Source organism: Streptomyces hiroshimensis (assembly GCF_014650335.1).
Classification (GTDB): domain Bacteria; phylum Actinomycetota; class Actinomycetes; order Streptomycetales; family Streptomycetaceae; genus Streptomyces; species Streptomyces hiroshimensis.
Genome location: NZ_BMUT01000002.1, coordinates 1 through 57,671, shown reverse-complemented (window position 1 = coordinate 57,671; position 57,671 = coordinate 1). Strand labels below are relative to the sequence as shown.

Annotated in this window: 40 protein-coding genes and 1 other RNA gene (1 of these 41 running past the window's edge); 12 read left to right on the top strand and 29 right to left on the bottom strand. The window is 73.1% G+C overall.

From position 1 onward, the window contains the following. Window positions 1-165, top strand: the 3' portion of a protein-coding gene (locus IE241_RS05560) for an MFS transporter (RefSeq protein WP_190020510.1). The gene continues 1,068 nt to the left of window position 1, outside the view; only the last 165 of its 1,233 coding nucleotides appear in the window; its start codon lies beyond the left edge, outside the window; its stop codon occupies window positions 163-165. Here the strand turns inward: IE241_RS05560 and IE241_RS05555 are convergent. The 6 genes from IE241_RS05555 to ftsE form a co-directional block, all read right to left on the bottom strand. Further along, window positions 143-1,342 (bottom strand): hypothetical protein, encoded by a 1,200-nt coding sequence (locus IE241_RS05555; protein WP_373300616.1) that lies wholly within the window; start codon window positions 1,340-1,342, stop codon window positions 143-145. The genes IE241_RS05560 and IE241_RS05555 overlap by 23 nt on opposite strands. A 138-nt stretch (window positions 1,343-1,480) precedes the next feature. Then, window positions 1,481-1,850: a transfer-messenger RNA gene (ssrA, locus tag IE241_RS05550) on the bottom strand. 110 nt (window positions 1,851-1,960) lie between these two features. Next, window positions 1,961-2,464, bottom strand: a complete 504-nt coding sequence (smpB, locus tag IE241_RS05545; protein ID WP_190020508.1) for an SsrA-binding protein SmpB — start codon at window positions 2,462-2,464, stop codon at window positions 1,961-1,963. Window positions 2,465-2,482: 18 nt separating this feature from the next. Beyond that, on the bottom strand, window positions 2,483-3,724 hold the full coding sequence (locus tag IE241_RS05540) for a S41 family peptidase (protein ID WP_190020507.1): 1,242 nt from the start codon (window positions 3,722-3,724) through the stop codon (window positions 2,483-2,485). A gap of 67 nt (window positions 3,725-3,791) precedes the next feature. Beyond that, window positions 3,792-4,706 carry a permease-like cell division protein FtsX gene (gene ftsX / locus IE241_RS05535; protein ID WP_190020506.1) on the bottom strand — a complete coding sequence of 305 codons (915 nt, stop codon included), beginning with the start codon at window positions 4,704-4,706 and terminating at the stop codon, window positions 3,792-3,794. Between the two features lie 16 nt (window positions 4,707-4,722). Continuing rightward, window positions 4,723-5,412: a cell division ATP-binding protein FtsE gene (gene ftsE, locus IE241_RS05530; protein WP_058044227.1), complete on the bottom strand. Its 690-nt coding sequence runs from the start codon at window positions 5,410-5,412 to the stop codon at window positions 4,723-4,725. Window positions 5,413-5,668: 256 nt separating this feature from the next. Between ftsE and IE241_RS05525 the strand changes: the two genes are divergently transcribed. After that, a complete protein-coding gene (locus tag IE241_RS05525; protein WP_190020505.1) occupies window positions 5,669-5,863 on the top strand; it encodes a hypothetical protein in 195 nt (64 codons plus the stop codon). Between the two features lie 110 nt (window positions 5,864-5,973). Here IE241_RS05525 and IE241_RS05520 read toward each other — a convergent pair whose 3' ends face one another. From IE241_RS05520 to IE241_RS05505, 4 genes are all read right to left on the bottom strand, one after another. Continuing rightward, window positions 5,974-7,149 carry a hypothetical protein gene (locus IE241_RS05520; protein ID WP_190020504.1) on the bottom strand — a complete coding sequence of 392 codons (1,176 nt, stop codon included), beginning with the start codon at window positions 7,147-7,149 and terminating at the stop codon, window positions 5,974-5,976. Window positions 7,150-7,390: 241 nt separating this feature from the next. After that, complete coding sequence (prfB, locus tag IE241_RS05515; RefSeq protein WP_190020503.1) at window positions 7,391-8,497, bottom strand: peptide chain release factor 2; 1,107 nt, start codon at window positions 8,495-8,497, stop codon at window positions 7,391-7,393. Between the two features lie 633 nt (window positions 8,498-9,130). Next, on the bottom strand, window positions 9,131-10,393 hold the full coding sequence (locus IE241_RS05510; protein WP_190020502.1) for a serine/threonine-protein kinase: 1,263 nt from the start codon (window positions 10,391-10,393) through the stop codon (window positions 9,131-9,133). Between the two features lie 121 nt (window positions 10,394-10,514). Beyond that, complete coding sequence (locus tag IE241_RS05505; protein ID WP_190020501.1) at window positions 10,515-12,377, bottom strand: serine/threonine-protein kinase; 1,863 nt, start codon at window positions 12,375-12,377, stop codon at window positions 10,515-10,517. A gap of 617 nt (window positions 12,378-12,994) precedes the next feature. On the opposite strand from IE241_RS05505, the gene IE241_RS05500 reads away from it, so the two are divergent. The 4 genes from IE241_RS05500 to IE241_RS05485 all read left to right on the top strand — a co-directional run bounded on the left by IE241_RS05500 (window position 12,995) and on the right by IE241_RS05485 (window position 20,780). Beyond that, on the top strand, window positions 12,995-16,939 hold the full coding sequence (locus tag IE241_RS05500) for an FtsK/SpoIIIE domain-containing protein (protein WP_190020500.1): 3,945 nt from the start codon (window positions 12,995-12,997) through the stop codon (window positions 16,937-16,939). A gap of 181 nt (window positions 16,940-17,120) precedes the next feature. Further along, on the top strand, window positions 17,121-18,500 hold the full coding sequence (locus IE241_RS05495) for an ABC transporter substrate-binding protein (RefSeq protein WP_190020499.1): 1,380 nt from the start codon (window positions 17,121-17,123) through the stop codon (window positions 18,498-18,500). 15 nt (window positions 18,501-18,515) lie between these two features. Continuing rightward, window positions 18,516-19,820 (top strand): carbohydrate ABC transporter permease, encoded by a 1,305-nt coding sequence (locus IE241_RS05490; RefSeq protein ID WP_190020498.1) that lies wholly within the window; start codon window positions 18,516-18,518, stop codon window positions 19,818-19,820. Between the two features lie 78 nt (window positions 19,821-19,898). After that, the gene (locus IE241_RS05485) at window positions 19,899-20,780 is read left to right on the top strand and encodes a carbohydrate ABC transporter permease (protein WP_190020497.1); all 882 of its coding nucleotides are present in this window, start codon (window positions 19,899-19,901) and stop codon (window positions 20,778-20,780) included. Between the two features lie 28 nt (window positions 20,781-20,808). Here the strand turns inward: IE241_RS05485 and IE241_RS05480 are convergent, their stop codons facing one another. Then, complete coding sequence (locus tag IE241_RS05480) at window positions 20,809-22,392, bottom strand: glycosyltransferase family 39 protein (protein WP_229898834.1); 1,584 nt, start codon at window positions 22,390-22,392, stop codon at window positions 20,809-20,811. Window positions 22,393-22,493: 101 nt separating this feature from the next. Here IE241_RS05480 and IE241_RS05475 point away from each other — a divergent pair, with 101 nt between their 5' ends. Beyond that, entirely contained in the window at window positions 22,494-24,104 is a 1,611-nt protein-coding gene (locus tag IE241_RS05475; protein ID WP_229898832.1) for a glycosyltransferase family 2 protein, read from the top strand. A gap of 102 nt (window positions 24,105-24,206) precedes the next feature. Here the strand turns inward: IE241_RS05475 and IE241_RS05470 are convergent, their stop codons facing one another. From IE241_RS05470 to manB, 6 genes are all read right to left on the bottom strand, one after another. Continuing rightward, a complete protein-coding gene (locus IE241_RS05470; RefSeq protein ID WP_229898830.1) occupies window positions 24,207-25,349 on the bottom strand; it encodes a glycosyltransferase in 1,143 nt (380 codons plus the stop codon). Beyond that, on the bottom strand, window positions 25,346-28,195 hold the full coding sequence (locus IE241_RS05465; protein WP_190020496.1) for a bifunctional glycosyltransferase/CDP-glycerol:glycerophosphate glycerophosphotransferase: 2,850 nt from the start codon (window positions 28,193-28,195) through the stop codon (window positions 25,346-25,348). Before IE241_RS05465 ends, IE241_RS05470 begins: the two co-directional genes overlap by 4 nt. Before the next feature lie 2 nt (window positions 28,196-28,197). Next, window positions 28,198-29,505: a glycosyltransferase family 87 protein gene (locus IE241_RS05460; RefSeq protein WP_229898828.1), complete on the bottom strand. Its 1,308-nt coding sequence runs from the start codon at window positions 29,503-29,505 to the stop codon at window positions 28,198-28,200. Then, window positions 29,502-31,034 carry a hypothetical protein gene (locus IE241_RS05455; RefSeq protein ID WP_229898826.1) on the bottom strand — a complete coding sequence of 511 codons (1,533 nt, stop codon included), beginning with the start codon at window positions 31,032-31,034 and terminating at the stop codon, window positions 29,502-29,504. Before IE241_RS05455 ends, IE241_RS05460 begins: the two co-directional genes overlap by 4 nt. Further along, on the bottom strand, window positions 31,009-31,818 hold the full coding sequence (locus tag IE241_RS05450) for a polyprenol monophosphomannose synthase (RefSeq protein ID WP_190020495.1): 810 nt from the start codon (window positions 31,816-31,818) through the stop codon (window positions 31,009-31,011). Before IE241_RS05450 ends, IE241_RS05455 begins: the two co-directional genes overlap by 26 nt. Window positions 31,819-31,932: 114 nt before the next feature. Then, window positions 31,933-33,012 carry a mannose-1-phosphate guanylyltransferase gene (manB, locus tag IE241_RS05445; protein WP_190020494.1) on the bottom strand — a complete coding sequence of 360 codons (1,080 nt, stop codon included), beginning with the start codon at window positions 33,010-33,012 and terminating at the stop codon, window positions 31,933-31,935. Between the two features lie 129 nt (window positions 33,013-33,141). Here manB and IE241_RS05440 point away from each other — a divergent pair, with 129 nt between their 5' ends. Further along, the gene (locus IE241_RS05440) at window positions 33,142-33,660 is read left to right on the top strand and encodes a GtrA family protein (protein ID WP_229898824.1); all 519 of its coding nucleotides are present in this window, start codon (window positions 33,142-33,144) and stop codon (window positions 33,658-33,660) included. On the opposite strand, the gene IE241_RS05435 is transcribed toward IE241_RS05440, so the two are convergent. The 4 genes from IE241_RS05435 to IE241_RS05420 all read right to left on the bottom strand — a co-directional run bounded on the left by IE241_RS05435 (window position 33,588) and on the right by IE241_RS05420 (window position 41,490). Next, entirely contained in the window at window positions 33,588-34,805 is a 1,218-nt protein-coding gene (locus tag IE241_RS05435; protein ID WP_190020493.1) for a hypothetical protein, read from the bottom strand. The two genes, IE241_RS05440 and IE241_RS05435, sit on opposite strands and share 73 nt — an antisense overlap. A gap of 144 nt (window positions 34,806-34,949) precedes the next feature. Further along, the gene (locus IE241_RS05430; RefSeq protein WP_190020492.1) at window positions 34,950-39,941 is read right to left on the bottom strand and encodes an NAD-glutamate dehydrogenase; all 4,992 of its coding nucleotides are present in this window, start codon (window positions 39,939-39,941) and stop codon (window positions 34,950-34,952) included. A 326-nt stretch (window positions 39,942-40,267) separates the two neighbouring features. Then, window positions 40,268-40,936 carry an HAD family hydrolase gene (locus IE241_RS05425; RefSeq protein ID WP_190020491.1) on the bottom strand — a complete coding sequence of 223 codons (669 nt, stop codon included), beginning with the start codon at window positions 40,934-40,936 and terminating at the stop codon, window positions 40,268-40,270. Between the two features lie 50 nt (window positions 40,937-40,986). Further along, a complete protein-coding gene (locus IE241_RS05420) occupies window positions 40,987-41,490 on the bottom strand; it encodes a DUF6912 family protein (protein ID WP_190020490.1) in 504 nt (167 codons plus the stop codon). A 302-nt stretch (window positions 41,491-41,792) separates the two neighbouring features. Between IE241_RS05420 and IE241_RS05415 the strand changes: the two genes are divergently transcribed. Then, window positions 41,793-42,266, top strand: a complete 474-nt coding sequence (locus IE241_RS05415; RefSeq protein ID WP_190020489.1) for an Rv3235 family protein — start codon at window positions 41,793-41,795, stop codon at window positions 42,264-42,266. A gap of 132 nt (window positions 42,267-42,398) precedes the next feature. On the opposite strand, the gene secA is transcribed toward IE241_RS05415, so the two are convergent. After that, window positions 42,399-45,215 (bottom strand): preprotein translocase subunit SecA, encoded by a 2,817-nt coding sequence (gene secA / locus IE241_RS05410; RefSeq protein ID WP_190020488.1) that lies wholly within the window; start codon window positions 45,213-45,215, stop codon window positions 42,399-42,401. A 235-nt stretch (window positions 45,216-45,450) separates the two neighbouring features. Here secA and IE241_RS05405 point away from each other — a divergent pair, with 235 nt between their 5' ends. Together IE241_RS05405 and IE241_RS05400 are read left to right on the top strand one after the other, a co-directional pair. Beyond that, a complete protein-coding gene (locus IE241_RS05405) occupies window positions 45,451-46,044 on the top strand; it encodes a GNAT family N-acetyltransferase (RefSeq protein WP_190020487.1) in 594 nt (197 codons plus the stop codon). Between the two features lie 45 nt (window positions 46,045-46,089). Continuing rightward, window positions 46,090-47,319 (top strand): winged helix-turn-helix domain-containing protein, encoded by a 1,230-nt coding sequence (locus tag IE241_RS05400; protein ID WP_190020486.1) that lies wholly within the window; start codon window positions 46,090-46,092, stop codon window positions 47,317-47,319. Between the two features lie 17 nt (window positions 47,320-47,336). On the opposite strand, the gene IE241_RS05395 is transcribed toward IE241_RS05400, so the two are convergent. The 7 genes from IE241_RS05395 to mtnA all read right to left on the bottom strand — a co-directional run bounded on the left by IE241_RS05395 (window position 47,337) and on the right by mtnA (window position 56,016). Beyond that, the gene (locus tag IE241_RS05395; RefSeq protein ID WP_058044204.1) at window positions 47,337-48,077 is read right to left on the bottom strand and encodes a response regulator; all 741 of its coding nucleotides are present in this window, start codon (window positions 48,075-48,077) and stop codon (window positions 47,337-47,339) included. Window positions 48,078-48,320: 243 nt separating this feature from the next. Further along, the gene (hpf, locus tag IE241_RS05390) at window positions 48,321-49,010 is read right to left on the bottom strand and encodes a ribosome hibernation-promoting factor, HPF/YfiA family (protein ID WP_373300584.1); all 690 of its coding nucleotides are present in this window, start codon (window positions 49,008-49,010) and stop codon (window positions 48,321-48,323) included. Between the two features lie 316 nt (window positions 49,011-49,326). After that, window positions 49,327-50,097 (bottom strand): ComF family protein, encoded by a 771-nt coding sequence (locus IE241_RS05385; protein ID WP_190020484.1) that lies wholly within the window; start codon window positions 50,095-50,097, stop codon window positions 49,327-49,329. A gap of 87 nt (window positions 50,098-50,184) precedes the next feature. Continuing rightward, complete coding sequence (locus IE241_RS05380; protein ID WP_229898822.1) at window positions 50,185-52,020, bottom strand: LpqB family beta-propeller domain-containing protein; 1,836 nt, start codon at window positions 52,018-52,020, stop codon at window positions 50,185-50,187. Further along, complete coding sequence (mtrB, locus tag IE241_RS05375; protein WP_190020483.1) at window positions 52,010-54,040, bottom strand: MtrAB system histidine kinase MtrB; 2,031 nt, start codon at window positions 54,038-54,040, stop codon at window positions 52,010-52,012. The genes IE241_RS05380 and mtrB overlap by 11 nt, the downstream gene beginning before the upstream one ends. Window position 54,041: 1 nt before the next feature. Further along, window positions 54,042-54,719, bottom strand: coding sequence for a two-component system response regulator MtrA (mtrA, locus tag IE241_RS05370; protein ID WP_190020482.1), 678 nt, complete (start codon window positions 54,717-54,719; stop codon window positions 54,042-54,044). A gap of 142 nt (window positions 54,720-54,861) precedes the next feature. Further along, window positions 54,862-56,016, bottom strand: coding sequence for an S-methyl-5-thioribose-1-phosphate isomerase (mtnA, locus tag IE241_RS05365; RefSeq protein ID WP_190020481.1), 1,155 nt, complete (start codon window positions 56,014-56,016; stop codon window positions 54,862-54,864). Between the two features lie 513 nt (window positions 56,017-56,529). On the opposite strand from mtnA, the gene IE241_RS05360 reads away from it, so the two are divergent. Next, a complete protein-coding gene (locus IE241_RS05360) occupies window positions 56,530-57,456 on the top strand; it encodes a DUF7847 domain-containing protein (protein ID WP_229898820.1) in 927 nt (308 codons plus the stop codon). Window positions 57,457-57,671 lie beyond the last annotated feature (215 nt).

The window sequence follows — 57,671 nt, the reverse complement described above, 5'->3', positions numbered from 1 at the left end:
GGCATAGCCGCGGGCTCGGCCGCGGGCGGCTGGTCCGTCGAGCACCTGGGGGCCGCGGGCTACGCGGTGCCGGCGGGCGCGGCGGCGACCGCGCTGCTCGTGGCGACGGCGGGCCGGAGGGCGCTCGCGGGGCGGCCCGTGCTCACCGCGCGGCCCGCCGCCTGAGCAGCACGCCCAGGCCCGCGGCCGTCAGCACCCCGGCCGTCGTACCGCCTGCCACGTACGCCACCGTCATCCCGGAAGCCCCCGAGCCCTCGGAGCCGCCGGAAGCCCCGGAGTTCCCGGCGTCCCGCCCTGAGGAGCCCGCGGCCGCCTCCGTGACCTGCAGCTTCCCGACCTTCGTCACCCGCCCGTGGTGGCTGGCGACGGTGACCGCGTAGCTTCCCGGCTCAAGTCCCCGCCGGATCCGCGCGGGCGCGAAGTACCGGGGGTCGTCCCCGTCCGCCGCCTTGCTGTCGTCCCGCCGCAGCCGCACCGGCCGCTCGAAGGCCGGCGAGGTGGCCGTCAGCCGCTCCTCCTCCCCCGGGTCGGGCGACCGGTCGCGCCACAGGACGGTGACGGTGCCGCCCGCCGGGACCCGGTGCCCGTGGGTACGGGCGCCCTCCGGGCCTGTCTCGGTCGAGGCGTCGTAGAACGCGGGCCCGCGGGCCCGCCCCACGTAGTCGCGGTCGCCGGGCCGCGCCGCGCGGACCACCAGCGGCTTCTCGTCGACGACGCGGCCGCCCGGCCCGTACAGCGTGACCTTGTACGTCCCGTCGCGGGTGCCCGGCGGCAGCTCGGCGGCGCCGGAGAACAGCCGCGGGTTGTTCCAGTCCGTGCTCGACGGGTCGTGCGCGAGCCGCACCGGCGCGCGGAAGGCGGGCGAGTGCACGGAGAAGGAGCGCCCGGTCTCGCCCGGGTACAGATCGTCGTACGACATCCACAGCCGCTCCCCCGGCCGCAGCACCTCCCCGGGCGACGTCACCGAGAAGCTCGGCCGCTCCGACGGCTTCACCTCGACGCGCTCCTCGGCCACGACCCGGCCTCCGGCCCGGACGGTGAGCGGGTACGTGCCCGGCTCGGTGGTCATCGCGATGGCCGGGCGGGCGTGGTGGCCGTTCTCGCGGAGGGCGAGCCGGACGGGGCGCGGGAAGACGGGCGAGGAGACGGTGACGTCGCCCCCCGCGCCGATCCCCTGCACCTCTATGTCGACGAGCTCGCCGGGGCGGTTGTCGTAGGCGCTGTTGAGCAGCAGGTGCACCCCGCCGTCGCCGTCGCCGCCGTCCTCGGCGGACGCAGGCCCCGCACCGCCGACGAGCCACAGGGCCCCCGCGGCCAGCACCGCGGCCGCCGCCGTGCGCATCCGGTTCACCGGCCACCACCCCCTCGTCATGGAGCGTCATCAGGAAAGAGGGACGCGGAAGCCGATCGGTTGCCCGTCGACGCCAAGCATGACAAAAGCCCCTGGTCCGAGGACCAGGGGCTTTTGCCCACATGGGATGAGTGGAGATGGCGGGAATCGAACCCGCGTCCAACGGTGCAGAATCAGGGCTTCTCCGTGTGCAGTTCGCTGCGATTTTCTCGGCCCCGGAGATCACGCGAACAAGTCTCCGACGGGCTCAGCCACTGTTTGATTTCCCACCAGGCCCCGTGACCGGGCCTAGTGGTTTAGTTCCCTAGCTGATGCCAGGATCCGGGTCGGGAACAGCCCCGGGCTGACACTTCGCAAGTCGCTACTTAGGCAGCGAGGGCGAAGGAATCGCGCTTGGTGTTGGCGATTATTGGTTGCGACATATGGTTTACGAGATCATTGCCGCTTCCTCGACACGCTTCCCCTGCTTCGACATCCGCTGTCGAAACCGATCATCCCCATGTTGATTTTTCAATGTGCGCACCGGGTACCACCCCGTGTGCTGTCTCCATCGTACGTGACCGACGGCCGACGGTGCCAGCGTATTACTGCCTCCGGCCCGGGTGGTCGCTAGCCCCGCGGAGCGGACGCCCGCTGCCGGCGGCGCGCCGCCGCGATCGCCCGGTTCGACTCGCGCGTGTCCTGCTTCTCGCGCAGGGTCTGCCGCTTGTCGTACTCCTTCTTGCCCTTGGCCAGGGCGATCTCGACCTTGGCCCGGCCCTCCTTGAAGTAGATGGCCAGCGGCACGATGGTGTGCCCCGACTCCTGCGACTTGGAGGCGAGCTTGTCGATCTCCTCCCGGTGCAGCAGCAGCTTCCGCTTGCGCCGCGCGCTGTGGTTCGTCCACGTGCCCTGGGCGTACTCGGGGACGTGGGCGTTGTGCAGCCACGCCTCACCGCCGTCGATCTGCACGAAGCCGTCGACCAGCGAGGCCCGGCCCTGCCGCAGCGACTTGACCTCCGTACCCGTGAGCACCATGCCGCACTCGTAGGTGGTCAGGATGTGGTAGTCGTGCCGCGCCTTCTTGTTCTGCGCGACGAGCTTGCGACCCGTCTCTTTCTTCTCTTTAGCCATAGCGCCGCCATTCTCGCACTAGGACCCGCCCCCGAGGCCACTCAATACTGTGCGGGCCCGCTCCTCGGCATCGCCGTGGACCAGCAGGTCGGGGGCGATGCCCTGGCCGTCGACGGCGCGGCCGGCGGGGGTGCGGTAGTGACCCACGGTGAGCTCGGCGACCGAGCCGTCCGCGAGGCGGCTCGGCATCTGCACGGAGCCCTTGCCGAAGGTGCGCGAGCCGACGACGACGGCCCGGCCGCGGTCCTGCAGGGCGCCCGCCAGCAGCTCGGCCGCGCTCATCGTGCCGTCGTCGACCAGGACGACGAGCGGCAGGGCGGTCACCACACCGGGCCGGGCCTCCAGGGAGCGCTGGCTGCCGTGCACGTCGTAGGTGGCGACGAGCCCGCCGTCGAGGAAGGCGGAGGCGGCCGTCACCGCCTCGCGGACCAGGCCGCCCGAGTTCCCCCGGAGGTCCAGCAGGATGCCCTCGCCGGGCCGCGCCGCCGCGGCCGCCGCGCGCACCCGCTCGCCGGTGCCCCGGGTGAACGAACCGACCTTGATCCTCACGGCCGCGACCTCGCCCCGGACGAAGTGCTCGGCCGTCACGCTCTCGGTGACCAGCCGCTCCCGGTACAGCGTGCGCGCCCAGCTGCGCCCGGCGCGCTCGACTTCGATCCGCACGGGTGTGCCGGGGGCGGAAAGGGCCGTGGTGTCGCCCCGCAGCAGGGCTACGACATCGGTGACGGGGCGGTCGTCGGCGACCGCGCCGTCGACGGTGCGCAGCCGGTCGCCGGGCAGGAGGCCGGCGCGGGCGGCGGGGCTGCCGGGGCGCACGCTGTCGACCTCGGTGCGGCCGCCGCTGCCGCGCCGCGCGGAGAGGCCCACCCCGACGTAGGCGCCGTCCAGGGCGCGCTCCAGGCCCTCGTACTCGCGGGCGCTGTAGACGGCGCTCCAGCGGTCGCCGCTGCGGTCGACGACCTCGGCGGCGGCCTCGGTGGCGGAACGGCCGTCCTCGACGGCCTGCGCGGCTGCGGCCTCGACCTCGGCGTGGTCCACGGGGCCGCCGGCGCCGGCGCCCGGATCCGCGACGGCACGGTCCGCGGGTCTCGCCGCGGTGCGCGGGGCCGTGCGGGCCTCCGACGCCTTCCGGCCTTCCTGGCCCTGCGAACTCCAGGAGCCTGCTGCGGCGCCGGTGGCCAGCACGCCCGCGAAGACCAACGTCAGCGCGGCGCCGCGGCGGGCGCGGCGCTGCGGGTGGAACATCGACGGGCCGGGCATGCGCGTGAGTCTAGGACACCAGGGCGCGCCGTACGGGGAGTTGACCGTACGGCACCCTTGGCCCACGTCACACCTTGAGGTACTTACGCAGCGCTGCGAACGCCGCCAGTGCGGGCATCAGCAGCCCGATCGCGAGTACCAGCGGGAGCTTGGCCAGCACCGCATCCCAGCCGATGAACTGGATGAGGTCGATCTGGTCGACCAGCCAGTTGTTCACCAGGAAGTAGTGGCCGCTGACGAGCAGCACGCACGCCAGGCCCGCGCCCAGCAGGCCCGCGAAGGCCGCCTCCATGATGAACGGGATCTGGATGTAGAAGCTGGACGCACCGACCAGCCGCATGATCCCGGTCTCGCGGCGGCGGCTGAACGCGGACACCCGGACGGTGTTGACGATCAGCATCAGCGCCACGACCAGCATCAGGGCCATCACGCCGAGCGCCGCGTAGTTCATGCCGTTGACCAGGTTGAAGAGGTTCGACAGGACGTCCTTCTGGTCCTGCACCATCTGCACGCCCGGGCGCTGCGAGAAGGCGGTCGAGATGACCTCGAACTTGGTGGGGTCCTTGAGCTTGACGCGGAAGGACTCCTGCATCTGGTCCGGCGTGACGAAGCCCGCGATCGGCGACTTCTTGTCGAACTGCTCCTTGTAGTGCTTGTACGCCTCGTCGGCCGTCTCGAACTGGACCTTCTGGACGACGTTCATCTTCTCCAGATCGGCGCGGATCTCCTTCTTCTGATCCTCCGTGGCCGCTCCCTTGGCACAGGAGGGGAAGGATTCCGCGTCGGTCTTGTTGCAGAGATAGATGGAGACGTTGACCTTGTCGTACCAGTAGCCCTTCATGGTGCTGGCCTGCTCGCGCATGAGCAGGGACCCGCCGAAGAGGGCCAGCGAGAGGGCCACGGAGACGATCACCGCGAAGGTCATCGTGAGATTGCGGCGGAGACCGACGCCGATCTCCGAGAGGACGAACTGGGCGCGCATGGCGTCCTTTCAGGCTTCAGTGCTGGTAGCCGTACACGCCGCGCGACTGGTCGCGTACGAGGCGTCCCTTTTCCAATTCGATGACGCGCTTGCGCATCTGGTCCACGATCTGCTGGTCGTGGGTGGCCATGATGACCGTGGTCCCGGTCCGGTTGATCCGGTCGAGCAGCTTCATGATGCCCACCGAGGTCTGCGGGTCGAGGTTGCCCGTCGGCTCGTCCGCGATCAGCAGCATCGGGCGGTTGACGAACGCCCGGGCGATCGCCACGCGCTGCTGCTCACCGCCGGAGAGCTCGCCCGGCCTGCGGTCCTCCTTGCCGCCCAGCCCCACCAGCTCCAGCACCTGCGGGACGGCCTTGCGGATCTCCCCGCGCGGCTTGCCGATCACCTCCAGCGCGAAGGCGACGTTCTCGCTGACGGTCTTGTTGGGCAGCAGCCGGAAGTCCTGGAAGACCGTGCCCAGCTGGCGGCGCATCTGGGGCACCTTCCAGTTGGACAGCCGGGCCAGGTCCTTGCCCAGCACGTGCACCTGGCCGGTGCTCGCGCGCTCCTCGCGGAGCAGCAGCCTCAGGAAGGTGGACTTGCCGGAACCCGAGGACCCGACCAGAAAGACGAACTCGCCTTTCTCGATCTCGAGCGAGACGTCACGGAGCGCCGGACGGTTCTGCTTCGGGTAGGACTTGGAGACGTTGTCGAATCGGATCACGAGTGCACCACGCGTCGACCTGGATAGGGGGCACGGAGCGCCGCGGGGGCGGCTTCCGTTCGGTGTGCGTGACCATACGCGAACGAGCCGTGCACGCGCAGGCAGCGGACGGGGTCGGCGCGTTTATTACCGACATGTTCGGGGACAAAACGAGGACAATCGGCCCGCACGCGCCGTTCGGCGCGGGAGCTGGCACAGTGGTAGGGGGAACCGCTCGGCTCCCTTGCGCGTTGGACGTACCGGAGGAGGAGATCGCATGACATGCGACCGACTGGTGTGCGCCAACTGCGCGGCCCCCGTCAGTGAGGGCCGCTGCCCGGTGTGCCGGGCCAGCAGGGAGCGGCTGCAGCACCAGGAAGGCGTCTTCGCCGGCCTGACCCCGGCGATGCTGATCGCCCTGCTGGTGGCGCTCGTGGCGGTGGCCGTGCTCGCACACGGATTCGCGGGGTAACGGATCCGTAGGGTGACGGATCCACGACTTCAAGGAATGCGGAAGGGCCCGGAGCGCTGAGCGCTCCGGGCCCTTCGTGTGCGTGCTGAGCCTAGGCCCTGGGCCCTGGATCAGGCCGCCGCTGCGCCCGCGCCGCGGGTCATCAGGCGGGGCAGCAGCCGGAAGCCGACGCCGCCCGCGATCATCGTCGCGGCACCGATCACCAGGAAGCCGGTCTGCGAGGCACCGGTCTCGGCCAGCTGCTCCTTGGGCTTGGCCTGCTGCACGGGCTTGCTGCCCGCACTGTCGGTGTCCGTGTTGCTGCCGCAGTTGCTGCTGGTGTCGACGGGGCAGACCTTGCCCTGGTCGCCGGAGTCGTTGCCGCCGCCGGAGCCGCCCGTGGCGGCGGTGCCGCTCTGGTCGCCGCCCGTGCTGCCCTCGCCACCGCCGGTGGAGGAGGAGCCGGAGGACGAGGAGCCGGAGGAGGAAGAACCGGAGGAGGAGCTGCCGCCGGTGTTACCGGTCTCGCCGGTGGTGCCGGTGGAGCCGGTGCTGCCGGTGGAGCCCGTGCTGCCCGTGCTGCCCGTGCTGCCCGTGGAGCCGGTCGAGCCGGTGGAACCCGTGCTGCCGGTGGAGCCGGTGCTGCCCGTGGAACCGGTCGAGCCCGTGGAACCCGTGCTGCCGGTGGAGCCGGTGCTGCCCGTGGAACCGGTCGAGCCGGTGGAGCCGGTCTCACCCGTGGCACCGGTGGAACCCGTGCTGCCGGTCGAGCCCGTGGAACCGGTGGTGCCGGTCGAGCCGGTGCTGCCCGTCTCGCCGGTGGCGCCGGTGGAGCCCGTCGAGCCCGTGCTGCCGGTCGAGCCGGTGGAACCCGTGGTGCCGGTGGAACCCGAGCTGCCGGTGGTCTCGCCCGAGCCGCCGCCGACGCTGCCGGTGGAGCCCGTAGAGCCGGTGGAGCCCGTGGAACCGGTCGAGCCGGTGGAGCCGGTCTCCCCCGTGGCGCCGGTGGAACCGGTGGTGCCGGTGGAACCGGTAGACCCGGTCTCACCCGTGGCACCAGTCGTGCCGGTGGTGCCCGTGGAACCGGTGCTGCCCGTGGTGGCGCCGCCCGAGGTGGGCGGCTGCGGGATCTGGTCCGGGTCGTCGGGCGAGGCGACGCTGTGGACGCCCGCCTTCACGCCGACCCCTGCGACCTGGACGTTGACGCCGGCGGCCGATGCCGCGCCGGCGGCAGTCAGCGAAGCGCCTGCGGCGACCACTGCGCCGGCGGCTATGCGCGCGACACGCAGTCGCGTCTTCTTCGTCATATGCCTGCTACCCCCAGTAGCTAACTCGTCATTGGAGCAGCTCTGCACGGGGCGGTGGCGCTCTGAAAGGCCTGGCACAGCCGGCCGGCCTGCCGCATGAATCGGCGGCACTGTCGACCGGGCCGCTTGCCCCCGCCACACGCGCCCCAGTGCTACGCGTGCCGCGCGCCAGCCTTTCCAGTTTTTGACGTAGCGTCAAGCCGGTTACGGGCAGGATGTCCGGCTCTGGGAGCGCTTGGGGTTACTTCTCCTGCTGCTTGCGCCAGCGGATACCGGCCTCGAGGAACCCGTCGATGTCGCCGTCGAGGACGGAGGTGGGGTTGCCGACCTCGAACTCCGTACGGAGGTCCTTGACCATCTGGTACGGGTGCAGGACGTACGAACGCATCTGGTTGCCCCAGGAGTTGCCGCCGTCGCCCTTGAGCGCGTCCATCTTGGCCTGCTCCTCCTGGCGGCGGCGCTCAAGGAGCTTGGCCTGGAGGACGTTCATGGCGCTCGCCTTGTTCTGGATCTGGGAGCGCTCGTTCTGGCAGGAGACGACGATGCCGGTCGGGATGTGCGTGATCCGGACCGCGGAGTCGGTCGTGTTGACGCCCTGGCCGCCGGGGCCGGACGCGCGGTACACGTCGACGCGCAGCTCGGTCTCGTCGATCTCGACGTGGTCGGACTGCTCGACGACGGGCAGGACCTCGACGCCCGCGAAGGACGTCTGGCGGCGGCCCTGGTTGTCGAAGGGCGAGATGCGCACCAGGCGGTGCGTGCCCTGCTCGACGGAGAGCGTGCCGTAGGCGTACGGGGCGTTGACGACGAAGGTGGTCGACTTGATGCCGGCCTCTTCCGCGTACGAGGTCTCGTAGATCTCGGTCTTGTAGCCGTGGCGCTCGGCCCAGCGCAGGTACATGCGCTGGAGGCGCTCGGCGAAGTCGGAGGCGTCGACGCCGCCGGCCTCGGCGCGGATGTTGACGAGGGCCTCGCGGGCGTCGTACTCGCCGGAGAGGAGGGTACGGACCTCCATCTCGTCGAGCGCCTTGCGGACGGAGGCGAGCTCGGTCTCGGCCTCGGCGAGGGTGTCGGCGTCGTCCTCGGCCTCGGCGAGCTCGAAGAGCACCCCGAGGTCGTCGATGCGGCCGCGCAGGGTCTCGGTCTTGCGCAGCTCCGCCTGGAGGTGCGACAGCTGACTGGTGATCTTCTGCGCCGCCTCGGGGTCGTCCCACAGGGACGGGGCGGCCGCCTGCTCCTCGAGCACGGCGATGTCAGCCCTCATCCTGTCGAGGTCCAGGACGGCCTCGATCGACCCCATGGTCGAGGAGAGGGACTTCAGCTCTTCGGATACATCAACGACTGCCACGCACCCAGCCTAACGGCTGCGCCGCGCTTCCCCGCCCTCAAGGCCCCGATGGGCCCTTATACCGGACCCCGACCAGGCGCCCGACCTGGGCAGGGACCCGCGCGGAGGCCTGTGCGGTGCCCCTGCCCTCACGGTGCCAGGTGCATTGCTCCCGCCGCGGCTGCGATCAGCCCGCCACCACGGAACCCGGCGGTGCCGAACCGGCACAAACCCCGGGCGGAAGCCCGCCCGGCACCGCCGGACCGCACCACGGTGGCCGGGCGACGTCGCGGCGGAAGGGATGCGCGGGCTGCCGGGGCACAGGGCGCCCGCCCGCCGCGGGTGGTCCGGCGGTGCCCCTGCCCTGACGGCGCCAGGCGCATTGCTCCCGCCGCCGCGGCGATCAGCCCCCACTCCGGAATCCGGCGGTGCCGGTCCGGCCTCTGCCCGGGGCCGGGGCCGGACCGGCACNNNNCCGGCACCGCCGGACAGCGCCACAGTGGCCAGACGCCGTCGCGGCGGAGGGGAGGCCCGGGGCTGCCGAAGCACAAGGCGGACCCGGGCGGGGCAGAGGCCCGGGCAGGGCTGCCGGGGCAGGGCGGACGCCCGTCCGGTACCGCCGCGCGTCGCCGTGGCCGGGCCCCGCCGGAGGCGTCAGCGCTTGGAGTCCGGGTGGTGGATGCCTGGTTTGGGGTCGGCGGCGTCGTGGTCCGCCGTGGCGAACCAGCCGCCTACGCCCGCGGCCGCCGCCAGGGCCACCGCGGCCGCCCCGAGGCGGATGCGGCGGCGGCGCTGTTCCGCCTCGGAGCGGTGCCGGGCCGAGCCGGCGCGGCGCTGGCCGGCCGCGCGGGGCGCGCGGGCGGTCCCGTGGGCACCGCCCGCGAGCTCGGCCGGCGTGGGCACGCGCATGCTCGTGTGGGTGTCCCGGCTGGAGTCGGCGACGGCCCCCGGCACGAGCGGCACGGCCCCGCGCCGCCGCGCGGCGACCGGCGCCGCGGCGCCGTCCTCCGGCGCCTCCGTGCCCTCCGCGGGAGCGGTCCCGTCGTCGGGCTCGTCGATGTCGAGGGGCGGTATGCCGGCGAGCCCGGGCAGCAGCTCCCGCAGCCGCGCCGCGAGCTCGGAGGCGCGCAGCCGGGACGCGGGCCCCTTGGCGAGGCACTGGACGACGAGCTGCCACAGCTCGTCGGGGATGCCGGGCAGCGGCGCCACGGTCTCCGTGACGTGCCGCCGGAGCACGGCGCCGGGGTGCCCGCCGCCGAACGGCGTGAAGCCGGCCAGCAGCTCGTAGAGGACCGTGGCAAGGGCGTAGACGTCGACGGAGGCGCGCGGCGGCAGCCCCTCGATGATCTCGGGGGCGAGGTAGTCGGGCGTGCCGATGACGCTGCGCGGGCCGGGCCCGCGGCCTTCCCGGGCGGGCCGGGGGGCGTCCACGAGGCGGGCGATGCCGAAGTCGGTGAGCAGCGCGGGGTGCGCGCCGCCGGGGCCGAGCGGGCCCTGCATGTCGAGCAGGACGTTCTCGGGCTTGACGTCGCGGTGGACGATGCCCGCCGCGTGCGCGGCGGCGAGGCCCTCGGCGACGTCGGCGACGATGGCGACCGCGGCCTCGGGCGCGAGCCGCCGCTCGCGGTCGAGCCGGGTGCGCAGGTCCGTGCCCCGGATGAGGGTCATGACGAGCGCGAGGTCGGCGCCGTCGACCACGAGGTCGCGGACGCCGACGACGTTCGGGTGGTCGAGCCCGAGGAGCGCGGCGCGCTCCTGGACGAACCGGCCGACGAGCTCCTGGTCGGAGGCGAGATCCTCCCGCAGGAGCTTGATGGCGACCGGGCCCTCGGGACCCTCGCCGAGCCACACCGTGCCGGCGCTGCCCCGGCCGAGGACCTGGTGGGCGGTGTACCGGCTGCCGATCTTCCGTGCCAAGACTGTTCCCCGACTCCTCGTCTCCGACAGGCGCGCTGGCGACCAAGCTACTGCCAACGCTCACCCCCGAGGTGGAAAACGCCCCCCGGGTGTCGACAAATCGATCACACCGATCGCCTCGTCACTTGTTGGAGGCGAGGCCGGAGATCCAGTCCTTGACGTCGGTGACCCAGTCCCAGGCCGCGTCCCAGAAGCTCTTGCCGTCGGCGACCCAGTCCTTCAAGGGAGTGAATTCCCAGACGCACCAGGAGCCGATCACCAGGATGACGATGAGGAACAGGCAGCCCTTGAGGCAGCCGAGCCCGGGGATCCGCATGGGGTTGGCGCTGCGCTGCCGCGGCGGCCTCGGCTCCCGGCGCGGGGCCGGGGGCTCGGGGGCGTACGGCTGAGGCTGCGGCTGGGGCGCCGGAGGCTGCTGGTAGCGCGGCTGGGGCTGCTGCCGCTGCCGTCTGCGGGGCGCGGGCTGGTGGGGCTGCGGCTGCGGCTGCTGCGGCGCGTACGACTGGGGCGGCTGCGTGTAGTGCTGCGGGGGCGGCGGCTGGTGCCCCTGATGCTGCTGAGGGGTGTACTGCCCGCCGTAGCCCTGGCCGTACCCCTGCTGGCCGCCGTAACCCTGCTGCCCGTACCCCTGCCCGCCCTGCGACGGCTGCGGGGGCTGCTGCGGCTGGCCGGCCCGCCGCGGGGGGCGGCGGCGCAGCGGGTCCTCGCTCGGGTCGAGGTACTGCACCTGGGTCTGGTCGTTGCGGTCGCGCGCGGCCCGCATCTGGGTCTGCCAGGGGTGCTCGCCGTCGCCCTCCGGGGGCAGCGGCGGCACGGGCGGCATGGCACGGGTCGGGTCGGCGGAGCCGCCGGGGCCGGAGCCTGCGGGCATGACGCGGGTGGCGTCGGCGTCGGGGCCGTTGCCGCCGGCGGAGGTGCTCGGCAGGAGGCTGGTGGCGGCGTTGGGGTCGTAGGAGCCCGGGGCCCGCGGCGAGCCCGCCGTCGACGGCAGCACCTGGGTGGGTTCGGCGTCGCCCGCGCCGGGACCCTGGCCGGGGCCTGCGCCCTGGCCGGTGCCGGGCACGAGGGCCGGCTCGGGGTCGGGAGCGAGCAGCGCGGCGACGCCGAGGGCGGCCTCGGCCTGCGCCGGGGAGGCGTGCACGCCGACGCCCGCGGCGACGACGCGCAGGGCCCGGGCCAGGTTCTCGGCGCTGGGCCGCTCCTCGGGCCGCTTGCGCAGGCAGCGCTCGATGACCGTCCACAGGGGCTCGGGAACGGTGGTGGGGCGGCGCGGCTCGGAGCTGAGGTGCTGGTGGAGCACTTCGAGGGCGGTCGCGCCGGCGAACGGCGGGCGGCCGGTGACCAGCTCGTAGAGGAGGATGCCGGCGCCGTAGATGTCGACGGCGGAGGTCTGCGGGCGGCCCTCGGCGGACTCGGGCGCCACGTAGGCGGGCGTGCCGACGAACTCGTGCGTGCGCGTCAGGCCCGGGGAGTCCGCGAGGCGCGCGATGCCGAAGTCCGTGAGCATCGGGTGCATCCGGCCGGCGTCGCTCCGCAGGAGGACGTTGGCGGGCTTGAGGTCCCGGTGGACGATGCCGTCGGCGTGGCTCACGGCGAGCGCGTCGGCGATCTGGGCGGTGAGGAGCGCCGCGGCGACGGGGGTGAAGGGCCCGTTGTCGCGCAGGTAGTGGTGCAGGTCCGGGCCGTCGACGAGGTCCATGACGAGGGCGAGCAGATCGCCCTCGACGACGAGGTCGCGGGTGCGGACGATATTGGGGTGGGTGAGCCGGAGGAGGACGGAGCGCTCGCGCAGGAAGCGCATCACGACGTCCGCGTCGTTGGCGAGCTCCTCCTTGAGCACCTTGATCGCGACGGTCTCGCCGGGCTGCCCGGTCACGGCGGCCTCGGCGCCCGCGGCCTCGCGCTGGCGCGCTCGCCAGACGGTGCCGGTCGCTCCGCGACCGAGCACCTCCTCGAGCAGGTACTTGCTGCCTACCGGCCGCACGTCATGCGCTCCCTGATCGTCATCGTCGTCATGCTTTGCGATGGCCTCCGTCGTGCCCGGCCTTGCGCCCACTGTAGTGCCGTCGTACGGACCTCCGGTTTGCCGAATCCGGGGGGCTGCAAGGAAGACGCGGGGAGCGGGCGGTTGGTTGCCGCGCGGCCCGCGGGCGCCGCGGGCGGGCTGCTCAGGGGCGTGCGGAAGCCGCGCGGGAGCCGTACGGGAGGCGCGCGGGGAACCGCACGGGAGCCCTGGACCGGCGCCTCCTCCGTCCCTCCGGCGGCCCTCCGGCACGAAAGAAAGTCTGTACGACGTGTTCGAAAACAGACCTCTTACGAGCAGATCGCAAGACGACTGCGGAACGATTCGATCGCCTTCCGCTTTCTTCGCACCCTCCGGCGGTCGTTCAAGATCACGAATTGGCCGTCGCCGGGCGCGTCGTCACCGGCAGGTGCGAGGATGCTCGCAGCACGATGCGGAGGGGCGGGGCCGGTGCTTCCGGTACGTCCCGCGTGACGTGGTGACCTGTACGTGCCGACGCGCCCGTGCACGGTGGGGGAAGGCCGCGGAAGCCTCCTGCCCCCGCCCGCGCACCGGGGCAGAAGGGACCGTTGACGGCGATGCAGATCAGGCTGACCGTCCTCGGGCCGCTCAGCGGCCACCACACCACCGCGCCCGCCGCGACGTGCGCATGCGATGTGCTGGTGACCGCCCCCGCGGGAACCGCACTGGCCGGGGTGACCAGCGGCCTGGCCGCCGCCGTGGCCGCGGCCGGCTCCGACCTCGGCACCGGGGCCGTCGTGGTCTACGCCGGGGCCGAGCGGCTCGACCCGCAGCGCAGCGCGCTGGGCGAGCCGCCGCTGATCGACGGCGCCGTGCTGTCCCTGTCCGCCCCGGCCGACCCCGAGCGGCACGCGGGCGTGCTGATGTCCGGCGTGCCGGAGGCCGCGGCGCGGCTGCACGTCGTCTCCGGGCCCGACGCGGGCGGCGTGCACCTGCTGCACGGCGGCGAGGTGCACGTGGGGCGCTCCGCCACGGCCGACATCCCCCTCGACGACCCCGACGTCTCCCGGCTGCACTGTGCCGTCGTCCTCCACGACGACGGCACGATCACGCTGCGCGACCTTGGTTCCACCAACGGAACGGCCCTCGCGGGCGAGCCGGTCGGCGAGGAGCCGGTGCGGTTCCCCGCCGGGGAGCTGCTGCGGGTGGGCGAGTCGGTGCTGAGCCTGCACGCCGCGGACGACGCCTCCCCGCGCGTCCTGCCGGCCGCCCCCGACGGCGAGGGCCACCTGCGCGTGGGCGGCAACCCGCCGGGCGCCGGGCCCGCGACCCCGACGGGCGCGGTCGCCCCGCCGGTGCGCGGCGCGTGGCTGGGCGCACCGACCGGGTCGGCGGTCGGGTCGGCGGCTGGGTCGGCGACTGGGCCGGCGGCCGGTGCGGATCCCGGCCGCGAGGACCCGGTGACGCACGGAGGCCGCGGCTTCCCCCTGCGGGCGCCCTCCGCCCAGGGGGACCGGAGAGGACTGCAGGACAGAGCGGGCCGGAGCGGCTTCGCGGTGCACGTACCGGCCCAGCCGCGCCCGTCCGGACAGACGAGCCCTGCGGGGGACGCCGTGGCCCGTGCGGGTCACGCGCCGGTCCGGCCGGGTGAGCCGGGCGGGACGGGGCAGGCCGGTCCGGCCGCTCCGACCGGGCAGACCGGGCAGACCGGTCGCTTCGATGTCACCGGTGTCTCCGGTTTCTCCGGTGTCTCCGGGCAGGACCGCCGCCCCGGTCAGTTCGATGTCACCGGTGTACCGGACGGGGCCGAGGCCGGTTCCTACGGCCGCCCCGGCGACCACGGTCGCCATGCCCGGCCCGAGGGCCCTGGTATGACCGCGCGGCCCGGTGCGCCGGACGGCTCCGGTCACTCCGGCGCGTACGCCCCGGGCGGCCTTCCGGGCCATCTCCCGGGTCAGTCCGGCCCCTACGGGCAGGACCGGCGCCCGGACGTGTACCCGGATCCCCAGGGCCGGACCCCGCACTCGGGGACTGCGTACGCATTCGGCCGCACCGGCCTGACGGGCGCCGAGGACGGCCACGTCGGCAGCCACGGTGGCTCCGGTGGGCCCGGTGGCCCCGGGCCGTCCGGTTACCCGGGTGCCGACAGCCGCCCCGGCCAGCCCGGCGGGTCCGCCGACGGGTCCGGCGGCGGCGGTCCGGCAGCCCTCTTCGGCCGACCCGGCGTTCCCGGCCAGGGCTCCCCCGGCGAGCCCCCCGCCGGCGAAGCCGGCAAGCGGCCCCGGGCCCGCGGCATAGGCGCGTGGGCCCGGCGCCTGGCCGGCGGCCGAGGTGGGGCCCGGGGGGCGGACGAGGACGCGTGGGGTGACGGCGGCAACGACCCCGGCGCCGCCGAGCGGGCCCGCGCCGAGGCCGCCGCGCTGCGCGAGCGCTGGCCCGACCCCGCGTCGGTGCTGCTGACGGCGCTCGGCCCGGGCCCCCGCCTGTGGGAGCGCGGCCCGGACCACCCCGACCTGCTGACCGTACGGCTGGGCACGGCCGACCGGCACGCGCCGGAGAGCGGCGCCCTGCTGCCCTCCGTACCGGTGACGGTCGGGCTGCGCGCAGCCGGTTCGCTGGGGCTCGCCGGGCCGCGCGGGCGGCTGTCCGCGCTGGCCCGTTCCGTACTGGCCCAGCTGGCGGCGCTGCACGCGCCCGCGTCCCTGGAGTTCGTGCTGATCAGCGCGGACCGGGCGCGCCCGGTCGAGGAGCGGCTGGCGGAGTGGTCCTGGCTGGGCTGGCTGCCGCAGCTGCGCCCGGTGCGCGGGCAGGACTGCCGGCTGCTGGTCGCCTACGACCGCGAGCAGGCCACGGCCCGCACCGCGGAGCTGGTGCGCCGTCTGGACGAGGGCCCGCTGGGCCCGCACTGGACGGCGGCGTCCCCGGCGGCCGTAGCGGCCGCGGCCGAGCGCCACGCGGGCCCGTACACGGTGGTGATCGTGGACGGCGACCCCGGCTCGGCGGATCTGCGGGAGACGGTCGCGCGGCTGGCGGTGGGAGGTCCGGCGGCGGGCATCCACCTGGTGTGCCTGGCGGACACCCCGGCGACCACTCCGGCCTCCCCGGTGCCGTCGACGCTGGCCACGGCCCGTACGGCGTCCCCGGCGTTCCCTTACTGCGGGGCGGTGGCCCTGCTGAGCGGTGACGTGGCCACGGTGGTGCAGGTGATCCACCGTGCGCCGGCCGGAGGCGGGAGCGGGGCCGGGAGCGGGGCCGCGGGCGAGGGCGAGCTGCCGGCCGGTCCGGCCGTGATCGCGGCCGTCGACGCCGTGTCGCGCGCGTGGGCCGAGCGGTTCGCGCGGGCGCTGGCGCCGCTGCGCATGGCGGACGGCGCGCTGCAGGGCGCGGCCGCGCGGGTGGCGGCGGCGCTGCCGCGCAGCGCGCGCCTGCTGGACGAGCTGGGTCTGGCGCGCGCCACGCCGGCCTCGCTGACGGCCCGCTGGGCGGCGGCCACGGACCGCGGCTCGCGCCCCGGCGGCCGCGCCGTGGCCGTGCTCGGCGCGGGCCCGCACGGCCCGCTGTCGGTGGATCTGGCGGCGGACGGCCCGCACCTGCTGGTGGAGGGCTGCCCGGGCAGCGGGAAGACGGAGCTGCTGCGCTCGCTCGCCGCGTCGCTGGCGGCGGCCGACCGGCCCGACCGGCTCTCGCTCGTCCTGGTGGACGGCGCGGGCGCGGAGCGGGGCGAGGGCCTGCGGCTGTGCACGGACCTGCCGCACGTCTCGACGTATCTGGCGGCCGCGGACCCGGTGCGCATGCGGGAGTTCGCGCAGGCGCTCACCTCGGAGCTCAAGCGCCGCGCGGAGCTGCTGGGCCGCCTGGACTTCACCGCCTGGCACACCCAGCACGCCGCCGCCTCGGCCGCGCAGGTGGTCGCGCCGCGCCGCCCGGCGGACGGCTCGGGCGACCTGGACTCCGTGCCCACGGGGACGCTCAAGCTGCGGACGCAGAAGGACGGCCCGTCGCTCACGGCCCAGACGGCGCTGCCGCGCCTGGTGGTGCTGGTGGACGACTTCGACGCCCTGGTCGCCCCGGCCCTGGGCAGTACGGGCAGACCCTCGGCGGGTTCGGTCGTGCGCGCCCTGGAGGCGGTGGCCCGGGACGGCGAGCGGCTCGGCGTCCACCTGGTGGCGGCGTCCGGCCGCCCGGACCGTACGGCCGACACGGCGGCGGTCGAGCGGGCCGGGCTGCGCGCGACGCTGGAGATCGCGCCGCCGTCGGCGGACGGCACGCCGGGCGACGGCAGCGGCGCGGGCGAGCCCGCACCGGGCCGCGGCCGGCTGATGCGGCCGGACGACGACGCGACGACGCCGTTCCAGGCGGGCCGGGTGACGGGCCGCATCCCGCGGACGGCGACGCTCCGCCCGACCGTCGTACCGGTGGACTGGCAGCGCATGGGCGACCCGCCCACCCGCCGCCCCCTGCGCGAGCTGGGCAACGGCCCGACGGACCTGGCGCTGCTCGCGAGCGCACTGCAGCGCGCCGCACAGTCGGCAGGAGCGGAGGCGGCGCCACCGCTGCTCTGAGCGCCCCCGCGCCTCTGTGACGGCCCATCACAGCCCGGTCACGATCAGCTGGTTGACGTCGAAGACGGTATTGCGGCGGCCGGTGACCGGGCGTAGACCTGTCGCACGGGAGACGTCCGCGGGCCGTGGTGACGGGCGGCGCGGGGAGCGTCGGCGGGGAGCTCGTACGGGAGGGGCGGCTATGCGGACATCGCTTCGTTCGGTGCGCGGGGCGCGCAGCGCTCTGGCCCTCCTCGCGGCCGGGACCCTCGCCCTGTCGGCCGCGGGATGCAGCGACGACGGGGACGGCGCCGGCGCACCGGACGGCGGCAAGGGAACGTCGGACGTGATCCGGCACACCGTGCAACTCCCCAAGCTGAACGGGCAGAAGCTCAAGGTGACGGCGGTCTGGACGGGCGCCGAGCAGAAGGGCTTCACCAAGGTCCTGGAGGAGTTCTCCCGGCGCACGGGCGCCGAGGTGGCCTACGTGCCCAGCGGCGACGACATGTCCGCCTTCGTCGGCTCGAAGATCGAGGGCGGCGACCCGCCGGACGTGGCCATGCTGCAACAGCCCGGGGCGCTGCGGGAGTTCGCACAGAAGGGCTGGCTCAAACCGCTCGGCGGCGAGACGGCGGCCGAGCTGGAGAAGAACTTCACCAAGGGCTGGCAGGACCTCGGCTCGTACGAGGGCAAGCGCTACGGCGTCTACTTCAAGGTCAGCAACAAGTCCCTGGTCTGGTACAACACCAAGGTCTTCGAGGGGGCCGGGGCGAAGGAGCCGAAGACCTGGCCGGAGTTCCTGAGCACCGCGCAGCTGATCGCCGACTACGGCATCCCGGCGGTCTCGGTGGGCGGGGCGGACGGCTGGACGCTCACCGACTGGTTCGAGAACGTCTACCTCTCCCAGGCGGGCCCGCAGAAGTACGACCAGCTGGCGCAGCACCGGATCCCGTGGACGGACCCCTCCGTGAAGGACGCCCTGACGGCCCTCGGGCGGCTCTTCGGCGGGAAGGGCCTGCTGGCGGACGGCAACGAGGGGTCGATCCAGACGCAGTTCCCCACATCGGTCACCCAGACGTTCACCGGAGGGGAGGAGCCGAAGGCCGCCATGGTCTTCGAGGGCGACTTCGCGGCGGCCAACGTCATCGGGGCCGGGGCGCGGATCGGCAAGGAGGCCGGGGTCTTCCCCTTCCCCGCGGTGGGGGCGAAGGCGCCGGTGGTGACCGGCGGCGACGTGGGCGTGGCGCTGAAGGACGGCCCGGCGGCGCAGGCGCTGCTGACGTTCCTCGCCTCGGCCGACGCGGCACAGGTGTGGGCCGGGCAGGGCGGTTTCCTGTCCGCCAACAGGAACCTCGCCCTCGCCGCCTATCCCGACGACACGCTCCGCTCCATCGCCAAGGCCGTGGTCGCCGCGGGCGACGACTTCCGCTTCGACATGTCCGATCTGGCCCCCGCCTCCTTCGGCGGCAAACCGGGCCAGGGCGAGTGGAAGCACCTCCAGGATTTCCTGAAGAACCCCGGTGACGTGGCGGGCACCCAGCAGAAGCTGGAGTCCGACGCGGCCAAGGCGTTCAAGAGCTGACGGGAGCCCCGCACCATGTCGACCGCGCCGAAGTCCCGGAGCGTGTCGGGCACCCGGCTCTGGGTGGCCGCCCTCTTCCTGCTGCCCGCGCTGGTCCTGCTCGGCGCGCTCGTCGTCTACCCCATCGGCTACTCCGTCTGGCGCAGCCTCTTCGACGCGAGCGGCAACGGCTTCGTGGGCGTGGACAACTACCACGAGGTCTTCACCGACGACCGGATCCGTACGGCCCTGAAGAACAACGTCATCTGGGTGGTCGTGGCGCCGTCGGTGGCCACCGCCCTGGGCCTGGTCTTCGCGGTGCTCACCGAACGGGTGCGCTGGGGCACGGCGTTCAAGCTCGTCGTCTTCATGCCGATGGCGATCTCGATGCTGGCCTCGGGCATCATCTTCCGGCTGGTGTACGAGCAGAACCCCGACCGCGGCGTCGCGAACGCCGTGTGGGTGGGCGTCCACGACACCTTCTCGCCGCCCGCGCCCTTCCCGGGCGCGCACCCCAGGGACGACGGGCTGCTGACGGAGAGCCGCGGGGCGTTCACGACCCGGGCGGTGGTGAAGGCCGGCAGTGCGACCGCGCTGCCACTGGTGGGCGCGAAGCCCGCGGACATGAAGGGCGCCAAGGAGGCCATTCCGGCGCGGGACGTCGCCGGGAAGGTCACCGGAACGGTGTGGCGGGACTTCACGCGCGGCGGAGGCGGCACGCCGGGCAAGATCGACCAGGGCGAGAAGGCCCTGGAGGGCGTGACGGTGGAGGCGGTCAAGGACGGCCGGACCGTCGCCTCGGCCACCTCGGACGCCGACGGCACCTTCACCCTGCCCGCCGCGGCCGACGGCGCCCGGCTGCGCCTGCCCGCCTCGAACTTCGCCGCGCCCTACAACGGCGTCGACTGGCTGGGCCCCTCGCTCGTCACCCCGGCGATCATCGGGGCGTACATCTGGATGTGGGCGGGCTTCGCGATGGTGCTGATCGCGGCGGGGCTCGCGAGCGTGCCGCGGGAGCTGCTGGAGGCGGCGCGGGTGGACGGCGCCAGCGAGTGGCAGGTCTTCCGCAGGGTGACGGTGCCGCTGCTGGCGCCGGTGCTCGCGGTCGTGCTGATCACGCTGATGATCAACGTGCTGAAGATCTTCGACCTCGTCTACATCATCGCGCCGGGCGCGAGCCTCGACAAGGCGAACGTGCTGGCCCTGCAGCTGTACCAGTCGTCCTTCGGCACGGACGTCAACCAGGGCGTGGGCAGCGCGATCGCGGTCTTCCTGCTCGTGCTCGTCCTGCCGGTGATGTACGTCAACCTCCGGCGGATCCGAAGGGAGCGGCGGCGATGACGGGGACGGCCGCAAGGGCGGGGACCGCAGCGGTGATCCCGAGGGGGCGGCGCCGATGACCACGAGGGGGCGGCAGGGATGACCACGCTGGACACGGCCGTACGGGCCAGGCAGTCGCTTCCCGCGCGGATCGCCGCGCGGCTGGGCGGCGGGGTGATGCGGGCCTTCCTCGTCGTGGTCGGGCTGTTCTGGCTGACGCCCACGGTGGGGCTGCTCCTGTCCTCGCTGCGGGACAAGAGAGACATCGCGGCATCGGGCTGGTGGAAGGTCTTCTCCCACCCGGCGCAGCTGACCACCGACAGCTACAGCAACCTCTTCCACAACGACACGGTGATGGAGTCCCTCGGCACCACGGCCCTGATCACCGTGCCCGCGACGGCGCTGGTGATCCTCATCGGCGCCTTCGCCGGCTACGCCTTCGCCTGGCTCGACTTCCCGGGCCGGGACTGGTGGTTCATGGCGGTGGTGGGGCTGCTGGTGGTGCCGGTGCAGGTGGCGCTGATCCCCGTGGCCAAGCTCTTCAACACCCTCGGCATCTTCGAGAGCACGCCCGGCGTGGTGCTCTTCCATACGGCCTTCGGCCTTCCCTTCGCGGTCTTCCTGCTGCGGAACTTCTTCGCGGAGATCCCCCGCGAGCTGCTGGAGGCCGCCCGGCTGGACGGGGCGGGCGAACTGCGGCTGTTCCTGCGGGTGGTGCTGCCGCTGGGCGGGCCGGCCATCGCCTCGCTGGGGATCTTCCAGTTCCTGTGGGTGTGGAACGACATGCTGATCGCGCTGATCTTCGCCGACAGCGGGCACCCGCCGGTCACGGTCGCCCTGCAGCAGCAGGTGCGCCAGTTCGGCGACAACATCGACGTCCTCGCCTCGGGCGCCTTCCTCTCGATGGCCGTACCGCTCGCAGTCTTCTTCGCCTTCCAGCGGCAGTTCGTGAGCGGGGTGATGGCGGGCGCGGTGAAGTGACGGCACGGGCGGGCCGCCCGGGTGCCTCCTAGCGCCGTATGTACAGCGACACCGAGCCGCCGCGGACGAACACCGCCGCCCCCCGCTCCTCCCGGCAGAACTCCTCCAGTGCGGTCGTCTTCGCGTACTCCGCCCGCTGCGCGCGGAACCAGCGCGTGCCGACGGTGCCCGTGTCCCCCACCACCCACACCCGGCTCCCGGACGGCAGCCGGGCCAGCCGGGCGCGCAGCCCGGCCGTGGTGACCTCCTCGCCGAAGAGCGTGCCGGAGGCGGCCGGTGACCGTTCGAGGGTGAGATCGCGCAGGCCCGTGAAGTCGCGCGGATAGGCGAGGGCCACGCGGCGCTCGTACAGCGGCAGGAACAGCACCGCATCCCCCGGCCGTGCCCGCTGCGCGGCCGCCGAGGCGACCGGGGCCAGTTCGTCGCCGCGGCTGGTGGGCAGGCGCTCGCGCTCGTGCAGCGGCAGCTGCACCGCGAAGGCGGCCAGGACGGCCGCGGCGCCGGCGGCCGTCACGGTGCGCCGCCACGGCACGAGGCCCAGGAGCCGCTCGGCGCCCGCCGCGGCGAGCAGGGGCACACCCGCCAGGCAGAACAGCAGATAGCGGTCGAGGAAGAGCGGCTGGTACTGGGCGGCGGCGTAGAGCAGGACGGGCGGGACGAGGGCCCAGGGCAGGGCGACCGCGCTGAGGTGCAGCGCGCCGCGGCGGGGCGGGGACGACGGCGACGCCCGCCGTCGCCCGAGCGCCGGGGCGAGGAGCGCGACCGCGGCCAGGAGGAGCACGGCGCCCAGGACGGGCTGCCCGGGACCGGCGAACGCCTTCACGAGCGCCTCGGCCTCGGGGCGGCCCGGGGTGCGGATCCAGGAGACCTGGGCGCTCTGCCCCCGGGAGACGACCACCAGCGGTATCAGCGGCAGGCAGGCGGCGGCCGCGGCGCACCCCCAACGGCGCCACGTCCGCCACGGCGCCCGGGAGAGCAGCAGGGTCACGGCGTGCGCCGCGAGGAGCAGGACCGCGAACTCGTGCAGGATCGCCGTGCCCGCGACCACCGCGCCGTAGCCGGCCCACCGCCCGTACGAGCCGTGCTCGACGGCGCGGACCAGCAGCCAGGTGGCGAGTGCGGCGCCCGTGGCGACGAGGGCGTACGAGCGGCCTTCCTGCGCGTAGTGGCTGACAAAGGGGGTGACGGCGTAGAGCAGCCCGGCCCACAGCCCGACGCGGGGCCGGGCCAGCCGGCAGCCCAGGGCGCCGACGAGCGCGGCGGTGGCGGCGGACGCGGCGACGGAGGGCAGCCGCAGCGCGATCTCGTCGGCGCGCACGGCGAGGACGGCGTGCATCAGCGCGTAGTACAGGCCGTGGACGGCGTCGATCGTGCCGAGCACGTGCCACATCTCCGGCAGGGAACGGCGGGCCACCTGGAAGGTGGCGCTCTCGTCCCGCCACATCGTCCCGCGGTCCAGCCCCCACAGGCCGAGGACGAGCATGACGGCCGCGGGGACGGTCACGGCGAGGACGGCGGCGCGGGTGGGGCGGGCGCGGCGCGGAGGGGGCTGCGCCGCGGCCTCCGGCGCGGCGGCCCCGGGCGGCTCCAGCTCTGTCAGCCCCGTCCCCATCACTCCGTCCCCTCCCCGGTCCTGACGGACCCGGACACCCGGCCACACCCGGAATTCCCAATGACCCGCTTTATACATATTCATCGGTAAAACTGTGTTTCGTGACAGTGAACGAGAGCGGAACCCTGCCCACCGCGCAGGTCGGCGTCATCGTCATCGGGTTCAACGACGCCGGCCACATCCGCGACGCCGTCCGCTCCGCACTCGCCCAGGGGCCGGCCGTAGCCGAGGTCATCGCCGTCGACGACGCCTCCACCGACGGCACCGCCGCGATCCTCGACGAGCTGGCCGACGGTGACCCGCGCCTGCGCGTCATCCACCGCGCGGCCAACAGCGGCGGCTGCGGCACCCCCCGCAACGACGGCGTACGGGCCGCCACCGCCCCGTACGTGATGTTCCTCGACAGCGACGACACCCTGCCCGACGGCGCCGCCGACGCCCTCCTCGGCGCCGCCCTGCGCCACCGCGCCCCCGTGGCGGCCGGCCTGTGCGTGCGCCGCGAACTCCCCCAGCGGCGCGACACCGGCTGGCAGCCCGCCCTCTACCGGCGGGCCGCCGTGCACAGCAGCCCCGAGGCCCGCCCGGCGCTCCTGCGCGACACTTTGTGCGTCAACAAGCTCTACGCGCGCGACTTCCTCACCGCGCACGGCATCGCCTTCCCCGAAGGCCGCTTCGTCTACGAGGACTTCGTCTTCACGGCCCGGGTCATGGCGGCCGCGCCGCGCGTGGCGACCGTCACCGACACCGTCTACATCTGGCACGTGCGGCGCGACGCCGCCGCGCCCTCCATCTCCCTGGACCGCGAGCGCATCGCCAACTGGCAGGCGCGCGTGGCCGCCCACCGGCGCAGCGTCGACGTCTTCCTCGACGCGGGCAGCAAGCCCCTCGCCCGCGCCGCCCGGGTGAAGTTCCTCGACCACGACCTGCGGATGTACGTACGCGAACTGCCCCTGCGCAGCGCCGGCTACCGGCACGCGTGGTGGCGCGTGACCCGCGGCTACCTCGCCGCCTACGAAGAGGCCGAGCTGGGCGCCGCCCGGCCGCCGGCCCGCTGGATCGCCCGGGTCGTGCTGGCCGCGGAGGCCCCGCGCGACCTGGAGCGGCTGGCCCAGCTCGCCGCCCGGCCGGCACGGCTGCTGCCGCCGTACGCGGAGGAGGACGCCGTCCCCGTCTGGTCGGCGGACCTGCCCGGGGCCGCGCTGGACGGCGTCCTCGGACCGGAGGCCGTGCCGCCGCACCACCTGCCGGTGACCGTGGACGCCGAACTGCGTCTCGCGGCCCGGGCCCGCGCCCGGCTGCGGCTGCGCGTCCACGACCTCTACGGGCGGCTGGCCACCATCCGGCCGGAGACCGCGGAGGTCGAGCTGCGCCGCAGGGACGGCGGGCCGGTGCTGCGGCGCGCCGTGCCGCTGACGGACGAGGGCACGGCCTGGACCGCGCGCGTCGTCCTCCCCCTGACGGTGCTCGCGGGCTGCGACCTCCGCGACGGCGCGGCCCCGCCGCAGACGTGGGACGTGCGCGTACGGGTGCAGTGCGCGGGCGGGGCGTTCCGCACGACTGTCCGGGCCGTGGGCGGCGGGCTGCACCGCGCGGCCCTGCCGAGCCTCCGTCACGGCATGCTGCTGGCCCGGCCCTACGCCACGGTGAACGGCTCGCTGGCGCTGCGGCTGGCATCGGGCGCACGCGGCGCGTGGGCGGTGGCGCGCCGCTGACAGGCCGGGCCACCGCGCCCCGAAAGGGGCGCGGGGAACTGCGCGCCCAGCCCCGGACAACCCGCAGTCAAGCTTCATGCTCATGCTCCCCCCTGACATCGGCTAGCGGTCGATCTCCTCGAACAGGGCTTCCCACCGGTCAAGCACGGCAGGCAACCGCAGCGGCGAGACGTGCTCACGCGCGGCGCAGCCGTAACGCTCGCGGAGGGCGCCGTCCGCCATGAGCTCTCCGAGCGCGGCGGCGAAGGCCCCGGCCTCGCCGGGAGGCACGAGCGTGCCCGTGCGGCCGTGGCGCACCAGTTCGCGGACGCCGCCCGACAGGTCGAAGCTCACGCAGGGGACGCCGAGCGCGGAGGCCTCGGCGAGCGCCATGGGGCGGCCTTCGCGCTCGCTGGTGAGGGCGACGACGGAGAGCTCGCGGTAGGCGGCGGCCATGTCGCGCACGCTGCCGCGGAAGTGGACGCGACCGGCGATGCCCAGGCGGTCGGCCCGGGCGCGCAGCTCCTGTTCCAGCGGGCCGTCGCCGAAGAGGTGCAGCTCCCAGTCCGGCTGTGCGGCGGAGGCCGCGGCGAAGGCGTCGAGCAGCCGGTCCAGGCGTTTGACGGCCTCCAGGCGGCCGACCGCGCCGACGCGCCGGGTGTCCAGGGAGGCCCGGCCGGCGGGGGCGAAGGGCAGGGGGTTGGGCAGGACGGCGGCGTTGGGCAGCCGGCGGCGCCGGAACTCGGCGGCGTCCGGCTCGCTGAGGAACACCGCCTTCTCCAGGGCCGGGTAGTGCCGCAGGATCAGCTGGAGGTTCTCGGAGGTGCAGGCCTGGTGGAAGGACTCGTGGTACTGCCCGATGCCCTTGAGGTGGGACCACTCGACGGCCTGCAGCCACACGGCCGCCCAGGGCGAGCCGATGACGACCATGCCGTCGCGGACGGCTGCGAACCGGCGGGCCAGCCGCTCCCGTGCCCGCTCCCGCTCCTGCCGCTCGGCGCGCGCCGACCTCAGCCGCGCGGGGCTCAGCCGCTCGGCGAACGACCGGGCGCGCCAGGCGGGCGGGGGCGGGGTGCGGTAGAGGGTGGTGCGGCGGTAGGCGGGGGCGGCGAGGAAGGTGTGGGGCTCCGGGCTGGGGCGGATGCCGATGAGCTCGACGCGGTGGCCGCGCTCGGCGAAGCCCTGGGCGAGCGTGTGCAGCACGCGCTGCGAGCCGCCCATGGAGTCGACGTCGATCCCGACGAGGAAGAGGTTGCGCCGCTTCACCGGGCCTCGCCCCCTGTGGGGGACCCGGCGAAGGCCCGCGCGAAGAACAGGTCCACCACGGCCTCGCTCGACTTGCCCGTCTCGTAGGGGTTGAACCGCTCCCGGAAGCGGGCGTAGGCCCCGGCCCACTCCTCCTGCACCGCCTTCAGGTCGCGCAGGGCGGCGATGAGCCGGTCGGTGGTGGCGAGCATCGGGCCGGGCGCGATGTCGGGCAGGTCGTAGTAGGTGCCGCGGGCGGTGGCGCGGTAGTGCTCGTAGTCGTCGGTGAAGAACAGGATGGGGCGGCCGAGGTTGGCGTAGTCGAACATCAGGGACGAGTAGTCCGTGAGGAGGGCGTCGGAGGCGAGCAGGAGGTCGTTGAGGTCGGGGAAGTCGCGGCCGTCGCGCACGGCGTGGCCGAGCTCGCGGGGGACGGTGTAGCGCTCGTAGTAGTGCGGGCGGACGACGAACGTCCATTCGTCGCCGAGGTAGCGCACGAGCTCGGCCAGGTCGGCCCGGACGGACTCGCCGCTGCCGCGCGCGCCGTCGCGGAAGGTGGGGGCGTAGAGCAGGACGCGGCGGCCGTCGGGGATCTGCAGGCGCTCGCGGGTGGCGGCGGCGCGCTCACGGCGGCCGGGGTCGTCCCAGCGGACGAGGTCGTCGTTGCGGGGCAGGCCGGTGCGCAGGAGCTCGCCGGTGTAGCCGTTGGCGCGGACGAAGGTGCGCTCGAACTCCTCGCTGGGGGCGATGAGGGCGTCCCAGCGGTCGATCGTCTCGCGGTGCCGCTGCCGCCGCTCGGGGCTCGCCAGCCGCAGCTCGGGGACGTCGAAGCCCATGTGCTTGAAGGCCTGTCCGTGCCAGGTCTGCAGATAGCGGGTGGCGGGGCGCTTGCCGTAGAGCGTGGGGAAGCCGTGGGAGTCGACCCAGTAGCGGGCGCGGGCGAGGGCGTGGACGTACTCCCAGCTGCCGCGGCGGACCAGCGGGAGCCCCTCGGGGTAGGAGGAGCGGTTGCCGGAGTAGGACCAGACGGCGCGCAGGGGCAGGCCGCGCCGCTGCAGTTCCTCGTGGATGGCGCGGGGGCTGTCGGCATAGCCGCGGCCCTCCAGGGCCTCGAAGACGACGAGGCCGTCGTCCACGGGGAGTTTCTGCAGCTCGTGGTAGGTGAGGGCCTTGATGCGGGGGCCGGTGACGCGACGGGTGAGCCGCTGGACGCCGCGGCGGACGGGCTGCAGCTGACCGGCCACGGCCTCGGCCCGGCCGAGGGCTCCGGCGCGCTCCCAGGTCAGCTCCAGCCGGCCGGCCCCGTGCCCCTCGCAGGCCACGCGCACGGTGTGGGCGGCGAGCAGGCCGCGCCGGGGGATCCTCGCCTGCAGCGCGGTGAGGCCCGCGGGGGCCAGCAGCGGGTCGGTGCGGGTGAGGCCGAGGCGTTCGAGGGCGACGACGGGGTGTCTGCGGCCGCGGAAGCCCTTGGGGCCGAGGGGGACGCGGCGCAGGTCGAGGACGGCCTCGGCGGTGCGGTAGGCGAAGCGGCCGCCCTCACCGGGCGTGGCGGGGTCGTACGCGAAGGGCACGGCCAGCGGCTCCCCGGTGGTGGCGATGCGCAGCTCGGCGCCGAGCGGGCTCGGCGCGCTGAGCAGCAGGGCGGGGTCGTAGGTGCGCAGCCGGATCCGCAGGAGCGGCCCGTCGGGGGCGACTTCCGCCACCTCGTGGCGCAGGGGGCCCGCGGCGAAGGGCTGGTCGTCCAGGCGCCAGGCGGTGATGTCGAGGCCGGCGGCCTCCTCGGCGTTCAGCGGCAGGGACAGGCCCCAGTACGTGCGGCCGGCCTCGCGGACGACGTGGCGCGGGGCGAGCCGGGGCCGGTCGAGGGTGCGGGCGCACTCGGCGGCCTCCTCGTACCGCCCGGCGCACAGCAGGAACTGACAGATCTGCTGTTCGCGGGGCATGGCGGCGAGGGCCTCGGGGGCGATCTCCGCGAGGTAGGGGGTGACGGCGGCGGCGAAGCCGGCGATCCACTCGGGGTCGCGGAAGGGGAGGTCGCCGAGGTAGAGGCGGAAGTCGTGGCGGAGGAACTTCTCGTCCTTCGCGGGGCGCAGGGCGGCGTTGCCGGACTCCTCCAGGAAGGCGTCGACGAGCCGGGCGGCCTTGATGCGGTCGACGGCGTTGCGCAGCTTGTGGCGGCTGGAGGAGATGGAGAGCGTGGCGGGGTCGGCGGCGAGCCGCCAGGTGTAGACGGGCCAGGGGACGACGGCGAAGGTGCGGGCGAGGGTGAGGGCGCGGGCGGTGAAGAGCTGGTCCTCGTAGTGCATGTCCTCCGGGAAGCGGAGGCCGTGTCGGGCGAGGAAGTCCGCGCGGTAGAGCTTGTTGGTGGAGAGGTGGTCGAGGAAGAACTCGGGGGCGGAGCGGATGCCGTGGACCACGCGCACGTCCCCGAAGAGCTCGGGGTACCACAGGCCGGTGGTGCCGGATTCCTCGAAGAGGCGGGTGACCTCGCCGGTGACGAGGTCGGCGCCGGTCTCCTCGGCGGTGAGCAGCAGGGACTTGCAGGCGTGGTACGGCAGTTCGTCGTCGCTGTCGAGGAACATGAGGTGGGGGGCGCGGGCCGCGTCGATCCCGGCGTTGCGCGGGGTGCCGCAGCCGCCGCTGTTGACGGGCAGCCGGATGAGCCGCACGCGGGGATCGGCGGTGGTGAGGCGCTCGGCGGTCGCGAAGGTGCCGTCCGTCGAGCAGTCGTCGACGATGATCACTTCGAGGTTGCGCAGGGACTGGGCGAGGACCGACCGCACGGCGCGCGGCAGGCGGTCGGCGTCGTTGTGGACGATCACGACGACGCTGACATCGGGGCCGGGGGCGGGATGTGCGGCGGTCACGGTCACCTCGTCTCGGTGCGGTCCGGCACATCGCGGGCACGCTCGGGCGGCCCGTCATCCGCGCGGACGGATTCACGATTACTCAAAGCGTAGACGCGGGCACTGACAGTCACCTCCCCCGAGGGGTCCGAGCGGGTGCGCCAGGCGTGCAGGGCCAGGGCCGCGGTCACCCCGGTGATCAGTACGACGTCGCGGAAGGCGTGCCTGCGGGCCGTCTCCAGGTACGGCCACGAGACTCCGGCGGCCTCCGGCAGCAGCGGCAGCCACAGCCAGACCGAGCGTGCCGCCGCGGCGCGCACCACCAGCGAAGCGGCGAGCGAAGGCAGCACCACCAGCATGTAGTGCTGGAACGACGGCCGTGACACCAGGAACGCCGCGAGCATCAGCAGCGACGCGCACTCCACCAGCCGCAGGGCCGGATCCCCGCCGGCCCGCCACCGCAGGCGCGCGCACAGCAGGACCGCGACCGCCGCGCCGGCCGCGAGCACGAGGGCCGGCGTCTGCGGCACCCCGAGCCGGGGAAGGACGGACGGCCACGCAGCGTCGAACGGGCGGGCGTACGCGTCCTGGCCCCGCATCAGGAACGGCAGCGTCCGGGTGAAGAACAGCCCGGGCCGCGGCATGGCCAGGGCCGCCGCCAGCGACACGGCCGCGGGAACGCCCACGGCCCAGGCCAGCGCCCGCCACCGGCGGGCGAACACGAACAGCAGCAGCACCGGCACAAGCATCGGCTTCAGCGCCACCGCCGCGCCCACCACCGCCCCGGCCGCACACCAGCGCCCGCGGTGGGCGAGCAGCAGGGCGGCGGGGAAGGCGACGGCCGACAGGGCCGTCCAGTTGCCGAGGTAGACGACGCCGTGGAAGGGCTCGAAGACGCCGAGCGCCGCGACGACGCCCGCCGCGAGCCGGCTGTCGGCCCGCACCCCGAAGATCCGCAGGGCGAGCACGACCCCGGCGAGGACGAGCAGCGCGGTGACGACGGGCACCGCCCTGGCCAGCGCTTCGTTGCCGAACACGGTCTCGGGGACCGCGGCGAACACCGCGCCCGGCAGATAGAGGAACCGTTTGTCCGCGTACGGCGAGCCGCCGTCGAGCAGCGCCCGCGCCGCCCGTACGACCACCGCGTTGTCTATCCCGGGCGTCCGGGGGCCCTGCACCACGCGCACGACGTCCAGCGCGAGCACGAGCAGCGCGGCGAGCAGCACCGGCCAGGGAGCCCGCCCGCGCAGCCACCTCCCGAGGGCGTCGGGGCGGCTCGCGGCGGGCGTCGTCACGGCGCTCGCGTCACTCGCGGCGCTCTTGGCGCTCACGGCGCGACCTCGGAGAGGACGAACCCGGCCGGGCCCCGGACGGTCCGGCGCAGGGCGGGATCGCCCCGGTCCAGGCCCGGGCCGCCGTTCTTCTGCAGGACCCAGCGCACGCGGTACTCCTTGAGGATGCCGAGCCGCTCGGCCCGGGAGGTGGCCGGGGCGAAGTAGCGGCGGGTCGCGGCGCGGCGGCGTGCCGCGTCGGGGAGGAAGACGTCGGGGTAGGCGGGGGCGACGGTGTACGGCCCGTAGGCGGGCAGCATCCGCAGCGCGTAGTAGTTGTCGGTCATCACCGTCTGCCGCGCGGGCACTTCACGCGCCGCCCAGGTGAACCGTGGCCAGAGCGCGACGGTGTGGAGGTGGCGCAGGACGGGCGGAAGCGCCTGGGGGCGCAGGACGTACGTGAGCACCCCCGCCTGCGTCCACGCGCCCGCCAAGAGGGCGACCGCCGTCAGCGGGACGAGCGCCGCCCGAACCCGGCGGCCGCCGGAGGCGGCCTCCAGAGCGAGGGCGAGCTGCGCGGGGACGAGGACGGCGGGCAGGATCCTGCCCCACGCCTGATGGCCGCTCAGACCGCCGGCCGCGAAGACGGCGAGCCCCAGCCCGAAGAAGATCACCAGCGGGTCGCGGCGGTCGCGCCGGGCCCGCAGCGCGAGCGCGGCCACGCCGAGGCCGGCCAGGCAGAACTTCGTCGCGAGGTGGTCGTAGAGCGGCCGGTGGATGTCATCCAGACCGCCCGTGCCGAGCAGGGAGAAGAACGCGTAGTACGGCCAGCAGGCGAGCACCGCGGCGGCCAGGGCGCACGCGGCGGCCACCCGCAGCCACACCGCCCGCCCCGGCCACGGCCGCGCGCCGAGCAGCACCGCGGCGGCGCCGAGCACCGCGACGGCGCCCGTGAACTGATGGGTGAGCAGGATCCCGGCGAGCAGCAGCCCGAGCCCCAGGAAGGCCGCCGTACCCCAGGCCGCGGCCAGGGCACGCCGCAGCAGCGCCCACAGGTGGAAGGCCATGCCGAAGGCGAACGTGCTCGGATAGGCGAGAGTGAGCGAAATCGAGGTGAGCCCGAGGACGCCGCTCCACGCGAAAAGCCTCACTCCGTACAGCAGGAGCAGGCACAGCACCGCCAGCGGCACCGCCGTCCTGCTGCGCGTGAACGTCCGCACGAAGGCGTGGACGCCCGTGCCGAGGAGGGCGAGCCCGGCGAGTGCCCCCAGGCGCAGCACGGTGAAGGTGCCCCAGCCGGTCGCCGATCCGGTGAGCGCGAGCAGGACCGTCCACGGCGAGTAGTAGGGGCTCGGGGTCGGGGCGTCGACCAGGGGGTTGCCGGGGTGGAGGGGGTCGGCGCGCAGCCGTTCGAGGACAGCCGCGTGCATGCCGAGATCTCCGGACCAGGGCAGCCGCACGGTCATCAGCAGCAGGAGGACGGCCAGCAGCAGGACGGCGACGACGACGGGCCGTCGGGCCGCTGCGCGGGCCGGGCGCGCGGCCCCGGGCGGGGCCGCACGCTCAGCGGGGACGGTGACCGGAAGCACGGGCCGACCTCGTGCGCAGCCGCCACGGCATGACCACCGATTCGAGCTGGACGGCCAGGTTCATCTTCGACTCGCCTGCGGTGCGGTCCTCGAAGTGGATGGGCACCTCCATGACCGTGTACCCGGCCTTGAGCGCGCGGTACTTCATCTCGACCTGGAAGCTGTAGCCGGCGCTGTCGACGGTCTCCAGGTCGATGGCGTTCAGGGCGGCCGCGGACCAGAGGTTGAAGCCGCCGGTGATGTCCCGTACGCGGGTGCCGAGGATCGTGCTGGCGTAGGCGTTGGCCCAGCGGGAGAGGGCCTTTCTGTGGACGCCCCACGCGTCGGAGAGGGAGCCGCCGGGCACGTAGCGGCTGCCGACGACGACGTCCGCGCCGGTGGCGAGGGCGACCCCGAGCAGCTCGGGGATCTTCTCCGCGGGGTGGCTGCCGTCGGCGTCCATCTGCAGGACGTAGGAGGCGCCCTCGGCGACGGCCCGGGCCATGCCGGCGGCGTAGGCGCGGCCGAGCCCGTCCTTGGTGGTGCGGTGCAGGACGCCCACCCGGGTCCGGCCGGGCTCGTTGTACTTCTCCGCCAGTTGTTCGGCGATGGCCCCGGTGCCGTCGGGGCTGTTGTCGTCGACGACCAGCAGCCGCAGGCCCTCCAGCGGCAGGGCCATGAGCGCCTCCGCCATGGTGGCCAGGTTCGCCGCCTCGTTGTACGTGGGCATGACGACGGTCGTCGCGGTGCGGCTCCACTCGGCGGGCAGCGGGGGTGCCGCGGCGGGGGTGTGTGGTGCGCTCATGGGCTCGGTCCTCGTGGGTTCGTCGGCAAAGGGCGTGGGTTCGTCGGCAAAGGGACTGCGTCTGCATGCGCCGGCAGCGGGCCGGTAGCGGGCTGGCAGCGGGCCGGGCCGGCGTCAGGCGGCGGAGAAGCGGATGGCCGCGTCGGGGATGACCATGCCGCACCACACGCGGGCGCCGTCGCACAGCTCGTTGTCGGAGCCGACCTCCGCGTGGTCGCCGATCACCACGCCGTCGAGGGCGGTGCGCGGGCCGACCCGGGCGTCCCGGCCGATCATGCTGGCCCGGATCCGGGCACCGGCCCCGATGCGCGCGCCGTCCAGCACGACCGACCCCTCGACCTCCGCTCCGGCCTCGACGTGCGCCCCGGCGCCGATGACGCTCCCGCCGGACAGGCGGGCTCCTTCCTCGACGCGGGCGCCGGGCAGCACCAGGTGTTCGCCCGGTTCGCCGGGCACGGCGGGCGAGCGGACGACCCCGCGGACGAGGTCGGCCGACGCCTGGACGAAGGAGGCGGGGCGGCCGAGGTCCAGCCAGTACGAGGCGTCGACCACGCCGTGCAGCAGCGCGCCGGAGGCCAGCAGGCCGGGGAAGGTCTCGCGTTCGACGGAGACCGGGCGGCCGTCGGGGATGGTGTCGATGACGTCGCGGCGGAAGACGTAGGCGCCGGCGTTGATCTGGTCGGTGACGATCTCCTCGGGGCGGCGGGGCTTCTCGGTGAAGGCCAGGACGCGCCCGCCGGCGTCGGTGGGGACGAGCCCGAAGGCCCTGGGGTCGGCCACCCTGGTCAGGTGCAGGGTGACGTCGGCCTGAGCCTGCTCGTGGCGGCGCAGCAGGCCCCTGATGTCGAGGCCGGTGAGGATGTCCCCGTTGAAGACGAGGACGGGGCCGCGCGGGCCGGTGGTGAGGGCCTGCGCCGCGCTGCGGATGGCGCCGCCGGTGCCGAGCGGCTCCTTCTCGGTGACGTAGGTCAGACGCAGGCCGTGGGCGGAGCCGTCGCCGAAGTAGGGCTCGAAGACCTCGGCGAGGTAGGAGGTGGCGAGGACGACGTGGCCGACGCCGGCGGCCCGGGCGAGGGCCAGCTGGTGGGCGATGAAGGGCACTCCGGCGGCCGGGACCATCGGCTTCGGCGTGTTGAGGGTGAGCGGCCGCAGCCGGGTCCCCTTGCCGCCGACGAGCAGTACCGCCTCTGTCATGCCACTGTCCTCGCCGTCGTCTTCGCACTGTGTCAGTTTTTGCGGCAATTTACACTACAATCAGTTCTCTGCGGCAAATGTCTGCTTTGCGTGGCGGCCATACCGGGACGACCGTAATGGGAGAGGCCCTTGCGACCCTTGCGACCAGCGGCGACGTCGGGGTTCGCGGCCCTCGGCCGGGAATTCGCCAAGTTCGGCGCCGTCGGCGGCCTCGGCATCGTCGTCAACCTCGCGGTCTTCAACCTCTGCCGTGCGCTCACCGGGCTGCCGGTCGTGCGCTGCAGCGTGATCGCGACCGTGGTCGCCATCGGCTTCAACTACCTGGGCCTGCGTCACTTCGCCTACCGCGACCGCGACAGGAGCCGGCGCAGCCGCCAGGTCGCCCTCTTCGCCGCCTTCAGCGCCATCGGGCTGGTCATCGAGAACGGGGTGCTCTACGTCGCCACGTACTCGTTCGGCTGGGACACCCCGTTCCAGAACAACCTCTTCAAGTTCCTGGGCATCGGCGCCGCCACGCTCTTCCGCTTCTGGACCTACCGGGCCTGGGTGTTCAGGACACTGCTCCCCGACGGCTCTCACGGCGACCCCTCGAACAGCACGAGCAACCCCGCCGCGTACCACCCCGAGACCACCGCACCCCCACCGTAGAGACACACCCGCACCCCAAGCGGAGCACGGGCGAGCGGCCTGGCCGCCAACAGCAGCAGAACCGGCAGGAACGGCAGCATGAAGCGTGGCTTGGACAGCGGCGAACCCGGCGTTCCCACCATCAGCACCCACGCCCCCGCCACCGCCACGACCAGCTGCCACGGCACCTTCCGGTCCCGCGCGAGGGCCAGCACCCCGATGGCCCCCAGCACCACCACCGCGATCACCGCCGCGGAGCGCAGATCACCCGTCCGGCCCGCGTGCCGGTAGAGGAGCATCCCCTTCAGCACGTGCACGGTGCCCGCACCGAAGTCGAACGACTGCCCCCACGCCCGCTCCGCCTCGAACCAGCCGTCCACCCGGCCCACCTTGCTCCCCAGGTACAGCCAGCTCCCCAGCAGCCCCAGGGGCGCCGTCAGCAGCGCCACCCACGCCTGCCGGCCGCCCCGGCGCTGCACCAGCTCCCACCCGGCGGCCAGCACGACCGTGCCGACCAGCACCGTGGCGCTCGGCCGCACCATGCCCGCCACGACGCACAGCGCGGCCGCCGCCAGCCAGCGCCGCGCCAGTATGGCCACCAGCGCCCAGATCAGGGCCGCGCTGAACACGCCCTCCGAGTACGGCACCCACAGCGCGAACGCGTACGGCGAGCAGGCCCACAGCGCCACGCACGCGTACCCGGCGCCCGGCCGGCCGCCGACGGCGCGCACGAGCCGGAACACCCCCGCGGCGGCCACCGCGGCGCCCGTGAACGACACCACCACCCCGGCCCACACCAGCGGCAGCCCCGTCACCAGCCCCACCGACCGGATCAGCCCGGGAACCAGCGGGAAGAACGCGAGCCTGCTGAATTTCGGCTCCCCGTCCGGACCGTAGGGGATCTCCCCCGGATAGCCGCGCTTGGCGATGTGCAGGTAATTGCCGCTGTCCCAGCGCTGCAGCAGGACCTCCGGGCCCCGCCCGAGATGGCGGCTCACCAGCAGGAGCACCGCGAAGCCGACCGCGGACACCGCCAGGTAGAGGGCCACCGCGCGGGCCGTCCCGTGGCGCGGGGGCGCGGGCGGCGGGGCCGGCACGGGGCGGCGTGCGCCGTCGGACAGGGCATCGGGGGAGGGCCCGGACGTCAACCGGGAAACGGCCTTCATCCGTCCCTCATAGCACGGCAAAAGGACGGCCCCGGGGGATTTGTCCCCAGGGCCGTCCCTTGTTCACTCCGCCGTCAGCCGTGCGTCAATTCGACGCAGCGCACGGCCCGGAAAGCCGCCCGGGCGCGCGCTCCGGCACACGGCTCAGCTGTGCGTCCGCAGCAGGGTGCGCATGGTCCGCATGGCCACCGACAGGTTGGCCAGGTCGAAGGCGTCCGAACCGCGGATCTCGTCGAGCGTGGTGCGCGCCCGGCTCAGGATCGCCGCGTTCTTCTCCTCCCAGTCCTCGAAGCGCTGCTCCGGCGTCGAGGAGCCGTTGCCCACCGCGAGGATGTCGGCGGTGAGCGCGGAGTGGGCCGCGTACAGGTCCTCTCGGATGGAGGCGCGGGCCATGGACTGCCAGCGGTCCGCGCGCGGCAGCTCGATGATGCGGTCCATCAGCTGGGTGATGTGCAGCCGGTCCCCGAGGTCGTAGTAGACCTCGGCCACGGCCAGCGGCTCCTTGCCGGTGCGGTCGGCGACCGCGACGACGTCCAGCGCCGGGAAGACGGAGGAGAAGCCCGCCACGCGCACGGCCAGCTCGTCCGGCACGCCGGCGTCCACCAGCTCGTCGTGGATGGACTGCCACCACTCCATGTCGGCGCCCTTGAGCAGCTTGGGCAGCTCGCCCCAGACCTCGGCCACGCCGTCCTGGAAGAACTCGATCGTCCCGGCCAGCTCCAGCGGCTGCGGCCGGTTGTTGAGCAGCCAGCGGGTGCCGCGCTCGACCAGGCGCCGCGAGTGCAGCCGGATGCGGGTCTGGACGTCGGCCGCGACCACGTTGTCCAGGCCCTCGACGGCGTCCCACACGGAGCCCAGCCCGAAGATGGCGCGGGCGGCGGTCTGCGCCCGGACGATCTCCTCCAGCGAGGCCCCGGTCTCCTCCCGCAGACGGTGCAGGAAGGTCGAGCCGCCGCTGTTGACGGTGTCGTTGACCAGGACGGTGGTGATGATCTCCCGGCTCAGCGCGTGGGCGTCGACCTGCTCGGCGAAGCCGGTGCGCAGCGCCTGCGGGAAGTAGGCGTGCAGCAGGCGCTCGAGGTACGGGTCGTCGGGCAGCCCGGTGGCGAGCAGCTCCTCGGCCGTGGTGATCTTGATGTAGGCGAGGAGGACGGCCAGCTCCGGCTGGGTCAGCCCGCGGCCCGCGGAGAGCCGCTCGCGGATCTGCCGGTCGCTGGGCAGGAACTCCAGGGCCCGGTCCAGGTGGCCGTCCCGGCCGAGGCGGCGCATGATCCGCTGGTGGGCGTGGAGGAGGCTGGGGGCCTGCTCCACGGCGTTGGCCAGGGCCACGTTCTGCGCGTAGTTGTTGCGCAGGACCAGCTCGCCGACCTCGTCGGTCATCTCGGCGAGGAGCTTGTTGCGCTGCTTGACGGTCATGTCGCCGTCGATGACGAGCGCGTTGAGCAGGATCTTGATGTTCACCTCGTGGTCGGAGGTGTCCACGCCGGCGCTGTTGTCGATGGCGTCGGTGTTGATCCGGCCGCCGTTGGAAGCGAACTCGATCCGGCCGAGCTGGGTCAGGCCCAGGTTGCCGCCCTCGCCGACGACCTTGACGCGCAGGTCCTGGCCGTCGACGCGGATGGCGTCGTTGGCCTTGTCGCCGACGTCCGCGTGGGACTCGGTGGAGGCCTTGACGTACGTGCCGATGCCGCCGTTCCACAGCAGGTCGACCTGCGCGCGCAGGATGGCCTTCATCAGCTCGGCGGGGGTCATCTTGGTGACGCCCGCCTCGATGCCGAGGGCCTGCCGCACGTGCGCGTTGACCGGGATCGACTTGGCGGTACGGGGGTGGATGCCGCCGCCCTGGGAGAGCAGCCCGGTGTCGTAGTCGGCCCAGGACGAGCGGGGCAGCTCGAACAGGCGGCGGCGCTCGGCGTAGGAGACGGCCGCGTCCGGGGTCGGGTCGATGAAGATGTGGCGGTGGTCGAAGGCGGCCACCAGGCGGATGTGCTCGGAGAGCAGCATGCCGTTGCCGAAGACGTCACCGGACATGTCGCCGACGCCGACGACCGTGAAGTCCTGCGTCTGGGTGTTGTGGCCCAGCTCGCGGAAGTGGCGCTTGACCGACTCCCAGGCGCCGCGGGCGGTGATGCCCATGCCCTTGTGGTCGTAGCCGGCCGAGCCGCCGGAGGCGAAGGCGTCGCCGAGCCAGAAGCCGTAGGACTGCGCGACCTCGTTGGCGATGTCCGAGAACGTCGCGGTGCCCTTGTCGGCGGCGACGACCAGGTAGGTGTCGTCCTCGTCGTGGCGGACGACGTCCTTCGGGGGCACGACCTCGCCGCCGACCATGTTGTCGGTGATGTCGAGGAGGCCCGAGATGAACGTCTTGTACGAGGCGATGCCCTCGGCGAGCCACGCGTCGCGGTCCACCGACGGGTCGGGCAGGCGCTTGCCGACGAAGCCGCCCTTGGCGCCCACCGGCACGATGACGGTGTTCTTCACCATCTGGGCCTTGACCAGGCCGAGGATCTCGGTGCGGAAGTCCTCGCGCCGGTCGGACCAGCGCAGACCGCCGCGCGCGACCTTGCCGAAGCGCAGGTGCACGCCCTCCACCCGCGGCGAGTACACCCAGATCTCGAAGGCCGGGCGGGGCGCCGGCAGCTCGGGGATGGCCTGCGGGTCGAGCTTGAGGGACAGGTAGGGGCGCGGCGCGCCGTCGGCGTCGCGCTGGAAGTGGTTGGTGCGCAGCGTGGCCTTGATGACCGTGAGGAAGGCCCGCAGGATGCGGTCCTCGTCCAGGCTCGCCACCTGGTCCAGGGCGCCGTCCAGCTCCTCCAGCAGGCCGTCGATGAGCTCGTTGCCGGCGCGCTGGAGCGCGGGCGACATCCGGGCCTCGAAGAGGTTGACCAGCAGGCGGGTGGTGTGGACGTTGTTGCTGAGGGTGTCCTCCATGTACGCCTGGCTGAACGGCCAGGCGGCCTGCCGGAGGTACTTGGCGTAGGCCCGCAGCACCATGGCCTGGCGCCAGTCGAGACCGGCCCGCAGCACCAGGTTGTTGAAGTTGTCGTTCTCCGCGGCGCCGGTCCACACCGCCGCGAAGGCCTCCTGGAAGCGGATGCGGGCGTCGTCGCCCTCGATCCGCTCGGGCATCCGCAGACCGAAGTCGTAGATCCAGGCGGTGGTGCGGTCCGAGCAGCGCAGCTCGTACGGGCGCTCGTCGACGACCTCGACGCCGAGGCGGTGGAGCACCGGCAGCACGGCGGACAGCGAGACCGGCTCACCCGTGCGGTAGATCTTGAAGCGGCGCTCGCCGGGGCCCGCGCCGACCGGCTCGTAGAGGCTGAGCTCGAAGTCGCGGTCGCCGCCGGCGGTGGTGAGCTTCTCCAGGTGACCGAGGTCGGAGACGGCGCTGCGGGGGCTGTGGTCGGCCTTGTAGCCCTCGGGGAAGGCCTGGCCGTAGCGGCGCAGCAGCTCGGCGGCGCGCTCCTCGCCGGCCTCGGCGGTCAGCGTCTCGGCGAAGCCGTCCGCCCAGGAGCGGGCGGCCTCGACCAGGCGGGCCTCGATGCGGTCGGCGTCGGCGTCGGTGAGCTCGCGCAGCGTCGCGCCCGGCTCGACGCGGACGACGAAGTGCAGCCGGGAGAGGACCGACTCGGTGTTCCAGGCGGTGAAGTCGACGCTGGAGCCGCCGAGCTCCTCCTTGAGGATGTCGATCAGGCGCAGCCGCACACCGGTGGTGTAGCGGTCGCGCGGGAGGTAGACCAGCGCCGAGTAGTAGCGCCCGTACTCCTCCTGGCGCAGGTACAGCCGCAGCCGGCGGCGCTCCTGGAGGTAGAGCACGCTCGTGGCGATGGAGCGCAGCTGCTCGGCGGCGATCTGGAAGAGCTCGTCGCGCGGGTAGGTCTCCAGGATCTGGAGGAGGTCGCGGCCGTCGTGGCTGTCGGGCGTGAAGCCGGCGTCGGCGAGGACCTGCTGGACCTTGCGGCGGACGACGGGCACGCGGCGCACGGACTCGGTGTACGCGGCGGAGGAGAACAGGCCGAGGAAACGGCGCTCGCCGATCACGTTGCCGTCGGCGTCGAACTTCTTCACCCCGACGTAGTCGAGGTAGGAGGGGCGGTGGACCGTGGCGCGGCTGTTGGCCTTGGTGAGGACGAGCAGCTTGTGCTCACGGGCCTTGGCGCGGGCGTCGGCGGGCAGCCGGTTGAACGAGGGGGACGCCGGGCGCGGCAGGTGCGAGTGCGGGCCGCCGGCGCGCTGCGCCTCGTCGTGGTGGGGGTCGGAGCGCAGGATGCCGAGGCCGGTGCCGGGGACGGCGCTGAGCACGTCCTCCTCGCCGCCGTCGGTGGAGACCTTCGTCAGCTCGTACTCGCGGTAGCCGAGGAAGGTGAAGTGGTCCGCGGCCAGCCAGCGCAGCAGCTCGCCGGCCTCGTGGGTGTCCGACGGGGCGACGTCGCCGGGGAGGGACTCGGCGGCCAGGCCGTCGGCGATGCGCAGGGCGGCGTCGCGCATCTTGGACCAGTCCTCGACGGCCTCGCGGACGTCGGACAGGACGCGCATCAGGTCGGCGGCGATCTGCTTGAGGTCGCCGCGGTCGGTCTCGCGGTCGATCTCGACGTGGATCCAGGACTCGGTGAGCGCGTCGTGCGGCAGAACGGCGTCCTTGCCGGTGCCGTGGGCTTCGCAGTTGGAACCGAGGACCTCCAGCAGACGGCCGGTGACGTCACGGCGCACGATCATCTGCGGGTGGATCACGACGTGGATGCCGCGGCCCTGGCGGGAGAGCTCGTTGGTGACCGAGTCGACCAGGAAGGGCATGTCGTCGGTGACGACCTCGACGACGGAGTGGCTGCACGTCCAGCCGTTCTCCTCGACGGTCGGGGTGTGCACCCGGACGTTGGCCGTGCCCTGCGGGCGGTTCTCGGCGAGGTGGCGGTGCGAGACCGCGGCGCCGTAGACGTCGACCGGCTCGCGACCGTTGAGGTCCTCCGGCGCCGTGTGCAGGTAGTAGCGCTGGAGGTAGGCGGTCAGGGTCTCCTGGTCGAGTCCCGCCTCGGCCTTCGGCCCGGTCGGTTGTTGCCCCCCGGCCGGGCTGTTCTCAGCGACGCGGGCCGCCCTCTCGAGCAGCTCTGCCTTGGCTTCGTCCAGCTTGGTCTGCATGTCCTCTGGCTCCTGTCGCGCGCCGTTGCGTGACATAGGTGGTGAAGGCATCACGCCGCGACGCGGGGTCTCCGGTCGTCTTCGACGGTATGCCGGAATGAGGGATGACCGGAGCGGTCCCGGCCGATTCGGCCGAATGCGCCCCGCCCGGGCGACCAGCGGCTCCCCGGGTGCCGTGGCACTCCGGGCGCAGGACAGGGGCGCCGTCGCCCCCGCTGGATATCGCGCTGATCACCCCGTAAGGCTATCGCTCTTCCCCCGGGAGGCGTCACGAGCGGTTTGTGTACAAAACCCGGAGCCCATCTTTGACGATATGGACAGCGCGGTCAGCCGACGAGACGCTCCGCCTCCGCAACGGCCTCCACCAGCGTGTCCACGACGGGCACCCCGGCCCCTACAAGCCCGGCCCGGTCGTGCGAGCCTCCCGTGTACAGCACCGCGTGCGCGCCCACGTGGGCCGCCGCCACGGCGTCGTCGAGCGCGTCGCCGATGACGACCGTGCGCGCCGGGGGTATGCCCTCGCCCGCCAGGCCGGCGACGTGGCGGGCCATGTGCTCGGCCTTGCTGCCGCCGGAGGGGCCCGTCCGCCCCTCGACCCGGACGAACCTCCGTTCGATGCCGAAGGTGCGCACGAGCGGCAGCAGGGCCTCGTGCCCGTACATCGACATGATCGACTGGGTGCCGCCGGTCTCCTGCCAGCGCTCCAGCAGCTTCTCGGCGCCCTCCGCGAGGCCGCAGCGCAGGTGGTGGTCGTGGTAGTGCCGCTGGAAGGCGCCGTCCATGTGCTCCCACTCGGCCTCGGTGGGGAGGCGGCCCATCAGCCGCTCGTAGAACCGCGGGATGGGGACGCAGTACAGCGCGCGGTAGCGCTCCAGGGTGATCGGCTCCAGGCCGATCTCCGCGAAGGCGGCGTTGGTCGCCGCCATCACCGCGTCGACGTCGTGAAAGAGCGTGCCGTTCCAGTCCCACACAATGTGGGCCGCGTGCTTCCCCATGCGAAAACTGTACGGGGAGGCTGTGACAACAGCGGTCCCGGGCGGCGGTCCTAGATCAGGTTGGGGATCTCCTGCACGCCGAACCACATCAGCTCGTGGTCCTCGGCGCCGTCGACCGTGAACTGCGCGTCGTCGTCACCGCGGTCGGCGGCGCCCAGCGCCGCGGCGGCCGCCGCGACGTCCTCCTCGGCGTCCCCGGAGTCGAGGTGCACGGCCGCGGCCTTCGCCAGCCGCACCGTCTCCGAGAGCCGCACCTCGCCGTAGGCGGACTGGTCCAGCCCACGCTCGGGGTCGGCGGCCACGGCGGCCTCGGGCACGTCGACGGCGACGACCACGCGGCGGCGCGGCGCCTCGGGGTCGGCGGCGAGCAGGCGCAGGGAACCCTGGGCGGCGCGCCCCAGGGCGGCGTACTCCAGCTCCTCGACGTCGTCGGAGCGGTACCACTCGCGCAGGGCCGGGGTCACGGCGAAGGCGTCCAGCGGGGCCGGGCCCAGCACTCCCGCCTTGTGCGCCTCGGCGAGACCGGGGAGGGTCAAGGGGACGTAGACGCGCATGACCGCCGCTTTCCTTCGATCCTGGGGACGTTTCGGTTGCGAGGCCAGCATACGGGCGTGGGTACCCCTTCGAAGTGCAGGTGAGCCGCCTGCGGGCGGCTCCTCGGCCCCCTGTGTCGCAGCGTGTGGCGCCCGGCTGCCCCGCACCACCCCGGGGTCCCCCGAATAGGTGAATCACCGGCAGGCGGCGCAGCCCCGTCCGCCGTCCTTGCCGCCCTCCGGCGCCCCCGATAGAAGATCACCCGACGGAAGCTACTGCCCGGTAATCCCGCCGGGCCCGGCACCGCGAGGGGGCGGCCAGCATGAGGACCGGCACGAACAGGACCACCGGCGGCAGGACGGCCGCACGCACCGGCAGGCCCGCCGCCCGGACCGCACCCGCACGGCGCACGGACTCCCGCCGCCCGGCCGCCCCGGACCCGGCCGCACGCCGCCGGGAGCGCGAGCGCCTGCCGCGCTACTGGTTCGCCGAACGGCTCCTGCTCACCCTCAGCGGCCAGCGCCCGGTCCACTGGATGCTCGGCCACACCCTGGGCGCCGCGTACGACCAGCTGGCCGCCCTGGCGCCCTACGCTCCCCTGCTGCCCGCCCCGCCCGGCCGCAGCCCCGCCGTCAGGCACTGCGACGAGTTCCGGCCCTCCCCGGGCGTCATCGAGGCCTTCGCCCGCATCGCGTCCGGGGACCGGCTGCTCGCCCTCGCCTTCCGCCTGGAGCACTGCACCGACCAGCGCTGGCGGTGCTCGGCCGTGGAGCTCGGCGGCGGGACCCGCCGCTGACATACGTGAGGCGGGGCGGGGCGCCTGGATCACCCAGGAGTCCCGCCCCGCCTCATGCCCGAAGGCTCACGCCGCAAGGCTCATGCCCGAGGGCTCACGCCCAAAGGATCACACCCGGCGAACCGCCCAGGCCTACTTCTTGCGGCGACGCCCGCCGCTGTTCTTCTGCGCCTTGCGGCGCTCGGCGCGGGTCATGCCGTCCGCCGCCGAGCGGAACTCGCCGGTGTCGTCGCTGGCGTAGTCGGTCTCGATCGTGCCGCCCGCACCGTCGACCGTCGGGGCCGAGAAGTGCAGCCGGTCCGGCCGCTGCGGCTGCGCGAGACCCTTCGCCCGGATCTCGGGACGGGCCGCGGGGATGGTGTCCTGGGCCTTGTCCAGGGACGGCGCGGCCTCCTCGACCGGGACCTCCTCCAGCTGCTGGTCGACCTGGACCTCCAGGTTGAACAGGTAGCCGACGGACTCCTCCTTGATGCCCTCCATCATGGCCTGGAACATGTCGAAGCCCTCGCGCTGGTACTCCACCAGCGGGTCCTTCTGGGCCATGGCGCGCAGGCCGATGCCCTCCTGGAGGTAGTCCATCTCGTAGAGGTGCTCACGCCACTTGCGGTCCAGCACCGAGAGCACCACGCGGCGCTCCAGCTCGCGCATGATGTCGGAGCCCAGCTGCTCCTCGCGCGCCGCGTACTGCTCGTGGATGTCGTCCTTGACGGACTCGGCGATGAACTCGGCCGTGATGCCCGCGCGGTCGCCCGCCGCCTCCTCCAGCTCCTCGATGGTGACCTTCACGGGGTAGAGCTGCTTGAAGGCGCCCCACAGCCGCTCCAGGTCCCACTCCTCGGCGAAGCCCTCGACGGTCTCCTGGCGGATGTAGTCGTCGATGGTGTCGTCCATGAAGTGCTGGACCTGCTCCTGGAGGTTCTCGCCCTCCAGGACGCGGCGGCGCTCGCCGTAGATGACCTCGCGCTGGCGGTTGAGCACCTCGTCGTACTTCAGGACGTTCTTACGCGTCTCGAAGTTCTGCTGCTCGACCTGGGACTGCGCCGAGGCGATGGCACGGGTGACCATCTTGTTCTCGATCGGCACGTCGTCGGGAACGTTGGCCATGGCCATGACGCGCTCGACCATCTGAGCCTTGAACAGGCGCATCAGGTCATCGCCCAGGGACAGGTAGAAGCGGGACTCGCCGGGGTCGCCCTGACGGCCGGAACGACCGCGCAGCTGATTGTCGATACGGCGCGACTCATGGCGCTCCGTGCCGAGCACGTAGAGCCCGCCGAGGTCCTTGACCTCCTCGAACTCGGCCTTGACCGCGGCCTCGGCACGCTCCAGGGCACCGGGCAGCGCGGCCGCCCACTCCTCGACGTGCTCCACGGGGTCGAGACCCCTCTGGCGCAGCTCCGCCTCGGCGAGGTCGTCCGGATTGCCGCCGAGCTTGATGTCCGTGCCACGGCCGGCCATGTTCGTGGCGACGGTGACGGCGCCCCTGCGGCCGGCCTGCGCGACGATCGAGGCCTCGCGCTCGTGGTGCTTGGCGTTGAGCACCTCGTGCTGGATGCCGCGCTTGGCGAGCTGCTGGGAGAGATACTCCGACTTCTCCACGGAAGTGGTGCCGACCAGGATCGGCTGCCCCTTCTCGTGCTTCTCGGCGATGTCCTTCACCACGGCGTCGAACTTGGCGACCTCAGTGCGGTAGATGAGGTCGGACTGGTCCATGCGGACCATCGGCCGGTTGGTCGGGATCGGCACCACGCCGAGCTTGTAGATCTGGTGGAACTCGGCGGCCTCGGTCATGGCCGTACCGGTCATGCCGGACAGCTTGCTGTAGAGGCGGAAGAAGTTCTGGAGGGTGATCGTGGCGAGGGTCTGGTTCTCGTCCTTGATCTCCACCCCTTCCTTCGCCTCGATGGCCTGGTGCATGCCCTCGTTGTAGCGGCGGCCCGCGAGGATACGGCCGGTGTGCTCGTCGACGATCATGACTTCGCCGTCCATGACGACGTAGTCCTTGTCCCGCTTGAAGAGCTCCTTCGCCTTGATGGCGTTGTTGAGGTAGCCCACCAGCGGGGTGTTGACCGACTCGTAGAGGTTGTCGATGCCCAGCCAGTCCTCGACCTTGGCGACGCCGGCCTCGTGGATGGCGACCGTGCGCTTCTTCTCGTCGACCTCGTAGTCGCCGGTCTCCTCGACGCCCTTCTGGGGGTTGGCCGGCTCGCCCTTCTTCAGGCGCGTGACCAGCTTGGCGAAGTCGCCGTACCACTTGGTGGCCTGGTCGGCCGGGCCGGAGATGATCAGCGGCGTACGGGCCTCGTCGACCAGGATCGAGTCGACCTCGTCGACCACGGCGAAGTTGTGCCCGCGCTGGACCAGCTCGTCCTTCGACCACGCCATGTTGTCGCGCAGGTAGTCGAAGCCGAACTCGTTGTTCGTGCCGTACGTGATGTCGCAGCTGTACTGCTCGCGGCGCTGCGCCGGCGTCATGTTCGCCAGGATGCAGCCGACCGACAGGCCGAGGAACTTGTGCACCCGGCCCATCAGCTCGGAGTCGCGCTCGGCCAGGTAGTCGTTGACCGTGATGAGGTGGACACCCTTGCCCGACAGGGCGTTCAGATACGCGGGGAGCGTGCCGACGAGGGTCTTGCCCTCACCGGTCTTCATCTCCGCCACGTACCCCAGGTGCAGGGCGGCGCCGCCCATCAGCTGGACGTCGTAGTGACGCTGGCCGAGGACGCGCTTGGCACCCTCACGGACGGTCGCGAAGGCCTCGGGGAGCAGGTCGTCCAGGCTCTCCCCGTCGGCGTAGCGCTGCTTGTACTCGTCGGTCAGGGCGCGCAGCTCGGCGTCGGAGAGGTTGAGGAAGTCCTCTTCGATGGAATTGACCTGGTCCGCGATGCGGTGCAGCTTGCGCAGGATCTTGCCTTCTCCTGCACGCATGATCTTGCCGAAGACGGACACGTAGGCTAGCTCCTTGCCGGTCGGGCCTGGCACCGGTTCTCCCCCGCCGTGGGCAGGGGGCGGGTACGCGGGCACGACGGGACAGTCCCCGCCGCAACGGCCATCGTAAGCGAGGACCCCGCCGCGCCGGGAGGTCCGTCATCACCGAGGCCGGGTGTCACCCGCGGTGTCACCCGGATAAGGAACGAGCGAATAATCCCGAAGGTGCCGGGCTGCGGGTCTTTACACTCCGGCCATGGACCCCATAGAGCTCACGACCGAGCGCCTGCTGCTGCGTCCTTTCGCCCTCTCCGACGCGGACGGCGTGGTCGCGGCCTGCCAGGACCCGGACATCCCGCGGTACACGAGCGTGCCCTCTCCGTACACGCCCGAGGACGCCCGCACCTTCATCGGGGAGACGTGCCCGTCCGGCTGGCACAACGACTCCCTCTACACCTGGGGCGTCTTCACCCGGGAGGACGGCCGGCTCGTCGGTTCGATGTGCCTGGTGCGGCTCGCGCAGCTGCGCTCCCCCGAGCGCCAGGCCGAGCTCGGCTACTGGACCGCCAAGGAGCAGCGCGGCCGCGGGTACACCGCGGAGGCGGCCGGCGCGGTCGTCCGCTGGGCCTTCGGGACCCTCGGCGTCGAGCGCATGGAGTGGTACGCGGAGGCCGGCAACGAGGGCTCGCGCGCGGTGGCCCTGAAGGTCGGATTCCGGATGGAGGGCGTCATGCGGTCGAAGATCGTGTACGCGGGCACGCGCCGCGACGCGTGGACCGGTTCCCTGCTCCCCTCGGACCTGGACCTGCCGACCACCACCCCCTACCTGCCGTTTCCCGAGCGCGGCTGACCGGATCCGGGGTCGTTGTCAGTGCCCCCGCCTAAGGTGATCGGCATGACAACTGCCGCCTCCGCCAAGGCCCGTAAGCCGGAAGCCCGCAAGCCCGAAGCTCTCAAGCCGGGAGTCCGGGGGCCCGAGCACCGCCTGTCCGCCGATGACGCGCGCCGGCTGGCGCTGCGCGCCCAGGGCCTGCTGGGCGCGCCGGACCGGCGGGCGGGCACGCGCGGCGTGTTGCGGCGGCTGGGGGCCGTCCAGCTCGACACGATCTCGGTGCTGGCCCGCTCGCACGAGCTGGTGCCGTACGCCCGGCTGGGCGCGGTCGGCCGGGGCACGGTCGAGGCGGCCTACTGGTCGGGGGACCACGCTTTCGAGTACTGGTCGCATGCGGCGTGCATCCTGCCCGTCGAGGAATGGCCGCTGTTCGCCTTCCGCCGCCGGGCCTTCCAGGCCCGCGGCCACCGCTGGCACATCATGGAGGACGCCGAGCGCTCGTGCGCGGCGGTCCGCGACCGCCTCAAGGCCGAAGGCCCCCTGACGGCCACGGAGCTGGGCGGCGCGAAGAACGGCGGGGAGTGGTACGACTGGTCCGAGACGAAGATCGCGGTCGAGTGGCTGCTGGACACCGGCGAGGTGGTGTGCACCCGCAGGCGCGGCTGGAAGCGCGTGTACGACCTGGCGGAGCGCGCCGTGCCCGATGCCCTCTTCCACGACGATCTGGACGACGCCGCGTGCATACGGCGCCTGGTGGCGCAGGCCGGTGCCGCGATGGGCGTGGCCACCCGGGCGGACCTCGCGGACTACCACCGCCTCAAGGGCGAGCAGGTGGACACCGTCATCGACGAGACCGGCCTGGTGCCCGTCGAGGTGGCGGGCTGGTCGAAGCCCGCGTGGGCCGACCCCGCGGCCCTGGCCGAACAGCCGCGCGGCCGGCACCGTACGACGCTGCTGTCGCCGTTCGACTCACTGGTCTGGGACCGCCCCCGCACGGAGCGGATCTTCGGCTTCACCCACCGCCTGGAGGCGTACGTCCCGAAGGACAAGCGCATACACGGCTATTTCGCGATGCCGCTGCTGGCGGGCGGCCGGCTGCTCGGCCGCGTCGACCCGGCGCGCGACGGCAGCACGCTGGTGGCCCGCCAGGTCTCCCTCGACGGGCCCAAGGCCGTGGCTCCCATGGCCCAGGCGCTCCGGGAAGCCGCGGAGTGGGTGGGCTGCAATGCCGTCCGGATCGAGCGCTGCGACGACGCGAAGCTGGCCGCAGCGCTGATCACCGCCCTGGAATAGGCCCGGCATGCCCCCGGCTAACGGATTTCCAGGATCTTCTCGCGCATCGCGTACACCACCGCCTCCATCCTGGAGTGCAGCTGCAGCTTCTCCAGGATGTTGCGCACGTGGTTCTTGACGGTGTTCTCGGAGATGAACAACTCCTTGGCGATATCGCGGTTGTTCATCCCCGTGGCGACGAGCTTGAGGACCTCCAGCTCGCGGTCGGTCAGCCGGGGGGCCGGCACCAGCCGGCGCTCGTCCGTGCGCTGGATCATCGACTTGAACTCGGTGAGCAGCTTGGACGCCATCGACGGGCTGATCTGCGACTGCCCGTCGGCGACGGCCCGGATCGCGGTCGCCACTTCGTCGGTGGAGATCTCCTTGAGGAGATAGCCGGTCGCCCCGGCCTTGATGGCGTCGTAGAGGTCGGCTTCCTCATCGCTGATCGTCAGCATGATGATCTTCGCGCTGGGGGCCACCTCCTTGATGGAGGTGCACGCCTCGATGCCGCCGCGCTTGGGCATGCGGACGTCCATCAGCACGATGTCGGGCAGCAGATCCGCGGCCTTGTCCACGGCCTCCGCGCCGTCCCCGGCCTCCCCTACGACCTGGATGTCCTCCTCCTGCGCAAGGACGATCTCCAGGCCCCGGCGGAAGAGCGCGTGGTCGTCCACGACCAGGACCCGGATGGGCTCCTCGCGCGCCGCGCCCCTGCCTGTGCAGGCCTCGTCGTCGTCCTCGCCGGGCTCGAGTACGGGCCCGAACCTGTCCGCCATTGTTCCTCCCCCTGAAGACCCCTGAAGGCCCAGAGCCCCTCGCGGTTGCACTGTGCTGCGTGCTGCGCCGCCCAACCGGTTCCCCGGCGCCGGTGGTTGGCCGCCGGGCCATGATTTCATGCCGGGGGGCCGGACGCTGCTTCCGTCGTCGCACGCCGGCGCCCCGGGGGCGCGGGGGGCGCGCCCCGAGGGCACCGGATCGACGGTTACGGCAGATGCCGCGGGAGGCCTGGGCCTCCCGGCTCAGCCGCCCAGCTCGCCGCCCGCACCACCGGGCTCTCCTTCGAAGAGCGGGTCGGCATTGAGGTGGATGACGCCGTAGTCGTAGGCGTGCCGCCGGTAGACGACACTGGGTTGTTTGCTGTCGGAGTCGACGAACAGGTAGAAGTCGTGCCCGACCAACTCCATTTCGTAGAGCGCCTGGTCGAGGGTCATGGGCGCTGCGGCGTGGGTCTTCTCGCGGACCACCAGGGGGCCTTCGCCCTGGATCTCCAGGGATCCCATGCGGGTGACCGGCACGCCTTCCGCCGCGTGGTCGACGGCGAGTTCACCGCTGTCGGTGAGCTCCGCGGCGCCGATGACGGTCGCCGCGACATCGCTCGCGGGGATACGGCCGTTGCCCCGCCGGGTGTGGCGCTTGTCGTTCTGCTTGCGCAGTCGTGCTTCGAGCTTGCTGGTGGCCAGGTCCAGTGCGACATACGGATCGGTTGCAGCGGCCTCCGCCCGGATCACCGGTCCACGGGAACGCACCGTGATCTCCACCCGGTCGGAGCGGTCGGCCTGCCTGGGGTTGGGCTCCTTGGACACCTCGACGTCGAGGCTGATCACCTTGCCGTCGAGCTTCTGGATCTTGTCCAGCTTCAGCTTCTCGGCCACGTGCTTGCGAAAGCGCTCGGGCACCTCGGTCTTGCGGCCTTTGACGACGATGTCCACGCAGAACTCCGTTCCCGGATCGCCCCGCCGAAGGTGCGGAGCGCATCCCTCTTGCATCAGACCCCGGGGATACCCGGAGCCACCGACTTGGCGGTTTTCACCTCCTCCTCCCCCATCGGCAAGGTCTGCACCCCATCGACTTCAAGCTTCCGTGAAAGCGAGCAAAGCGCGCCATTCGGAAATGCGAGGCATAGCCCCTGCCATTCCTCACAACCGAACATATCTCGCTCGGACGCCTGTCGGTAGCCCCTACCGGGACGTACCTCCATTCAGGTGTTTCCTTGCCGTTACCATCAGCAACGAATGAGGTTGCCCCTCAGTTCCGGTTCTTTTCGGCCTCGCACGGGGGAACTCCGGACGCGGCCACGACGGCGGCCCCCAGAGCTCTCCCGCCCGCGAGGGAGACGGCACGGGCCGCCTCGGCGAGCGACGCCCCCGTGGTCATCAGGTCGTCTACCAGCACCACCGGCCCTTCGCGCAACAACAGCCCCTCCCCTCCCATACGTACCCCCAGTGCACCGGCCACATTCGCCCTGCGCTCCCGGGCGCCCAGTCCGGCCTGGTCGGCGACGGGCCTGCACTGGCGCAGCACGGCCGCCACCCGGGCCGGCACACCCGCGGCCCGGAGGGCACGCGCCGCGGCGAGAGCCAGGCGCCGGCCGGCATCGTGACCCCGGGCGGCGACGGCACGGCGGGCGGAGGGGACGGGAACGAGCAGCAAGGGCCTTTCACCGGCTTCCAGGGCCCCTCCCCCGCCCCACCCGCCACCCCCCGGACAACCGGCCACCGAGCGCACCGCACCCGCCAGAGCAGCCCCCAGCGGCCCCGCCAGCCCCAGCGCCCCGCGCTCCTTGTGCGCGAGCAGCGCCGAGCGCACCGGGCCCTCATACCGCGCAGCGGCGTGGACCGGCGGCAGCCCGGGCGGCGCAGGATCCGGCCTGACGCGCCACACCGCACCCGCTCCGGGCACCGCGCCTCCGCCCAGCGCCACCCGGCACGTCTCGCACAGCACGGACCGCGGCCGCCCGCACCCCGCGCACTCGCCCGGCAGCACCAGGCCCGCGATCTCCTGCCACCACCCCGGCACAGATCCACTGTCCCGCCGGGCGCGGCGCCCCGCCACCCCTGTGGAAAACCCTGCGCCGCGTGACCGGCGCGCGGCGGCCGGCGGCGGCTAGCCCGGGTAGACGGGCGCGGAGCCTTCCTTGGTCACCAGCTTCCAGTTGCTGTCCGGCAGCAGGCGTACGATCCCGCCGTCCCGCTCGGCCACCAGCGCCGGTGCCTTCGCCGTGCTCTCCGAGGCCGCGACGCCCCGCACGCCCGTGATTCCGGGCAGCGCGGAGGTGTTCGACAGCGAGCCGTCCGTATCGATGTACTGCAGCTGCTGCAGCCCGCCCTGTTCGTTCCCCGCGACCAGCAGGCGGCTCCCGCCGGCCCACGACACCGCGTCGACCTGCTCCAACCGTGGCGCCACCGAACGCAGTTCCTGCACCGACAGGCTCAGCCGCCCCGCGTCCGCGTGCCGTTCGACCCGCCCGAGCTTCAGGCTCGTACGGTCGTCCTTGGTCACCAGCAGCGCGATCCGCACACCGTCGGCCGCCACCCGGAGGCCGGTGATGCGCCCGTCCAGCCGGGGCACCTGGACCTCCTCCGGGCTGCCCTTGCCGCCGGGCAGCCGCAGCAGCCGCGGCCGCTCCGGATCCTGGTCGGCCACCCACAGGTCATTGAGACCGTCCCAGCTCGGGGCGGTCAGTCCGGCCTTCGCCCCACCGCGCGCCGTCACCCGGGGCTCGCCCAGCGCCGCGCCCGTCTCCAGATCGGTGACGTACAGCGCCTGGCCGCCTGCGGCCACGCCCGCGGCGCGGTGCTCGCTGCGGTCCACGCCCACCGACCGCAGCTGCACGGCGCCGTCGCCGAGCGGCCCCGGCACCCGCCGCGCCTCCTCGTCGCCGTCGGCCAGGCTCACCATCCGGTGCTGGGCGTCGACGAAGTACTGCTGGTCCGCGCCGCGGCCGGCGGCCTGGTCGGGCGCGTACTGCCGCGCCGCCTCCCGGCCCAGCGAGCACAGCTGCGAGCCGTTCTCCCGCTGCAGCACCACCTGGCCGACCTTCGCCGACTGGTCCTGGACGGTGTACAGGAGCTGCGCGGCCATGCGCTCGCACTGCCCCTGATTGGTGCCCGCGCCCTTCCCGTTCAGCCGGATTTTGAGGGCGTTGGAGTCGTCCACGGACAGCCGCCGGTCCACGACCTTCGTGCCGGTCGGGAACGCCGTCGCGGCCACCGGGTCCAGCCAGTTGGTCGGCCCGTCCAGCAGCGCGTTGACCGTGGACGTCACGGGGTCTATGCGCTTGCGCAGGTAGACGGGGTCGGCGACGAGCACGCTCTTGCCCTTGCCCGAGCCCGCCGTGCCCAGCTCCGCGAAGTAGTACTTGTTGACGGACCGGTAGATCCGCTGGAAGTCGGCGAGGCCGAGCACCAGCCCGGGCGGCAGGTCATCGATGCGCCACTCGCCGCCCTCGCGCGCGACGTGGATCTGCGCCTTGAACGCGCTCTCTTCCGGCTTGTAGGCGTGCTTGGCGTCGATCCTGGCGACCTGCTTGCCGGTCAGGGTGATGGTGTAGTCGCGGTCGCGGTCCCGGTCACCGTTGTGCTCCACCTGCACCTGCGGCGGCTCCGCCAGCACGACCGTGCCCCACGAGGGCTCCCACCCGCGCTGCTTGTCCTTGGCCAGGTACATGCGGGCCGTGCCGTAGTCCGGATCGTCACTGGTGGTGGCTTCCAGGAAGCCCGTCACCAGCTCCTGCGGCCGCTCGCCCTTGTGCGGCGGCACGCCGTAGACGCGCACCTGCGAGTCCGCGTCGGCGCGCTGCGACGAGTCGACCGCCGTCACCTCACCGCTGTCGGGCATCGAGGCGCACCCGGCCAGCAGCACGCCACCGGAGACGAGCGCGGCGAACCCCGCGGTCCGCCGCCGCGGGGTCCGGCGCCGGCGATTGCGTTCAGCGCCCACGCGCCCGCCCCTCACGTTCCCCCGTGGCCCCCGCCACGGGCTTGCCGCCGTCCTGGCCTCCCGGACGGGCCACCACGCGGGCACCACTGCCCGGCAGCGCCGTCGGATCCACGGCGGGCACGTTCCTGTTCTGCGCCGGTACGGGCGCGAGACCGCTGCCCTGCGGCGGCACTCCGCCGGACCGCCCGGCCACGGCCATCGGCACCCCGGCCTCGCTCAGGCCGCGGTTGCGCCGGGAATCCTCCGGCTCCAGCGGGATCGGCGATCCGCGCAGGGTGTCACCGGCCGTGCCCGGCAGCGTCAGCCGGAACTGCGAACCGCCGCCCGGCTCGCCCCACGCCTGCAACCAGCCGCCGTGCAGCCGCGCGTCCTCCACGGCGATCGACAGGCCGAGGCCCGTACCGCCCGTGGTGCGCGCACGCGCGGGGTCGGCCCGCCAGAAGCGGTTGAACACCCGGACGGCCTCGCCGGGCTTGAGGCCCACGCCGTAGTCACGGACGGCCACCGCCACCGCGCCGCCGGCCGCCGCCAGCCGCACGATCACATCCCGGCCCTCGCCGTGCTCCACCGCATTGACGACGAGGTTGCGCAGCACGCGCTCCACACGCCGGGAGTCCGCCTCCGCGACCACCGGCTGCTCGGCGCCCTGCACCAGCAGCTTGCTGCCCTTGCGCTCCGCGAGCGGCAGGGCCCCCTCGATCACACGGTTGACGACATCCCGCAGATCGACCGGCTCGGCCTCCAGGGCCGCGGCCCCCGCGTCGAAGCGGCTGATCTCCAGCAGATCGGCCAGCAGCGACTCGAAGCGGTCGACCTGCCCGTACAGCAGCTCCGCCGAGCGCGCGGTGACCGGATCGAAGTCCTCACGGGCCTCGTGGATGACCTCGGCGGCCATACGCACGGTCGTCAGCGGCGTCCGCAGCTCGTGCGAGACGTCCGAGACGAACCTGCGCTGCATCCGCGACAGCTGCTCCAGCTGCTGGATCTTGACCTGGAGGTTCTGCGCCATCTTGTTGAAGGCCTCACCGAGACGGGCGATGTCGTCCTCGCCGGTGACCTTCATACGCTCCTGCAGGACGCCCGCCGCCAGCCGCTCGGAGATGCTCGCGGCCATCCGCACGGGCGTGACGATCTGCCGCACCACGAGCCAGGCGATGGCGCCGAGCAGCACGACCACGAACACCCCGGCCGTCGCCAGCGTGCCCTTGACCAGGCTCAGCGACTTCTCCTCCTGGGTGTACGGGAAGAGGTAGTACAGCTGGTACGCCTTGCCGTTGACGTCGTACATCCGCTTGCCGACGACCAGCGCCGGCTCGCCCTCGTCGGAGGCGTTGTGCTTGACCGACGCCGACTTCCACAGCGCACCGGTCTTGGTGTCCAGCTGTTTCCGCAGGTCGGCGGGGATGCTGGCCTCGGGGTCGATGTCACCGGAGGCCCGCGGGCCGCGCGCCCCGGCGGACGTCATGTCGCCGTAGGCCAGGTCGCCGTACGCGAGATCGCCGCTGCCGGAGCTGAGCGCCACCACGTGGTAGACGCCCTGCCCGCCGCTGGAGAGCTGCTGCACCAGGGCCGTCAGCCAGGCCCCGGGGTCCGTCGCACCGCGGCCACTGGCCTGTGCGTCCTGCCCGCGGGTGTCCCCCGCGGTGTCGGCGGCGTCCCGCGCCGCCTTGAAACCGCCCTCGGCCTGGCTCAGCGACGCATGCCGCTTGGCCTCCAGCAGGCCGTTGCGAACCTGCCCGATGACCACGACGCCGAGCAGCAGCACCACGCCCACCGACATCAGCAGCGTGGTCGCGACGACCCGCAGCTGGATATTGCGCCGCCACAGGCGCATCGCGGGCAGCAGCGGACGCCGCACCCAGCGCACGTACAGCCTCAGCACCGGGTGGACCGGCCCCGCGGCCGCGCCGTCGGACAGCATCCGCCCGGCCCGCCACAGCCGCCGGAAGAGAGGTATGCCGCCCGCCGTCTCGACGGGCCGCCCCACGCCCCGCTCCGGGGCGGCACCGTTGCCCGACATGTCAGCTCGGCCCGGCCTTGTAGCCCACACCACGGACGGTCACCACGATCTCCGGCCGCTCCGGGTCCTTCTCGACCTTGGAGCGCAGCCGCTGCACGTGCACATTGACGAGGCGGGTGTCGGCCGCGTGGCGGTAGCCCCACACCTGCTCCAGGAGCACCTCGCGGGTGAAGACCTGCCACGGCTTGCGGGCGAGGGCCACCAGCAGGTCGAACTCGAGCGGCGTCAGCGCGATCGACTGCCCGTCGCGCTTGACCGAGTGCCCGGCCACGTCGATGACCAGGTCCCCTATCGACAGCTGCTCCGGCGCGGGCTCCTCCGAGCGGCGCAGGCGGGCGCGGATGCGCGCCACCAGCTCCTTCGGCTTGAACGGCTTGACCATGTAGTCGTCGGCCCCCGACTCCAGGCCCACGACGACGTCAACCGTGTCGCTCTTCGCCGTCAGCATCACGATCGGCACGCCGGACTCGGCGCGGATGAGCCGGCAGACCTCGATGCCGTCCCGGCCGGGCAGCATCAGATCGAGCAGCACAAGATCGGGCTTGACCTCACGAAAAGCAGCAAGTGCCTTGTCGCCGTCCGCTACAAACGACGGCTCGAAACCCTCACCACGCAGCACAATGCCGAGCATCTCGGCCAGTGCGGTGTCGTCGTCGACGACAAGGACGCGTCCCTTCATATCGACATCATCCCATTTTCGCATCCGGTCCATAGAGCCGGGTGACGGAGCTCACCTGGCGCAGGTGACATTCTTCGGTGTGTCCCGTTGACCCGGGACGCCGACCTCGTCTGCCGCCAGGTGTGGACAGTACACGGGTGAATCAGCCCGGCTCACTCCCGGATCCCTGCTGTGACCTGGCACAGAGCTCCGCCAGGCCCGCCCGGGTCACCGGCGAGACCACACCGTTCTCCGTGACGATCGCGGTCACCAGTTCCGGTGGTGTGACGTCGAACGCAGGGTTGTACGCCTGCGTCCCCAGCGGAGCCACCGGCACACCGGTGCCCGGCTCGGCGCCTGCCCCGGCCGGCACCACCGTAAACTCCGTGATCTCGTGGCCGGAACGCTGCTCCACCTCGATCTCCGAACCTGCCGCCGTACCGAGGTCCACGGTGGTCACCGGGGCCACCACGAGGAACGGCACGTGGTGATAGCGGGCCAGCACCGCCAGCGGATAGCTGCCGACCTTGTTCGCCACGGAGCCGTCCGCGGCTATCCGGTCCGCACCGATCAGCACCGCATCCACCTCTCCCGCGGCGAACAGCGACCCCGCGGCATTGTCGGTGAGCAGGGTGTACGCCATCCCGGCCCGGGCCGCCTCGTACGCGGTGAGCCGCGACCCCTGCAGCAGCGGACGCGTCTCGTCCACCCACAGGCGCCTCAGCCGCCCCGCACGGTGTGCCGCGCTCGCCACGGCCAGCGCCGTGCCCTCGCCTCCGGAGACCAGCGCCCCGGTGTTGCAGTGCGTGAGGACCCGGAATCCGCCGCCGGGCACCAGCTCGTCCAGCAGGGCCAGCCCGTGCGCCGCCATCCGCGCGCTGGCCTCCGCGTCCTCACGGTGCACAGCGCGCGCCTCGGCGAGCGTGGCCGCGGCGGCCTGCCCGGGCCCGCCTCCCGCCCCCAGGGCCTTCTCGTACGCGCCCAGGGCCCGCCGCACCCCGTAGGCGAGATTCACGGCCGTGGGGCGCGCGTGCGCGAGCAGCTCGGCGGCCTCCACGACGTCGAAGCCGCGGACGGCCGCCAGCGCCACGCCGTACGCCCCGGCGATCCCCAGCAGCGGAGCCCCCCGCACGGCGAGCGTACGGACCGCCTCGACCAGCGCCGGCACGTCCGTGCACACCAGCTCGACCTCCTCCGCGGGAAGCCTCCGCTGGTCCAGGACGACGAGGACGGGCCCCTCCGGCGGCTCCTCCCATCTGAGCGAAGGAACGGAGCCGGGCTCGACGGACGCCATGGATGCCGCGAACTGATCAGCCATCCGTCCAGTCTGCCGCTCACGCCCCGACTATTGAAGGTCGCCTGGGGATTCCTCCCCCGTACGAGCCCCGTATGAGCTCGCGGGCCGCCCGGATCACCGTGACACGATTGCCGGAAGTCGCTCGCCGCCGCACCGGCGGACGGGCGGGCACCGAGAAGGAGCGAGACGCACATGACTGACTCTCCGGGCCGGACCTCGCCCGGATCCTCCCCGTCCGACGAGCGCGCCCAGGCGGCGCAAGGGCAGGAGAAGGAAAAGGAACAGGAAAGGGCCCAGTGGGCGCAGGACCAGCCGCCCCCGGGTGACTGGTCGACCTCGTCCCCGAGCCCGCCCCGGCAGCGCAGACCGGCCGGCGAACGCGCACGCGCCCGGGCAGGCACGCAGGGTCCGACGGGGCCTGCGGGCAGCGGTCCGGCGGGCCAGGGTCCCGCTGCAGGCCCAGGATCCGGAGGCACGGGGCCTCAGGCGGGCTGGAACCAGTGGGCACGCCCGCCACAGGCACCCCAGCCCGGGGTGATCCCCCTGCGCCCACTGCAGGCCGGCGAGATCGTGGAGGGCTCGGTACGCACGATGCGCCTCCACTGGCGCTCCGTCGTCGGCATCTCCCTGACGGTGGCCGTGGGTACGCAGACCGTGGCGACGGTGATCGAACGGCTGTGGCCGCGCGGTACACAGGAGCTCGATGCGCTCAGCGGCGAGACCCCGCAGTCTCCGCAGGAACTGGTCGACGCCATAGGCAACGGCCTCGGCAGCCTCGGAGTGACCTGGCTGCTCAGCCTGGTCGGCTCCATCACCGCCGCGGCCCTGCTGACGGTGATCGTCAGCCGCGCGGTCCTGGGCCGCCCGGTCACCACCCTGGAGGCGTGGCGGAGCGCCAGGCCGCAGCTGGCCCGTATGACGGGCCTGCTGATCCTGGTGCCGCTGCTCCTGGTGGGTGTGTTCGCCGTCGGTATCGTCTGGGGTCTGCTGGCGGCAGCGGCCGGAGCCGAGCAGGCGGGAATGTCGCTCATGGCCATGGGCGGTCTGGCGTCCATGGTCGTCGCGACCTGGCTCTGGATCCGTTACAGCCTTGCCGCGCCGGCACTGATGCTGGAGAAGCAGAGCGTGCTCGGGGCCATGAGGCGGTCGGCGAAGCTGGTGCGGGGCGCCTGGTGGCGGGTCTTCGGAATTCAGCTCATGTCCGTGCTGATCACTCTGCTGGTCGGCTTTATGGCGCAGGCGATCGTTGTGGTGCTCGACGTCGTTGTACACGGTTTCGGCGAGCAGTCGACCGCTGATGCGACCGACTGGGCGTCACTGATCTCGATCGGTATAGCGGCGGTCGTCAGCGCCACGATCACTTTGCCGGTCACGGCCGGTATGACGGCGCTGCTGTACATGGACCAGCGCATTCGGCGCGAGTCCCTGGACATCGAGCTCGCACGGGCGGCGGGCGAATAACACGGCTTTGCTGATTGCTGATGTGCTCGGCTGCGTTCCTTAAAGGGATGCAGCCGAGCACATCAGCATCAGGGCCTCCGGCTATGAAAACTGTCCGGAAACGCGAAAAAGCCCTGGTAGGAACTCAAGGTTCCCACCAGGGCTTTCTCTAAAAATTGTTCGGCGGCGTCCTACTCTCCCACACGGTCCCCCATGCAGTACCATCGGCGCTGAAA

Excerpts from the sequence above, each read along its gene's own strand:
- IE241_RS05555 (WP_373300616.1), bottom strand. The coding sequence starts at position 1,342 with ATGCGCACGGCGGCGGCCGCGGTGCTGGCCGCGGGGGCCCTGTGGCTC.
- smpB (WP_190020508.1), bottom strand. The coding sequence starts at position 2,464 with ATGGCTAAAGAGAAGAAAGAGACGGGTCGCAAGCTCGTCGCGCAGAAC.
- IE241_RS05540 (WP_190020507.1), bottom strand. The coding sequence starts at position 3,724 with ATGCCCGGCCCGTCGATGTTCCACCCGCAGCGCCGCGCCCGCCGCGGC.
- ftsX (WP_190020506.1), bottom strand. The coding sequence starts at position 4,706 with ATGCGCGCCCAGTTCGTCCTCTCGGAGATCGGCGTCGGTCTCCGCCGC.
- IE241_RS05525 (WP_190020505.1), top strand. The coding sequence starts at position 5,669 with ATGACATGCGACCGACTGGTGTGCGCCAACTGCGCGGCCCCCGTCAGT.
- IE241_RS05520 (WP_190020504.1), bottom strand. The coding sequence starts at position 7,149 with ATGACGAAGAAGACGCGACTGCGTGTCGCGCGCATAGCCGCCGGCGCA.
- IE241_RS05500 (WP_190020500.1), top strand. The coding sequence starts at position 12,995 with ATGCAGATCAGGCTGACCGTCCTCGGGCCGCTCAGCGGCCACCACACC.
- IE241_RS05495 (WP_190020499.1), top strand. The coding sequence starts at position 17,121 with ATGCGGACATCGCTTCGTTCGGTGCGCGGGGCGCGCAGCGCTCTGGCC.
- IE241_RS05490 (WP_190020498.1), top strand. The coding sequence starts at position 18,516 with ATGTCGACCGCGCCGAAGTCCCGGAGCGTGTCGGGCACCCGGCTCTGG.
- IE241_RS05485 (WP_190020497.1), top strand. The coding sequence starts at position 19,899 with ATGACCACGCTGGACACGGCCGTACGGGCCAGGCAGTCGCTTCCCGCG.
- IE241_RS05480 (WP_229898834.1), bottom strand. The coding sequence starts at position 22,392 with ATGGGGACGGGGCTGACAGAGCTGGAGCCGCCCGGGGCCGCCGCGCCG.
- IE241_RS05450 (WP_190020495.1), bottom strand. The coding sequence starts at position 31,818 with ATGAGCGCACCACACACCCCCGCCGCGGCACCCCCGCTGCCCGCCGAG.
- manB (WP_190020494.1), bottom strand. The coding sequence starts at position 33,012 with ATGACAGAGGCGGTACTGCTCGTCGGCGGCAAGGGGACCCGGCTGCGG.
- IE241_RS05435 (WP_190020493.1), bottom strand. The coding sequence starts at position 34,805 with ATGAAGGCCGTTTCCCGGTTGACGTCCGGGCCCTCCCCCGATGCCCTG.
- IE241_RS05430 (WP_190020492.1), bottom strand. The coding sequence starts at position 39,941 with ATGCAGACCAAGCTGGACGAAGCCAAGGCAGAGCTGCTCGAGAGGGCG.
- IE241_RS05425 (WP_190020491.1), bottom strand. The coding sequence starts at position 40,936 with ATGGGGAAGCACGCGGCCCACATTGTGTGGGACTGGAACGGCACGCTC.
- IE241_RS05420 (WP_190020490.1), bottom strand. The coding sequence starts at position 41,490 with ATGCGCGTCTACGTCCCCTTGACCCTCCCCGGTCTCGCCGAGGCGCAC.
- IE241_RS05415 (WP_190020489.1), top strand. The coding sequence starts at position 41,793 with ATGAGGACCGGCACGAACAGGACCACCGGCGGCAGGACGGCCGCACGC.
- IE241_RS05405 (WP_190020487.1), top strand. The coding sequence starts at position 45,451 with ATGGACCCCATAGAGCTCACGACCGAGCGCCTGCTGCTGCGTCCTTTC.
- IE241_RS05400 (WP_190020486.1), top strand. The coding sequence starts at position 46,090 with ATGACAACTGCCGCCTCCGCCAAGGCCCGTAAGCCGGAAGCCCGCAAG.
- IE241_RS05395 (WP_058044204.1), bottom strand. The coding sequence starts at position 48,077 with ATGGCGGACAGGTTCGGGCCCGTACTCGAGCCCGGCGAGGACGACGAC.
- mtrB (WP_190020483.1), bottom strand. The coding sequence starts at position 54,040 with ATGTCGGGCAACGGTGCCGCCCCGGAGCGGGGCGTGGGGCGGCCCGTC.
- mtrA (WP_190020482.1), bottom strand. The coding sequence starts at position 54,719 with ATGAAGGGACGCGTCCTTGTCGTCGACGACGACACCGCACTGGCCGAG.
- mtnA (WP_190020481.1), bottom strand. The coding sequence starts at position 56,016 with ATGGCTGATCAGTTCGCGGCATCCATGGCGTCCGTCGAGCCCGGCTCC.